The organism is Methylobacterium sp. P5_C11 (assembly GCF_054049775.1).
The window spans coordinates 1-55,819 of the sequence record NZ_JBFULS010000033.1; the positions used below are offsets into that span (position 1 = coordinate 1).

The following is a 55,819-nucleotide window of genomic DNA, read 5'->3' on the forward strand; positions in this document are numbered from 1 at the left end:
CGATCGGCCCGAGCGATCGGCCCGAGCCTCGGCCGGAGCGGCCTGCGCCACCCCCCGCCGCACGGGAGCGGGCCGAGCCGCCGGCCCAGCGCCAACCTCAGGCCGAGCCGCCCGCGCGGGAGCGTGCACCCGACCGCCGGCCGGAACCGCCGGCTCCGCGGGCGCCCGCACCGGAGCGACAGGAGCGTCAGCAGGAGCGGCAGCAAGAACGTCAGCAGGAACGCCAACAGGATCGGCAGCCGGATCGTCCGGGCCGGGCGACCCAGGAGCGGAGTCCGGACGAGCGCGCGGCCCCCGCCCGGCCCGGCGTCGAGCGTCCGCAGCGTCAGGACCGGGAGGGCGGTCCTGCTAGCCGCCCCGACACCGAGCGGCCCTCGGCGCCCCCACAGCAGCGGCAGGCGCCGGACAGGGACCGCCCGTCCCCAAATGCAGTTCCGAACCGTGCGGGCCCGCGGGATGCAGCGCCGGACCGCGGACCGCCCGGGCAGCGGCCCGGAGGTCCCGCAACACCCGCCCCCGAGACACGATCGCCGCCTCCGAACGCCGCCCCCGGCGCGGGTCCGAATGTGGCGCCCGGCGCGCCGGGCCGGCCGGATCGGCGGCCGGATGCGCAGCCCGAAGGCCGTACGCAGCCGAATGCCGGCCCCGGCGCGGAGCCGGGTCGGCCCGTGCCGCCCAACATGGCTCCGGGCATGCCCGGCCGGCCGGTGCAGCGCCAGGACGTCCAGCCCGATGGTCGTCTCCAGACCAATGGCGCTCCCGGCGCGGAGCCCGGACGTCCCGTCCCGCCGAACATGGCGCCGGGCGTACCAGGCCGGCCGTTCCAGCCGTCGGGACAATCACCGGCTCCGGGTCAGGCTCCGGCGCCAGGCGGGGTGCCGCCGGGCGCGGTGCTGCCGGGCCAGCCGGCTCAACCGAGCCCGGGTCGCCCGGCTGATCGCGGCAGTTTCAACGCGCCCGGTCAACCGGGCTACATCCCGGGCGGCTTCCGCCAGGACGACGACGTCCGCAATTACGAGCAGGTCCGGCGCGACCGGCGCGAGTACAGCGAGGGGGGCTACACCTATTATCGGGAGCCGGGCCGGATCATCGTCCGCGATCGCGACACCTACCTGATCCGCCACGACGAGAACGAGCGCTTCCGGGATCTCGACCCGCGCGGCTACCGCTACGAACGGCGCGGAGCCGATTTCTACAGCTTCATCGACCGGCCGGGCGGCGAGCAGATCGTCACCGTCACGGATGATGGAGGCAGGCTGCTGCGCCGCTACCGCCGCTTCCGCGACGGCCGCGAGGTGCTGATCATCGACAACAGCTATGCCGGACCGCCGCGGCCGATCTACGAGGACGTCGTCGTGCTGCCGCCGCCGGACATCCGGATTCCGCGCGATCGCTACATCGTCGAGTACGATCAGGCGGACGAGGGGACGGTGTACGAGGCGCTCACGGCGCCGCCGGTGGTCGCGGTCGACCGCCGCTACACGCTCGATCAGATCCGTTACAGCCCGGATCTGCGCGCGCGGATGCGGTCGGTCGACATCGACACGATCACCTTCGACACCGGCTCGTTCACCGTGACGCCGGATCAGGCGGCGCGGCTGTCGGTCATCGCCGCGGCGATCAACAAGGCGATCCGGGCGAACCCGCAGGAGGTCTTCCTGATCGAGGGCTACACCGACGCGGTGGGGTCCGACATCGACAACCTGTCCCTGTCGGACCGGCGGGCGCAGTCGGTGGCGACCGTGCTGACCCAGCAGTTCCAGGTGCCCCCGGAGAACCTGACCACGCAGGGATACGGCGAACAGTACCTGAAGGTGAACACGCAGAGCCCGTCGCGGGAGAACCGCCGCGTCACGGTCCGACGGATCACGCCGCTGCTCCAGCAAGGTCAGGGACAGGCCCCGCCGCCGCGCTGAGGACGCGGCCCGGCACCGACGGTTGACGGCGCCGGGCTTCAGCCTCACCACCGGGCGAGTATGCGCAGCACGGGACGGCGATGGCGAGCGAGGCGGACGGCGGGCTGATCCGGTCGGGCACACCGGTCTTCCGCCTCACGGCGCTGGCGCTCGCCGCCGCCGGGTTCTCGACTTTCGCGGTGCTCTATGCGGTGCAACCGCTGCTGCCGATCTTCGCGGATGAATTCGGCGTCTCGCCGGCCGAGAGCAGCCTCGCCCTGTCGCTGCCCTGCGGCCTGCTGGCGGTGGCGCTGCTGGCGGTCAGCCCGCTCTCGGAATTCTGGGGGCGCAAGCCGGTGATGCTGGCCTCGCTGGTCGCATCGGCGCTCCTCACCATCGTGGCGGCCCTCGTGCCGGGCTGGTACGGCTTTCTGACCCTGCGCGCCCTTGCCGGACTGACCGCCAGCGGCTTGCCGGCCGTGGCCATGGCCTACCTCGCCGAGGAGATGGACGCACAGGCGATCGGCCTGTCGATGGGACTGCTCGTCGGCGGCAATGCCCTCGGCGGCATGTCGGGCCGCCTGATCAGCGGAGTCATGGCGGACCATCTGGGCTGGCGCGCCGGGCTCGCCCTGATCGGCGGCCTCGCGCTCGCCGCCGCCGTGGCGTTCTGGCGCGGGCTTCCGCCCTCGCGCCGCTTCGTCCCCCGCCGCCTGGCGTGGCGGGAGGTGCCGGGCAGCTTCACCCATCATTTCCGCGATGCCGGCCTGCCGTGGCTGTTCGCCGAGGCCTTCCTGCTGATGGGCGGCTTCGTCTGCATCTACAACTACATCGGCTTCCGCCTGCTCGATCCGCCGTTCTCGCTGAGCCAGACGGTGATCGGCCTGATCTTCTCGGTCTACGTCGCCGGGATGGTGAGCAGCCCTGTCACCGGTGAGCTGGCGAGCCGCTTCGGGCGGCGGCGGGTCCTGTGGCTCGCCACGGGCGTCGGCCTCGCCGGCATCCTGATGACCCTCGCCGACAGCATCCTGCTGATCGTGAGCGGCATCGTGGTCACGACGATCGGCTTCTTCGGAGCCCATTCGGTCGCGAGCAGCTGGGTCGGGCGGCGCGCCCTGCGGGACCGCGCGCAGGCCTCCTCGATCTACCTGTGCCTCTACTATCTGGGCTCGTCGGTCCTCGGCACCGCGGGCGGCTGGTTCTTCGCCCACTCTGGCTGGAACGGCGTGGTGCTGTTCGTGGGCGGACTGTACGGTCTGGCACTGATCATCGCCCTTCGGCTGTCCCGCCTCGCGCCGCTGGCGACCTGAACCGGAGATCCGCCCATGAGCGAGCGCAGCCACGTGCGACACGTCGTCGACCAGTTCGGAGCGCAGGCCGCCGCCTACGTCACGAGCGCCGTGCACGCCGCCGGTGCCGACCTCGACCGGATCGGCGAACGGGTCCGCGCCCGGCCGGGGGCGCGGGTTCTCGACCTCGGCTGCGGCGGCGGCCACGTCTCCTTCGCGGCCGCCGCCGCCGGCGCCGTGGTCACGGCCTACGACCTGTCGGCCGAGATGCTGGCGGCGGTCGCCGCCGAGGCGTCAAGGCGCGGCCTTGACCGGGTCGAGACCCGTCAGGGCGGCGCCGAGGTCCTGTCCTTCCCGGACGCCGCGTTCGATGCGGTCCTGACCCGCTACAGCGCCCATCACTGGCGCGATGTGGCGGCCGCGCTGTCGGAGGCGCGGCGGGTGCTGCGCCCGGACGGGTTCCTCGTCGTCAGCGACATCGTCGCCCCAGAGGATCCGCTGCTCGACACGCACCTGCAGGCGCTGGAACTGCTTCGCGACTCGTCGCATGTGCGCGATTACCGGGTGTCGGAATGGCGCGCCTTGCTGGAGGTCGCGGGCTTCGATGTCGACAACACGACCCCCAGCCGGCCGCGCATGGAGTTCGCGAGCTGGATCGCCCGGATGCGGACGCCCGCAGCCCATGTCGCGGCGATCCGGTCCCTTCAGGCGGTGGCGCCCGCGGAGGTCACCGCCCATTTCCGCATCGAGTCCGACGGCAGCTTCCTGCTCGATGCCGCACTGATCGAGGCGCGCCCGAGGCTTGGCCGTTGACCGGCCGCAGACGCGCTCCCATGTTGCAGCCTCGCGCCACCAGAGGGAGCCGCCCCCGCCCGGCAGGGTCGCGGCTCAATGATCCGGCCTGATCGAACTCGTCGTCGTCATCCTGCTGATCGCGCTCAACGGCGTCTTCTCGCTGTCGGAGCTGGCCGTGGTGTCGGCGCGCAAGAGCCGGCTTCGGGCTCTCGCCGAGGATCGCCGGCCCGGTGCGCAGGCCGCCCTGGCGCTGGCCGAGGAGCCGGGACGCTTCCTGTCGACCGTGCAGATCGGGATCACCCTGATCGGCATCCTGTCCGGTGTGGTCTCGGGGGCGGCCTTAGGCGACCGCCTCGCCCTGGTGCTGATCGACCTCGGCCTGAGCAAGGGCTTGGCGGACACGCTGGGCTACACCCTGGTGATCGCGGTGATCACTTACCTGTCGGTAATCATCGGCGAGCTGGTGCCGAAGCATCTCGCCCTGCGCGACCCTGAACGGATCGCCTGCGCGGTGGCGCCCGGCATGCGCGTGGTCTCCCGGGCCGCCCTGCCGGCCGTGTGGCTCCTCGACGCCTCGACCAGGGCGGTGTTCCGGCTGATCGGCCAGGAGACCGAGAGCGCCAGCGCGGTGACCGAGGAGGAACTCCGCAGCCTCGTTGCCGAGGCGGAGACCGCCGGTGTCATCGAGGGCGACGAGCGGGCGATGATCTCCGGTGTCCTGCGGCTCGGCGATCGGCTGGTCCGCGGCGTCATGACCCCGCGCACCGACGTGGTCTGGATCGATCTCACCGACGATCCGGAGGTCGTCCGGGCACGGGTGCTCAGCAGCGCCTATGCGCGCCTGCCCGTGGCCGATGGCGGTCCCGACGCGATGATCGGCGTGCTGCAGCTGCGCGACCTGATCGGCCCTCTTGCCCGGGGCGAAGCGCTCGACCTGCGCGCGCATGTCCGCCGCGCCCCGGTCCTGCCCGACACCCTCGACGCCCTCGATGCCCTGGAGGCCCTGCGCAAGGCGCCGGTGCCCATGGCGCTGGTGCACGACGAGTACGGGCACTTCGACGGCCTCGTGACGCCCGCCGACATCCTCGACGCCATCGCGGGGGCGTTCCCGGCCGAGGATACGGAGCCGGACGCGGTCCGCCGCGCGGACGGATCCTGGCTGATCGCCGGCTCGATGCCCGCCGACGAACTGGCCGATCGGCTGAGCCTGCGGCTCCCGCCCTCGCGCGACTACGCCACCGCGGCCGGCCTCGTCATCGCGATGCTTCAGCGTCTCCCGGAGACCGGCGAGACCTGCGACATCGCCGGCTGGCGCTTCGAGGTGGTGGATCTCGACGGACGGCGCGTCGACAAGTTGCTGGCGACCAAGCTGGCGGACGCCGAGGCCGGGTAGCTCAGGCGGTCTCGCCGGCCAGCCGCCGCGCCGTGCGGTCCGGCCCGATCAGCGGCAGCAGGCCCGCGAGGTCCGGGCCGTGCTCCAGACCGGTCAGGGCGAGTCGGAGCGGCATGAACAGGCCCCGTCCCTTCGCGCCGGTCCGGCTGCGGATCTCAGCCGTCCAGGTCTTCCAGGTGTCGGGGCCGAAGGGCGCGGGCGGCAAGGTCTCGCACGCGGCCGCGATCACCGTGGGCTCCGACAGCACCGGCGTGACCGGGCCGGCAACCACCTGCCACCATGCGGCAGCATCCGGCACCCGTATGAGATTGGCCCGCACCGCAAGCCAGAAGGCCTCCGCGGAGTCCTGCGGGATGCCGAGAGCCGTGAGGCGCTCGGCCACCGCGGCGTAGGGCAGGGCGTGGACGAGGCGGGCGTTGAGGCCGTCGAGTTCGGTCGGGTCGAAGCGGGCCGGCGCCCGCGAGATTTCGCCGAGATCGACGAGGCTCGCGAGGGTGTCGAGGTCGGGCACGGCCCGCACCGATTCGGCCGAGCCGGTGAGCACCGCCAGCGAGCGCACCGCCGCGGGCTCGTAGCCCGCCTCGCGCAGGCCGCGCAGCGACAGATGTCCGAGTCGCTTCGACAGACCTTCCCCGTCGGCCGTGGTCAGCAGATTATGGTGCCCGAAGATTGGAACGGCCGCGCCCAGCGCCTCGAAGATTTGCACCTGCACGCCGGTGTTGGTGACGTGGTCCTCGCCGCGGATGACGTGGGTCACGCCGAGATCGGCGTCATCCACCACGGAGGGCAGCGTGTAGAGGTAGCTGCCGTCAGCTCGGATCAGCACCGGATCCGACAGGGACGCGCAATCGACATGGGCCGGACCACGGACGAGATCGTCCCACGTCACGGTCCGCGCCTCCAGCAGGAAGCGCCAGTGCGGCCGGCGGCCCTCGGCCTCCAGCGCCGTGCGCTCCTCGGCGGTGAGGCGCAGGGCCGCCCGGTCGTAGATCGGCGGCTGGCCCCGCCCGAGCTGGCGCCGGCGGCGGCGCTCCAGCTCCTCCAGGGTTTCGTAGCAGGGATAGAGCCGGCCCGCCGCGCGCAGGCGCTCGGCCGCGGCGTCGTGCTGGGCCTTGCGGGCGCTCTGCCGGGCGAACAGGTCGGGCTCGATGCCGAGCCAGGCCAGATCCTCCCGGATCGCGGCGGCGAAGGTCTCCGTGGAGCGCTCCGCGTCGGTGTCGTCGAGACGCAGCAGGAAGCGGCCCCCGGTCCGGCGGGCGAACAGGGCGTTGAGCAGGGCCGGCCGGGCGTTGCCGATGTGGAGATAGCCGGTCGGCGAGGGGGCGAAGCGGACGAGGGTCATGCCCGCTCTCTAGCCGATCTCCACGGGAATGTGCGCGGGACTTCGCGCCGGTAAAGGCCTCCGTCCGCGCTCCGCTACCCAGGACCGCGAAAACCCGTCAGAAGGTCGCCCCTGGTGCAGGGCGGACTGAAGCGGCATGGCGACGGGTGAGACAGCCGACATCGTGGTGGTCGGCGGCGGGATGGTCGGCCTCGCAAGCGCCATCGCGTTGCGGGACCGCGGTTTCGACGTCGTCCTGTGCGATCCCGGCGAGGCGCGGGCGCGGACCTCCTACGGGAATGCCGGCGTTGTCAGCCGCGGGTCGATCCTGCCGATGTCGAGCCCGGCGCTGTGGGGCAAGCTCGCGGCCTACCTGTGCAATGCCGATCGGGGCCTGCGCCTGAACCACGCGCATCTCCCGCGCATCATCCCCTACACGGCGCATTTCCTCGCGGCCGCGCGGGCCTCCCGATGGCGCCGCGCCGCCGCGGCGCTGCTGCCCCTGACGAGTGCCGCCTATCCGGCCCACGAGCGCCTCGCGGCCCGGGCGGGAACCGGTGATCGGTTGCAGCGGACCGGCTGGCTCAAGGTCTACCGCACGGAGGCCGCCTTCGCCGCCGCGGCCCTGGAGCGCGAGATCCTGGCGGGGCACGGGGTCGCGTTCGAGATCCTCGACCCGGCCGCCCTGCATGCCCTGGAGCCCGCGTTGGTGCGTCCCTACGCGCGGGCGATGCTGCTCACCGAGACGGGCTCGGTGCGTGAGCCGGGCCGGCTGATCGAGGCCTGCGAGGACCTGTTCGCGGGGCTCGGCGGGCGCCGCCTGCGGGGCAGCGTCGCGCGCCTCGAGCCCGGGTCGAACGGATGGCGCGTGGCTCACGAGGGCGGCGTGGTCCAAACCCGGCAGGTCGTCCTGGCCGCCGGCGCGGCCTCCGGCGCGATCGCCAGAACCCTGGGCTACCGCTTCGCCGTGGCGGAGGAGCGCGGCTACCATCGCCACTATGCCCTGCATCCGGATAGCCCGCCGCTGACGCGGCCGGTTCTCGATACCGGTGCCGGCTCGATCCTGTCGCCGATGGGCGACCGGCGGGTGCGGGTCCTGTCGGGCGTGGAACTCAACGCCCGTCAGGCCGCCCCGGACCACACCCAGATCGAGGCGGCCTCCCGCGAGGCCGCCGGAACCCTCCGGCTGGGCGGCCCCCTCGACAACGAGCCCTGGCTCGGGTCCCGTCCGTCGACGCCCGACGGGATGCCGGTGATCGGCCGGGCGCCCCGGCACGAGGGTCTGCTCTTCGCCTTCGGCCACGGCCATATCGGCCTCTCGACCGGACCGATCACCGGAGAGATCATCGCCGACCTCGCCGCCGGGCGGGATCCGGCGGTGCCGGTGGCGGCCTTCGCGCCCGAGCGGCTCCTGCGGTGGCCGCGGCTGATCTGATCGTCAGCGCCAGTCGTAGGGGTTGTACGGCTCCAGCGCCGCCTGGATCTTCCGCAGTGCGTCCGGCTGCCGCTGGAGATCGGCCTCGCGGGCGAGCGCCCGCAGGAACGCCTGCGGGCCGTGCTCGAGATCGCGCGACAGGCCGTTGAAGCGGTCGGCCGGCTCGACATGGGCGGGATTGACGGCGACGCGGTAGTCGAGCCCGCAGGTCGGCGGGTCGATCCCCAGGCGGTAGCAGATCCGCACCCGCGCGAAGGGCGCGCCCGGGCGATAATCGACCTGGTACCCGCCGAAACGGAAGGCGCCTCCGGTCGCACGCTGCGCATAGGCCAGCGTCCGCGCCACGGTGGTGAAGCCGGCGGTGCGCCGGTCCTTCACGAGGTCGATCGCCGCGCGTTCCGACGGAACGAACGGCTGCGCGCAGGCGGCGCCGGACACCGATGCCGCTAGGACGGTCGGAAGGAGGAATCTCATGGCGTCTTCATGCAGACCGCGACGGGCTCGGCATCCTTGGCGGCTTTGGCGGTCATGTCCAGGCAGCTGACCGTGGAGACGCCGTCCGTGACGGTTACGGACGGCAAGACGGCCATGCCCCGGCAATAGGCGCCGATCAATTCCTCGTCGCGGCGGCAGGCGACGTCGAGGCGCACTTGGCTGTTCATGGCCGGGCCGGACGGTCCCGGCGGTCCGACCGGTCCGGTCTCGCCCGTCGGACCCCGGGCGCCCGTGGCGCCGTTGAGTCCCGCGGGTCCCTGCGGCCCCGGCGGACCTTGATCCCCCTTCGCGCCCGGAGGCCCGGCCGGCCCGGGTTTCGGGGCCTCGCAGCCGGTGAGCGCGAGCGTCGCCGCCGCTCCGGCGACGATCGCGATCAAAGAGGCTCTCTTGCGGTTCTCCGGCCACGCCTGCGGAGACCGAACTGGTGCGGGGCCACGATGCGTCAACGGATCCGGCCGATCGCGACACTGTGTACACAACCCATAGTGAAAACACCGTAGCGCGCCGGGTCTGCGCGATCAGATTAAGGCTTTCGCAAAGACTTGTGGCCACATCAGTCGTGATGTTTGGATTGAATCGCTCTGTTTGCTCATGAACGGCCGAGGACCAATACGCCTAGCGAATAGAGTGACGTCAGGTTGTCTTCTCAAGGCGCTCGGGCGTGATGCCGGCGGCGCCGCCGCCGTGGAGTTCGCCCTCGTGGCGCTGCCGTTCCTGGCGCTGTGCGGCGCGATCATCCAGATCGCCTTCCAGATCTGGGCCACGCAGAACTTCGATCGCGCTCTGCAGAATGCCGTCCGAACGATCTTCACCGGTCAGTTCCAGCTCGATACGGCGGGTCAGACCGATCCCGCGACGTTGCTCGCTGCGCTGAAGACGCGGATGTGCGGGCCGGCCAACGCGCCCATCGCCAACGTCTTCAATTGCCAGAACGCCAAGATCGACGTCGCGACGGCGAGCACCTTCTCGGGCGCCAGCGCGAGCAAGTCGATCGACACCGCGACGGGCACCTGGAGCACCAGTTTCGGAACCAACTACCGGTGTGCGCAGCCGGGGACGATCGTGATCGTCACGGCGGCGGTGCCGTTCCCGACCTTCTTCAACCTGATGGGTCTGAACACGCGGCAATTCACCAGCGGGTCCAGCACGGGATCGAGCCTTCTGACCTCCACCGCGGTGTTCCGGACCGAGCCTTACCAGATCGTCGGAGCGAGCCCATGCCCGTCCTGACCCGCCGGGCCGCACGGCTGCGGCGCGACAGGCGTGGCAGTGCGATGGTGGAATTCGCCGTCATCCTGCCGCTTCTGCTCGCGATCTGGGCGGGCATGACCGAGGTTGCGCACGCCATCGACGAGTGGCGCAAGCTCACGCAGCTGGCCCGTACCGTCGCGGACCTGACCGCGCAGGGCGACACGCAGAACCCGATCAGCCCAACCCTGATGAACGACATCATCGCCTCCGCCACGGCGGTGATGCGCCCGTTCGATACGTCGAAGGTCAGGATCGTGGTCAGCGCTATGGGCGTCGACCTGAAGAATCCGAGCCCGGTGCCGCTGGTCTGCTCCAGCGTCGCCAATGCCAACGCCACCGCGCGCAGACCCGGGACCGCGACCGGCCTCACCGTCCCGGACGGCTACCAGACGGCAGGGATGCGCTACGTCCTGGCGGAGGTCAGCATCACCTACGCACCGATGATCGGAAGCGCCCTGGTCAAGCTCGCCAGGGGCGTTGGCGACACGATCACGTTCACGAGCAGCGCGCCGTGGCCGACCCGTGGCGGAAAAACCTACGGCACCAACACCTACACCGAAGTCGTCCTTCCGGACGCCAATCACGCGAATTGCGATGGCACGACGATCAATCGCGCGTCCTGACGGCGCGGCCAAGCGGTGGCGACACCGCCTCGTCCAGGATCGCGGCGGCAATGTCGCCATGCTGTTCGCGTTCCTCAGCGTGCCGATGCTGATGCTCGGCGGCGCTGCGATCGATTACGGTTTCGCCACGCGGCTGGAGACGAAGCTGCAGGCCGCGACCGACGCCACGGCGCTGCTCCTCTGCCAGACGCCGCTCGCGACCCCGCAGGCCGACCTCAACACCCTCGCCGTGACGACCATGGCGGGCGCCATGGGGACGGCGAACCTGGTGGTCGATCCCCTGGCCATCACCAGCAACCCCCGCAAGATCACCCTCACCACGCACAAGCTGTCGACGACCTTCTTCGGCGCGCTTACCGGCACCAAGCGGATCAACCCGGGGGCCGTCGCGCAATGCGCCACCCCGCTGCCGAAGACCTTCGAAATCGCGCTGGTGCTCGACAATACCGGTTCGATGGCGGAATCCAGCGGCGGCCAGTCGAAGCTGAAGGCCGTTCAGGTCGCGGCGGCGAACTTCGTGGACTACGTCTACACCAGCGCGGCCTTCTCCAGCGCGACCAAGATCGCGATCGTGCCCTTCGCGGGTGCCGTGGCGGTGGATCCCACCGCCTATCGCTACGCCTCCTGGATCGATCTGAACGGCGTATCGAGCTACCACTGGACGAATATCATCCAGTCGCCTCCGACGCCGTTCAAGAGCCGATTCGACGTCTTCGCGAAGCTGCAGGCCGTCAATCGCGCCTGGGGCTGGGCCGGCTGCCTCGAGTCGCTTGCGTACCCGCTCAACGTGCAGGACGGCGCCCCCTCCGCCTCGAACAAGGATTCCTACTACGTGCCGCTCCTGGCACCGGACGAGCCAGGGGATGGCACCTCGCAGGTCGCTCCCTTCCCGGTCGGCAGCCAAAATCCGACGGCCTACAGCTACAACAGCTACATCGATGACCGCACCGGCGGCAGCTGCCAGAACAGCAACTCGTACACCACGGCCCTCGGGCAGGCGTGCAAATACGTCAACCCGACGGACGCCGTGTCCGCATCCCCCCTCGGCATCCCGAACGGCCCGAATTTCGGCTGCACGACCCAGCCGCTTCAACGGCTGACCAACAGCACGTCGACCCTGAAGACCCTCATCAACAACATGGCGCCCATGGGGTCGACCAACATCCATGAAGGCTTCATGTGGGGCTGGCGCACGCTCTCGCCCAACAGCGTCTTCGCCGACGGACAGCCCTATGCGCCGAGTTCGAGCAGCTCGTCCGCGACGACGATCAACAAGGTCATCATCCTGATGACCGACGGCACCAACAGCTGGAGCGCCAACCCGTACGCGCCGACCGGGTCGCTCTATTTCGCGGCCGGCTACTTCAAGAACGCCAACGGCTCGACCGCCAATCCGCGCATGCCGCCGAAATATCAGAACATCGCGGACGCGAACACGGCCCGCTCCGCCCTCGACGCCCTGACCGCGGAGGCCTGCAGCAACGCCAGGGCGGTGAACGTCTCGATCTACACGATCGGGTTCAGCATTCCGTCCGACCCCATCGACGCGGCCGGTCAGACCCTGCTGAAGAACTGCGCCTCGACGCCCGACCAATACTTTCTCGCCAACACGTCGGACGACCTGATCAAGGCCTTCCAGACGATCCAGGCGAGCATCGGCGCTTTGCGGCTGACGCAGTAGAGCCTGCGGTCGAAGAGAGCGGCATCCCGGCCCGCAGCCGGGGCCGGATCAGTCGTCCCGATAGACGCGTTCGCGCCGCTCGTGACGCTCCTGGGCCTCCAGGGAGAGGGTGGCGATCGGCCGCGCGTCCAGCCGGCGCAGGGAGATCGGCTCGCCGGTCTCCTCGCAGAAGCCGTAAGAGCCGTCCTCGATGCGGGCCAGCGCCGCATCGATCTTGCCGGTGAGCTTGCGCTGGCGGTCCCGCGCCCGCAGCTCGATCGCCCGGTCCGTCTCGGACGAGGCGCGATCGGCGAGATCGGGATGGTTCTCGTTCTCGCTCTGGAGCGCCACCAGCGTATCCTGCGCTTCGCGCAGGATGTCGTTCTTCCAGCTCAGCAGCTTGCGCCGAAAATATTCGCGCTGCCGGTCATTCATGAAGGGCTCGTCGTCGGACGGGACGTAGCCGTCCTCCAGCTGCACCTTCGCCATGCGTCACCCTCGACTGGCTGGTAAACCGCCCACCAGGGGATGGCCGGTGTGCGGCGATAACGTGAGGTGCCGTATAGTCGAGGTGCCTCAGCGCTACAACGCACACGGATGCAGCGGTTGTAACTGGCTGTCACTGCCTCGGTGCGTGCGGCAAACAGGCCACGGTACAGAAGTTTTGCTCTGTCATCTGGCCCGCAACCGGATGATCGCGGCCGCGATCTCGCTCGTCAGCGTCCGGGCGAGCGGCAGCCTGTAATGGGTCTGGTCGAAGAACTCGTCCGGATCCGCCGCCTCGGGACGGCCGTCGCGCCAATCCACCACGGTGCTCAACGGGTGCGTCGCGAGGACCGACCGGACTTCGGTCCGGCAGGCTGCCTCGACCTTCGCACGGGGGCTGCCGGCCGATGGCTCGGCGCGGGCGTAGACGGGTGGAAAGACCACGACCACCGGTGTCGTCGCGGGGATCCGCGCCAGCTCGGCGCGCAGGCGCGTCGCGATCGGGAAGGGGCCGCCGTGGTGCGGCTCGGGCTCGGGACCGACGGGCTTCTCGAGCGCCGCCTTCTTGGCCGGGTCGATGCCGAAGCCCTGGCTCAGGTAATTGCGCTCGTAGTCCCACCACCCGTCGGCTGCGGCGATCTTGCGGTGCCGGTTCAGCAGCCAGCCCAGACGGTTGATGGTCTCCTGCGCGGCCGAAAAGCGGATCAGCCCCCTCAGATAGGCGGGCCAGTCGCCCACGAGCCAGTAGGGAAATCCGTGCTCGCTCGGAAACGTCGGGTCGTCCGCGCACCAGAACGAGTCGGCCGAGAGCACGATCACTTCCGGTCGGGGATGGTGCAGCAGGTACCAGCCGAGCAGCGCGAACTGCTCGGCCGGGCCGGTGGCCGGCACCGACAGCTGGAGGAACGGCACACCGGTGAGCCGGGTCAGGGCCGCGGGCTCGATGAGCTGGATATGCGAGTTGCCGATCACGACGCCCCTGTAGGCCGGATCGCGCCCGCGTACGGCCGAGGCGGTGCGGGGTCCCTGCGGCCGCACGGCGCCACGGGACAGCAGCGTCGACCGGCCGGTATCGTAGGGGTCGACCAGAACCGCGAGGGCAAGGTAGCCCGCAAACAGGCCGGCCATCGTCAGGAACAGGGTGCGGGCGAAGCGGCGCCAGTCCCGGTCGGTCGTGGGGGGAGCGGACGCCATCCTCAGAACTGGAAGTAGATGAACTCGTAGTTCGCATCGTCGCCGATCTTCAGCAGGACGAGCACGAACACCAGGGCGAATCCGGCGGCGAGGAGGCGCCGCGGCGGCAGGCGGTGCACCGCGTTCCAGGCGGTGGGTCCGACCGTGGCGACCAGGGCGGCGATCGCGATGGTGCGCCACTTGAAGCCCGCGCCCCTGGGCGCCAGCCCGAACAGGCCCTTGAAGATCACCAGTGCCGCCTCGAAGCTCGTCGCCCGGAACAGCACCCAGGTCAGCACCACGAACAGGCTGGTGAGCAGCCATCCGACCGGCGCCGGGATCGCGATCCGGGTCCGGCGGACCAGCAGGCCGGCCCCGAGGCCGATCCCGTGGAGCGCACCCCACGCGAGGAAGGTCAGGCCCGCCCCGTGCCACAGGCCGCCGAGGGTCATGGTGGCGGCGAGCGCCCCGACCTGCCGCGGCAGACCGCGGCGGTTTCCGCCCATCGGGATGTAGAGGTAGTCGCGCAGGAAGCGCGACAGGGTCATGTGCCAGCGCCGCCAGAAATCCTGCAGGGACGTGGCGCGGTAGGGGGCGTCGAAATTCTGCGGCAGGACGAGGCCGAACAGCAGGGCGATCCCCAGCGCCATATCGGTGTAGCCGGAGAAGTCGAAATAGATCTGGAAGGTGAAGCCCAGCGTCGCCTGCCACGCCTCCACCACCGTGACGGCCTTGCCGGCGGCGGCGGCCTGGAAGACCGGGTTCACGTATTCCGCCAGCGGATCGCCGAGGAACACCTTCTTGGCGAGCCCGACCGTGAGCAGCATGAGCCCGCGGGCGAAGCGCTCGGCGGCGTCGGGCCGGGCATACGGCGCCTCGTCGAACTGGTGCATGATCTCGCTCCAGCGCACGAGCGGGCCGGCGAGAACCTGCGGGAAGAAGGCGATGTAGAGGGCGTATTTCACGAGCCCGAAGCTCGGCGCCCGGCCGGCCCGCAGGTCGGCGAGATACATGATGTGGTGGAAGGTGAAGAACGAGATGCCGAGGGGCAGGGCGAGGCCGAGCCGCGGCGTCTCCAAGCCCGGGATCAGGTTGGCGAGGTCGGCGGCAAAATCGAGGTACTTGAAGACCCCGAGCAGGGCGAGGTTGGCGGCGATGGCGGCCGGGATCAGCCAGGGGCCGGGCCAGCGGCGGTAGAGGCGGGCGACGCACCAGTTCGCCAGGATCGAGCCGGCGAGAAGAGGCACGAATCGCACGTCCCACCAGCCGTAGAATACGAAGGACAGGCCGACGAGGAGCGGCAGCCGCCATGCGGGGGCGGCGCGCGCCACCAGCCCATGGAGGATGAGCGCGGCCGGCAGGAAGGCGAGGAGGAAGACGAAGGAGTTGAACAGCATCGGGCGAGGCGGCGCGGAGGAGCCCGGATGGGCCGCCGTTGTCTCCGAGCGAGAGGGACCGCCTTGTCGAGGATCGGCGCCGGCCCGTCAATCGCCGCCCGAAAGCCGTCATGGATCGCCGACCGCCGACGGGTCGCGGGCGATGACGGTTCGAGGATCTGAAGCGCGGTGGCCGGGACGCTCAGGTCGGAGCCGGGACCGGAGTCGCCAGAGGCTTTCCCTTCTGAACGGTGAATGTGACGAACAGCTTGGCCGCGTCCGCTCCGTTCTTCAGCGTATGCGGTGTCTCCGGTGCCGTCACCCAGGCGGTGCCGGGCTTGATCGTCCGCGCCGCCTCGCCCTTGATCTGCAATTCGCCGACGCCTTCCAGGGCATAGCCCGCCTCAATGCCGGGGTGCGTGTGCCAGTCGATGACGAAATTCGGCTCGATATCGACGATGACCTGGAGCGTCTCGTAGCCCGGGGTCGGACCATCGATGCGCGAAGTAATCGTTCGCTTCAATCCGGCCGGTGCCTGTGCCGACGCGTCATCCGCGACGAATCCGACCGCCGCGCAGATCGCGCAGCCCGTGAACATCCGTCTGGTCAACATGCGTTTCCTTCCCGCCTGCGTACCGCAGATCTTCGAAACAGGTTGTTCGGACCGAGGAATGACCTCGGGACGCCAATTTTGTATAAAAACCAGATTTTACCTGATCGTCACACCAAATTGATCGCGATTGACAGAGTTTAAAAATGTAAGCGCAATTTTTCAGTATGACAACGCAATTGATCGCAGGCGAAGACGGCCGGCACTTTGCTCTTGATGGACAGTTGGGGGTCGGCCTGGCGGCCGTGACTTGGCGGGCGACGTCCGTCGGGAGACGGGCGCGGGTGGCTGCGGCGACCCGGCAGGGTCTGCCGAACAGCGGCGTTCTCCGGATCCGTCCTGCCGGCCAGAGGGCGGTGGTTCCCGGGACGACACGGGCAACGCCCTGCGGCGGCGATGACGAGCGGAGTGCGGTGACGACCGGCGACCCGCGCAAGGCTGTCGGCCCGGTGCCGACCGGCGAGAGCAACTACGCTGCGCGCCGGGCCGCCTCGATCGTCAGGCCGAGGCCCACCGAGCCGAACGTGTCGCCCTCTACGACGCGCGCCGCCGGCAAGGCGGCCGTCAGCGCGGTGCGCAGATGCGGCAGCCCGGTGGAGCCGCCCGTCAGGAACAGGGCGTCGATCCGCTCGGGCGCCAGTTCCGCCTGCGCGAGGCAGCGCCCGATCCGGGCTGCCACCGCCCGGGCGAGGTCATCCGTCTGCGCGGCGAGCGTGCCGCGGTCGACCGGCACCGCGAGCCCGCGCTCCACGAGGCTGAGATCGAGCAAGGTCGCGGCGTGCTCCGAGGCGGCGATCTTGGCGACTTCCACGGCGCCAGCCAGCGCGTGCCCACGCTCGCCCTCGACCGCTTCACGCAGCCGCGCGACCAGATCGGGCCGGGCGCAGTCGCGGATCACCTCGTCGATCTCGCGCAGCGTCTTCGAATTGTAGAGCCGGTTGATCGCCGACCACGTGGCCAGGTCGTGAAAGTAGGCGTTCGGCACGGCGAGGTCGCCCCGGCGCATCGGGCTGCCGAGGCCGAGGAGCGGCATGACCGTGCCGAGGCTGAGCTGCCGGTCGAAATCGGTGCCGCCGATGCGCACGCCGTCGTTGGCCAGGATGTCGCCGGCACGGTCCGCCTGGCCCCGGCGCTCGGGCGACAGGCGCACGATGGAGAAGTCCGACGTGCCGCCGCCGATATCGGCCACGAGGGCGATCTCCTCCGACCGCACCTGCCGCTCGTAATCGAGGGCGGCGGCGATCGGCTCGTACTGGAACGACACACTCCGGAACCCGACGTCGCGCGCGATGGCCCTCAGGGTGTCCTCGGCACGGCGGTCCGCCTCCTGATCGCCGTCGACGAAGTGGACCGGGCGGCCGTGGACCACGCTGTCGAGGCTCTGCCCGCAGGCGGCCTCGGCCCGCTCCTTCACGGCCGTCAGGTAGCGGGCGATGATGTCGCGCAGGCGCATGCGCTGCCGGCCGACCGGGGTCGCTTCGTCCATCAACGGCGTGCCGAGCACGGATTTCAGGCCGCGCATCAGCCGGCCGGACCGGCCCTCGACATAGGCCTCTGTGGCGGCCCGCCCGATGACCGGCTCTTCGCCGAGTTCGAAGAAGATCGCGCTCGGGATCGTCCGGTGCGCGCCCTCCAGGGGCAGCAGGGTCGGCCCCTCCGGGCCGGCGGCCCCGAGGGTGGTGTTCGACGTGCCGAAATCGAGGCCGCAGGCCGCCATCGTGGGGTGGATCCGGGACAAGCTGGGAGGGGCGTGGCCCTACAGGGTGGCGGCGCCGGGGTCCAGGGCGGATGGCGCACGGGTGACATCGCGGGAAGCGTGGACAGCGCCGCGGCGGGCCGCCCGGAGCCGCCGCATCGTGCTATGAGGCGCCATGCGTTCCGACATCGATCTCGGCCTGACCGGCGAGCGCCCCGCGCTCCTCGACCTCACCGAACTGCTCGCCACGCGGCTCCTGGTGCAGGGCAATTCCGGCTCCGGCAAGTCGCACTTGCTGCGGCGGCTCCTGGAGCAGAGCGCCGGCCTCGTGCAGCAGGCGATCATCGACCCCGAGGGCGATTTTGCCAGCCTCGCCGACCGCTACGGCCACGTGGTGGTGGAGGCGGACGGCGACGACGTCGCCCTGCAGCGGATCGCCGCCCGCGTGCGGACCCACCGGGTCTCGGTGGTGCTGTCGCTGGAGAACCTCGACGCCGACGGGCAGATGCGGGCGGCCGCCGCCTTCCTGGGCGGATTGTTCGATGCTGACCGCGACCATTGGTACCCGATGCTGGTGGCGGTGGACGAGGCGCAGCTCTTCGCGCCCGCCGCAGCCGGCGAGGTCTCGGACGAGGCGCGCCGCCTCTCCCTCGGGGCGATGACCAACCTGATGTGCCGGGGGCGCAAGCGCGGGCTCGCCGGCGTCATCGCTACGCAGCGGCTGGCCAAGCTCGCCAAGAACGTGGCGGCCGAGGCCTCCAATTTCCTGATGGGCCGGACCTTCCTCGACATCGACATGGCCCGCGCCGCCGACCTCCTCGGCCTGGAGCGCCGGCAGGCCGAGACGTTCCGCGATCTGCCGCGCGGACATTTCGTGGCCCTAGGGCCGGCCCTGTCGCGGCGCCCGCTCACCATCGCGGTCGGGCCGACCGCGACGGTGAGCCGGAGTTCCTCGCCGGTGCTCGTCCCCCTGCCCGAAGCCACGGAGGATGCGCGCGCGCTGATCCTGACGGCGAGTCCCGAGGAGGTCGCGACGCCGCTGATGCCCCGTCCGAGGCCGCGGCCGACCCCGGCCCCCGACGTCCTCGTCCAGCTCGCCAACTATCGGCCGCCGGCACCCGCGGAGGACCCGGAGGAGGAGCCGATGGATCCGGAGGCCCGCGAGACGGCGCTCGCCGAGGTGCTGGCCTCGGTGCTGGCGGATGCCGACGCGGCGGCCTGTACCCCGGCGACGCTCTATCAGGACTTCACCGTCCGCTGCCGGATCCGACGCCTGCGCGGCGACACGATGGGTTTGCCGGAGTTCAAGCGGCGGCTGGCGGTGGCGCGGGCCGAAGCGGGAGGAGAGGTGGCCGACAATTCCGGCTGGGAGCGGGCGCAAAGCATCGCGGCCGGCCTGCCGGATGACCTCGCCGGACTGTTCCTGGTGGTGGCCCGCGCGGCGATCGAGGGTGCGGCCTGCCCCACCGACGCGATGCTGGCCGAGGCGTACGGCACGAGTTCGGGCGGCCGGGCACGGCGGATGCTGGCCTATCTCGAGGAGCGCGGCGCGATCATCTCCCGCAAGGACCTGCGCGGGGCGCCGATCATCGCGGTGCCGGATCTCGGCGTCGAGACCGGGCCGGGCGAGCCGCAGATCCTGCCGACGGGGCCGAAGCGGCGGGCGGTTTAGGGGCCGGCGTCCTCCAATCGGTGACGTCGTCCACCGCAGGGTGGGAGGGCCGGACAGGCTTCGCTTGGACGGCGCCGGACATGACAGAGCGTAAACCGACGGTTAAGAGGCCCCTTCTAGCCTTACGTAACGGGTGCCAGCCGATCCTCGGACATGAGGGCTCAAGGCCATGGGGCCTTGTGAAAACGCGTAGCTCGGAGATCGCGTGGCTTGGGGGCCTGACCGCTGGCGCTTCTATCGGCTCGTCGCGCGCGAGGCCGCGCGCGCGGTCCGCGCCGTCGGTGCCAGCCTCACCGCCTCGCCCGACATCCTCGCCCGGATGCGGGTGACCGGACTGGTGATCGCCCCCCAGGACCTGCGTACCTCCGACGCCACCTTCGCGGACGATATCTATGCCGGCCTGTTCGTCTTCGCCGGCCGGTCGCTGGCGGCGAGCGGCGGGTCGCCCTTCGACTACGCGGCGCCCTCACCGGAATGGGCCGACGAGCTTTACGGCTTCGGCTGGCTGCGCCATCTGCGCGCCGCCGACACGGCCCTGGCCCGGGCCAATGCCCGTGCCTTCGTGGCCGACTTCATCGCCGGTCGGGGCGACGCCGCGCTCTCCCGCCAGACGCCGGTGGCAGCCCGCCGGCTGATCTCGTTCCTGTGCCAGTCGCCCCTCGTACTGGAGGGCGCCGACCATGGCTTCTATCAGAACTTCCTCAAGGCCATCGGCCGCAACGCGCAGCAGCTCGAGCGCGACCTTCGGCGCGGGGTGCCGCCGCAGTGGCGCCTGAACGCCGCGGTGGCGCTCTGCTACGCCGGCCTCTGCTGCGACGGCATCCAGCCGATCCTGCGCCGGGCGACCCGGGTGCTGACACGGGAACTCGACCGCCAGATCCTGACCGATGGCGGCCACCGCTCCCGCGACCCGCGCTTCGCCATGGAGCTGCTGCTCGACCTCTTGCCGTTGCGCCAGAGCTACCTCAGCCGCAGCGTCGAACCGCCGATGGCCCTGCTGCGCGCCGTCGACCGGATGCTGCCGCTGTTGCGGCTGCTGCGCCATCCCGATGCCTCGCTGAGCCACTTCAACGGCATGGGGGCCACGGACGCGGACCATCTCGCGACGCTCCTGGTCTATGACGGTGCGCTCGCCCGGCCGCTGATGCACGCGCCGAATTCGGGCTACGAGCGCCTGGAGGGTGGCCGGGTCGTGATCGTCGCCGATGTCGGTGCGAGTCCGCCGCTGCCCTACTCGGTGAACGCCGCTGCCGGCTGTCTGGCCTTCGAGATGTCGAGCGGTCCGCAGCGCATCGTGGTCAATTGTGGCCTGCCGGCCAGCGGTGCGGATCTGCGCCTCCTCGCCCGCTCGACGGCCGCCCACTCCACGGCCGTGGTCGCCCACACCTCGTCGTGCCGGTTCCTCACCCGCACCGGATGGTGGGGCGAGCGGCAGCTGGCCGACTGGCTGATCCGGCGGCGCGGACCCGTGGTGCTCAGCGGCCCGTCGGCGGTGGCGTCCGAGCGGGCCGAGGAGGCGGACAGCATCGTCCTCGCCGCCCGGCATGACGGCTACGGGCCGGACTTCGGCATCGTCCACGAGCGCCGGTGGCAGCTGTTCCACGCCACGGCACGCCTGGAAGGTCGCGACGCCTTCCTGCGCCAGGGCAAGGGGCTGAGCCGCGGGCGGCGTCTGCGTCCGCAGGACGTCGCGATCCGTTTCCACCTGCATCCCGGCATCGCCGTGCGCAGCATCCCGGAGGGGCTCGAACTCGCCTCGGCCCTCGGCGAGGTCTGGGTCTTCCGTTCCGAGAACGCGGAGACTGCCCTGGAGGAGAGCGTCTACTTCTCGGGCCTGACCGGGCCGCGCCGCACCGATCAGATCGTGTTGCACCTGCGCGTGTCCGAGGATGTCGAGGTTCGCTGGAGCTTCGAGCGCCTGGCCTCTGCACCCCTGCGCGGGGTGGCGCCCTGACGGAGTCGGCTGGCCGGGCTCACCCGTTCCATGCTACCGCGCCGGAAAATCTCGAACGTTCGGCTCGAAGCTATGGCGCACGATCAGGTGCGGGTCTCCCGCGCGCTCCTCTCGGTCTCCGACAAGACCGGTCTCGTCGACTTCGCCCGGGCGCTCCACGCCCGCGGCATCGCGCTGGTCTCCACCGGGGGCACCCATCGCACCCTGCGGGAGGCCGGGCTTCCGGTGACGGAGGTCGCTGACCTCACGGGCTTCCCCGAGATGATGGACGGCCGCGTGAAGACCCTGCATCCGGCGGTGCATGGGGGCCTCCTCGCCATCCGCGACAACCCCGAGCATCAGGCTGCGCTCGCCGCCCACGGAATCGGCGCGATCGACCTTCTCGTGGTGAACCTGTATCCGTTCGAGGCGACCATCGCGGCCGACAAACCGGACGAAGACTGCATCGAGAACATCGATGTCGGCGGCCCGGCGATGATCCGCGCGGCGGCCAAGAATCACGCGGATGTCGCCGTCGTCACCGACGTGTCGGACTACGCCGGCGTGCTCGCCGCCCTGGAGGCGGATGACGGCGCCCTCGGGGCGCAGCTGCGCCGCCGCCTGGCGCAGAAGGCCTTCGCTCGCACGGCCGCCTACGACGCCGCGATCGCGAACTGGATGGCCGGCCGGTTCGGAGCCGACGAGCCGGCGCCGTTCCGCGCCTTCGGGGGCACCCTGGGGCAGGCGCTGCGCTATGGCGAGAACCCGCATCAGTCGGCCGCCTTCTACCGGTCGCCGGGCAAGGCCCGCCCGGGCATGGCGACGGTCCGACAGCTCCAGGGCAAGGAGCTGTCCTACAACAACTTCAACGACACGGATGCGGCCTTCGAATGCGTCGCCGAGTTCGACCCGGCGCGGACCGCCGCGGTCGCAATCATCAAGCACGCCAATCCCTGCGGCGTCGCCGAGGGCGCGAGCCTGCTCGAAGCCTACGAGCGTGCGCTGAGCTGCGACCCGACCTCGGCCTTCGGCGGGATCGTGGCGCTGAACCGGACGCTGGACGCCGAGGCGGCGCACCGGATCGTCGAGATCTTCACCGAGGTGATCATCGCCCCGGATGCCACGCCCGAGGCCGCGGCCATCGTGGCCGGCAAGAAGAACCTGCGTCTGCTTCTGGCCGGCGGCCTGCCCGACCCGCGGGCGCCGGGCGAGACCGTGCGGACGCTCGCCGGCGGCCTGCTCGTCCAGGGCCGGGACGCGGCGGTCGTCGACGACATGCCACTCCGGGTCGTCACCAAGCGCGCGCCGAGCGAGGCGGAACTGGCCGATCTCCGGTTCGCCTACCGGGTCGCCAAGCACGTGAAGTCGAACGCCATCGTGTATGCTAAGGCCGGCGCCACGGTCGGCATCGGGGCGGGACAGATGTCTCGGGTCGATTCCTCGCGCATCGCCGCCTGGAAGGCCGCCGAGGGTGCGAGGCGCCTGGGCCTCTCGGAGAGCCTCGCGGTCGGCTCGGTCGTGGCCTCGGATGCCTTCTTCCCGTTCGCCGACGGGCTGATGGCCGCCGCCGAGGCGGGCGCCACGGCGGTAATCCAGCCAGGGGGCTCGATGCGCGATGCGGACGTCATCGCCGCGGCCGACGAGGCCGGCCTCGCCATGGTCCTGACGGGCCATCGTCATTTCCGGCACTGACGCCCCCGCGCCGCAACCCCGGCGCGACGGTCTTCCCCCAACCTCCGCTGGGAGAGGGGCTCGGGGCGCATCACCGCCGCGTCGATCGACCCGTTAACGATCCGGGACGATCCGGCTTGTCGCCCTGATTTTTCCAGGTGAACGGCGGTCCGGTCCAGCATCGCTGCGAACAATCGCCGTTCAAGTCGAGTCGCGGCAATAGATCCGCGGTATCATTCAATGCTGTCATTCGAGCATTGTTGCCGGAAAAATATCCCCGTCTTTGCGAATATATGCGGCACAAGCGGCGCGGGTTGATATTTTCTCGGCCGGGCGCCATCATCACCGCAATGTGCGCCGGAAGCTCGTGTGAAGAACTTCCTGGATTGGCTCCGGGTTGGGTGACGAGATGTTGGTCGCTGCGCTGTTGTTCCTCGTCGGCTGGCTGATCGGCCGGTCCTACTCGGCGATCGTGATCGCTATGACGTCCTCCGTCGTCATGTTTACTGCGATGACGATGTTCATGTCCGTCTACGGACTCGATCTGCTGCATGTGCTGATCATGCTGGGATATCTGACCGCGCATCAGGCCGGGTATCTGTTAGGTGCCTACCTCACTGGGTATCCGGAAAACAATTGACCAGGTCACTCAATCCTACCAAAGCCAGACCAGTCGACCGGCAACACTGTTGATCGCGATCCACAACGCGAAGGCAAGCAACGACCAGATAACAACAATTCGAATCGGCGGTCGTCTTCCTGTCTGACGGCCCAGGCGTATCAAGACGTCGCTCACGTTCACGTTCCGAGTGCCTCAGAGTGGAGAAAACTTGATACGGCTTCGTACCGCTTCAGGTTCCTCCGGTTCATTTGTAGGACGGATGAAGTTTCTTCAGGGTCGAATAATTCATGCGACCCTCATGCGGTCTTCGATAGAATCGATCTTTACTGTAAGTTGCAATAACCGGCTCTCTTTAGGGCGCTGCATCCGGATCCGAACAATCGATATGGCGCCGTCTGAGGAGACTTCGGCCCTCGCCGAGGTCGATCTTGTCTATGTCTGTAGGCGATCCGCAGAAATGCAATCCGTGACGAACCGCACCCGGCGCTATTCAGCGGTGGCGTTGCGGGCGCGTCACAAGCGGTCCTGCCGCCGTATCGGCCGCCTTCCGCGGGCGCGGCCCGATGATGGGAGACCTCGAACGGAAACGCCCGGGCAGCGTGCGCTGCCCGGGCGTCGATGAGATGCGTTCGTTTGGGTCGGCCTGCGCCGCTCAGGTGTCCGCGAAGATATCGCGATCCTTGGTCTCCGGCACGAACAGCACGCCGATGATCACCGTCGCAACGGCGATGACGATCGGGTACCAAAGGCCGAAATAGATGTCGCCGGTCTGCGCCACCATGGCGAAGGCAGTGGCAGGCAGCAGACCGCCGAACCAGCCATTGCCAATATGGTAGGGCAGCGACATCGACGTGTAGCGGATCCGGGTCGGGAACAGCTCCACCAGCATGGCGGCGATCGGGCCGTAGACCATCGTGACGAACAGCACGAGGATGAACAGCAGGCCGATCACCTGGGCGACCTGCGGCCGGAAGATGTCGAATGGGTTCGACATCTTCACGATCTCAGGGTCGCCCGCCTTCGGGTAGCCGGCGGCCTGGAGCGCGGCGAGCGTGGCCTTGTTGGCCTCGGCGTTGCCGCCCTGGGGGTACGGGACCTCGGTGTCGTTGATCCGGATCGTCGTGGGTTGACCGGCCGCGCCGGGGGCGGTCGCGTAGCGCACGGACGACTTCGACAGGAAGTCGCGGGCCAGATCGCAGGGGGCCGAGAAGACCCGCGTGCCGACGGGGTTGAATAGGGTCCCGCAGCTTGCCGGGTCCGCCGTGACGGTGACCTTCACGTTCTCGATCGCCGCCTCCAGCCTCGGGTTCGCCGTGGATGTGATGCCCTTGAAAATCGGGAAGAAGGTCGCGGCCGCGATCGCGCAGCCCGCCAGGATGATAACCTTGCGGCCGATCTTGTCCGACAGCCAGCCGAACACGACGAAGAAGCCGGTCCCGAGGAGCAGCGACCACGCGATGAGCAGGTTGGCCGTGTAACCATCGACCTTGAGGATCGATTGCAGGAAGAACAGCGCGTAGAACTGACCGGTGTACCAGACCACGCCCTGGCCCGCGACGAGGCCGAACAGGGCGATGAGCGCGAACTTGGCGTTCCGCCACTGGCCGAAGGCCTCGGTGAGGGGCGCCTTGGAGGTCTTGCCCTCGTCCTTCATCTTCTTGAAGGCCGGCGATTCCGAGAGCTGGAGACGGATCCAGACCGAGATGCCGAGCAGTAGTACAGAGACCAGGAACGGGATGCGCCAGCCCCATTCGGCGAAGGCCGCCTCGCCGGTGAAGCTGCGCGTCGCCAGGATGACGAGGAGCGACAGGAACAGGCCCAGCGTCGCGGTGGTCTGGATCCAGCTCGTATAGAAACCGCGGCGTCCGTTGGGTGCGTGCTCCGCCACGTAGGTCGCGGCACCGCCGTACTCGCCGCCGAGGGCCAACCCTTGTGCGAGGCGCAGGACGATCAGGATGATCGGGGCAGCGATCCCGATGGTGGCGGCGTTGGGCAGAACGCCGACAATGAACGTCGACAGGCCCATGATCAGGATGGTGATCAGGAAGGTGTACTTACGCCCGACCAGGTCGCCGATGCGGCCGAAGACCAGGGCGCCGAACGGGCGGACGATGAATCCGGCCGCGAAGGCTAGAAGAGCGAAGATGTCGCGCGTGGCCGGCGGGTATGCCGAGAAGAACTGCGCGCCGATGATCGCGGCCAGGGATCCGTACAGGTAGAAATCGTACCACTCGAACACGGTGCCGAGCGAGGACGCGAAGATCACCCGCTTCTCGGCCGAAGTCATCGGCCTCGCGGCGTCCCCCGTCCGCGGGATTGCGGTTGCCACAGCCATAAAACTGGTCCTCCCAGACGCATTTCAGGCGACCCGAGACGCGGATCGTCCCCACGGCCCGTTTTTCGGGCGGCCCTGCGTGAAGCGCGGGTCACATATGCGTTATCGCAAGGGGGCGGCTGGTCAACCGGTAAAGCGATCGTGAACGGCGCGATCAACATGGGTGCGTGCGGAGTGGCCCCAAAAACGACGAAGGGCGCGGCCAGCGCCGCGCCCTTCGCCCGTCAGGCCGGTGCGAGGTCGGTCAGTGCGCGTGCGCGCCCGAGGCACCGATTCCGGTCTCGGACCTCACGAACTGGGCCTCGAAGGCCGCGCGCTCGCGCTGGGCGCGCCGCGACCTGTCCATCAGGGACACGATCCAGATCGTCGCGAAGGCCAGCGGCATCGAGAACAGCGCCGGGTTGTCGTAGGGGAAGAGCGGGACGGGATTGCCCAGCGTCGTCACCCAGACGGCCTTCGACAGAACCACCATGATGACCGCTGCGAGCAGGCCGACGAGGCCGCCGGCCAGCGCGCCCCAGGTCGTGGTGCCCCGCCACAGGATCGACATGGCCAGAACCGGGAAGTTGCAGCTTGCCGCCACCGCGAAGGCGAGGCCGACCATGAAGGCCACGTTCTGGTTCTCGAACACGTAGCCGAGAACGATCGCCACGATTCCGATCACCACGGCCGAGATCTTCGACAGGTTGACCTCGTGCTTCTCGGTGGTCCGCCCGCGGGCGATCACCTGGGCGTAGAGGTCGTGGCTGATCGCCGAGGCGCCCGCGAGCGTCAGGCCGGCCACCACCGCCAGGATGGTGGCGAAGGCCACGGCGGAGATGAACCCGAGGAAGTACGGGCCGCCCACCGCGTTGGCGAGGTTGACCGCCACCATGTTGGTGCCGCCGATCATGTCCTTCAGCTTGTCGAAGGTGCCGGCAGCGCCGAGCTTGAAGTAGCTCGGATCCGACATCAGCAGCGCGATACCGCCGAAGCCGATGATGAAGGTCAGGATGTAGAAGTAGCCGATCAGGCCGGTGGCGTAGAACACCGACTTGCGCGCGGCCTGGGCGTCCGAGACCGTGAAGAACCGCATCAGGATGTGCGGCAGGCCGGCGGTTCCGAACATCAGGCCGACGCCGAGGGAAATCGCCTCGACCGGGTTCGACACGAGGCCGCCCGGCGCCATGATGGCGTCGCCCTTCGGATGGACCTGCACGGCGTTCGCGAACAGCACCTCGGGGTTGAAGCCGTACTTGTAGAGGACCGCGCCGGCCATGAAGGTGGCGCCGCCGAGCAGAAGGCAGGCCTTGATCACCTGCACCCACGTGGTCGCCTTCATGCCGCCGAAGGCGACGTAGACGATCATCAGGACGCCGACGATGATCACCGCGTAGAGATAGGGCAGGCCGAACAGGAGCTGGATCAGCTTTCCGGCCCCGACCATCTGGGCGATCAGGTAGAAGGCCACCACCACCAGGGTGCCCACCGCCGAGATGATGCGGATCGCGGTCTGGTCGAGGCGGAAGCTCGCCACGTCGGCGAAGGTGAACTTGCCGAGGTTGCGCAGGCGCTCCGCGATCAGGAACAGCACGATCGGCCAGCCGACGAGGAAGCCCGTGGAGTAGATCAGCCCGTCGAAGCCCGAGGTGTAGACGAGGCCCGAGATGCCGAGGAACGAGGCCGCCGACATGTAGTCGCCGGCGATCGCCAGGGAGTTCGTGCCCGCCGAGATGCCGCCGCCGGCGGCATAGAAGTCGGCGGCCGACTTCGTGCCCATGGCCGCCTTGTAGGTGATGCCAAGCGTCATCAGCACGAAGAACAGGAACATGAGGATCGCCGGCCAGTTCGTGGCCGATTGCTGCACGGCGCCCAGATCCGGGCCGGCGGCGTAGGCCGCGCTGGCGGCCAAAGTGGCGAGCGTCAAGCCGAGGAGGAGGCGGTTCATCGGGCCACGCTCCGCTTGAGGGCGTCGCTCAGGGCGTCGAAGCGCGTGTTGGCGCGGGCCACGTAGATCCCCGTGAGCGCGAAGGCGAAGAGGATCACGAACACGCCCATGAACAGGCCCAGGGATGCGGTGCCGCCGACCTTCACGGCGAGCAGCGACTTGTCGAAGGCGATCAGGCCGATGAAGCCGAAATAGACGACCAGCATCAGGATCGTCAGGATCCAGCCGAAGCGGGTGCGCTCGGCTACGAGCTGCTGAAATTCCGGGGTCCGGACGATCCGCTCGATCTGCGGATCCACCTCCGTGCCGCGTGTACCTGTGCCCGGGGGCGCGGTGCGCCCTCGGAGGTCGAGTGTCCTGCCGCTCATGGCTGTTCCTCCCGCGAGGGCTCCGGCGCCCTCCGGTTCTTCCCGGTGATGGTTCGTGGTTCTTGTTGGAGGCGGACGCCGGACCGGCATCCACCCCAGCGGATTCAGATCCGGCGATCCGGGCCGATCAGGCCCGGTTCTGCCGGTTCTCGATCAGGTCGTCGACGACGGCCGGCTCGGCCAGGGTCGAGGTGTCGCCCAGGGAGCCGAAATCGTCCTCGGCGATCTTGCGCAGGATGCGGCGCATGATCTTGCCGGACCGGGTCTTGGGCAGGCCCGGCGCGAACTGGATCAGGTCGGGCGAGGCGATCGGCCCGATATCCTTGCGGACCCAGGTCACCAGTTCCTTGCGGAGGGCGTCGTCGCCCTCCTCGCCGTCATTCAGGGTGACGTAGGCGTAGATGCCCTGACCCTTCACGTTGTGGGGGTAGCCCACCACCGCGGCCTCGGCGACCTTGGGATGCGCCACCAGCGAGGATTCGACCTCGGCGGTGCCCATGCGGTGACCCGAGACGTTGATGACGTCATCGACCCGGCCGGTGATCCAGTAATAGCCGTCCGCATCCCGCCGGGCGCCGTCGCCGGTGAAGTATTTGCCCGGATAGGTCGAGAAGTAGGTCTGCTCGAAGCGCTCGTGATCGCCATAGACCGTGCGCATCTGGCCCGGCCAGGAATCGGCGATGCACAGGTTGCCTTCGCAGGGACCCTGCAGGACCTTGCCTTCGGCGTCTACCATCTCGGGCCTCACGCCGAAGAACGGACGAGTGGCCGAGCCCGGCTTGAGGGCGGTGGCGCCCGGCAGCGGGGTGATCAGGATGCCGCCGGTCTCGGTCTGCCACCACGTGTCGACGATCGAGCAGCGCTGATCGCCGACGACGTTGTAGTACCATTCCCAGGCTTCCGGATTGATCGGCTCGCCGACCGAGCCGAGCACACGCAGGGATTGCCGCGACGTCTTCTTCACCGGCCCCTCGCCGCCGCCCATCAGGGAGCGGATCGCGGTCGGCGCGGTGTAGAAGATGTTGACCTTGTGCTTGTCGATCACTTCCCAGAAGCGGGACGTCGACGGATAGGTCGGGATGCCCTCGAACATCAGCGTGGTCGCGCCGTTCGCGAGCGGGCCGTAGACGATGTAGCTGTGGCCCGTGACCCAGCCGACATCGGCCGTGCACCAGTACACATCGCCGGGGCGGTAATCGAAGACGTATTCGTGCGTCATCGAGGCGTAGACGAGATAACCGGCCGTGGTGTGGACCACGCCCTTCGGTTGTCCGGTCGAACCCGATGTGTAGAGGATGAACAGCGGGTGCTCGGCCTCCACGGCCTCGGCGGGGCATTCGTCGGTCACCTGCTCGGCGGCCTCGTCGTAGTAGACGTCGCGTCCCGCCTCCATGGCGACGCTGCCCCCGGTGCGGCGCACGACGATGACGTGGTCGACGAGGTCCGAATCGAGGCGCTTGATCGCCTCGTCGACATTGGCCTTCAGCGGAACCTTGCGACCGCCGCGCAGGCCCTCGTCGGCGGTGATCACCATCCTCGAGCCGCAGCCCTGGATCCGCGAGGCCAGCGAGTCGGGGGAGAAGCCACCGAACACGATGGCGTGGATCGCCCCGAGCCGGGCACAGGCGAGCATCGCGTAGGCCGCTTCCGGGATCATCGGCATGTAGAGCGTAACCCGATCGCCCTTGCCGACGCCGCGATTGCGCAGGACGTTGGCCATCCGGCAGACCTGGGCATGCAGCTCCCGGTAGCTGATGTGCTTGGACTCGTCCGGGTTGTCACCTTCCCAGATGATCGCGGTCTGGTCGCCGCGGGTCTCGAGATGTCGGTCGATGCAATTGTAGGCGACGTTGGTCGTGCCGTCCTCGAACCACTTGATCGAGACCTGCCCGGGTTCGAAACTGGTGTTCTTGACCTTCGTGAACGGTGTCATCCAGTCGATGCGTTTGCCGTGCTCGCCCCAGAACGCATCCGGATCGGCCACCGACGCCGCGTACATCTCTTGGTATGCGGCATCGTCGACGTGAGCACCCTCACGCCACGCGGCCTGCACCTCGATCACCTTGCCTTCCATGGCGTCCATCCCTGTTTTGGTGCCCGATCGTATCGCGGTCTCCGCCGCGCAGCCAGGACTTCCAAAGTAACGTAGCCTACATCCAACGATGACGATATCATCGCGGTTTCGAGCGTGCGCTGCTCAATTCCCGTAAGTAAATTGAGCACAATGTAAGGGCTGATTGGGGCCTCGGTGCTGCGCTGTCAAGCGCGGTCGGCAGGCCCTGCGATCACCCGCCGGCCCGATGTCTCCGGCCGCGGCCGGAATCGCGAATCCGCCGACATTTTCGCCCGTTCCAGGCGGCTTCGGGCGGTCCTGCGACGGGGACCGGAAACCGCCGAGGCGGCCACCGTCAATGCGCGCGCTGCGATCGGGAGCGGCAGCGGTCTTCGATCCGTCGAGGCGGCACCTGCGGCGCCGATCTCGGGCAGAGGGCGGTCCGTCCGCCTGATCGAGACATCCCGTATCGGTGTCGTCGCGTGGGGCGGTTCGGCTCCGTCCCATCGCGAAGGCTATCGGGCGGCGCTTCAGCCGTTCGCAACCCGCCGCGTCGGTATGATGATTTCCACGAGGGTGCCGTCCTCCGGGCGTGCCGAGAGCTGGAGGCGGCCCCCATTAGCCTCCACCAGCGCACGCGGCAGCGCCAGCCCGTCCTCGACATCACCCGTCGGCGCGTCGGTCCGCGGTGCGGCCCCGGCTCCGGTGCCGCGCACCCGCAGGGCGACGGTCGCCCGCTCGGTCGAACCTGTGGACACGATGATCTGGCCGCCGGCGGACGAGCGGCGGATCGCATTCTCGATCACCAGGGAGGCTGCACGGCTCACCGAAAGCTCGTCGGCCTCCAGATCGCCGAGGTCGGTAGAGAAGCTCGTCCGCACCACGATCCGGCCCCGCGCCGCCTCTCCCTGAAGCCGGGCGACACAGCCGGCCACGACGTCGTTGAGATCGATGGCGCGGGGCTCAAGCCGCAACGCGCCCGCCTCGACGGCGGCGAGGTCCAGAAGTTGCCCGACGCGTTCCAGCATCGTCTCGCCCGAGGCCCTGATCTCGGCGAGGCACCGCCTGTAGCGCGCGTCGCCGAGGGGACCGAACGGCTCCTTCAGCATCGCGTCGACGAGGTGGACCATGCCGGTCACGGGTTCCCGGACGGCGCTGCCCAACCGTGCGAGGGCTCCGCTGCGGACCGTTGCGGATCCCGGGCCGGCATCTCCGCCAAGGTCGCCGAACCTGCGACCGCCGCTTTCCAGAAGCGCCACGCGTCGCCCGTCCGACCGTGCTGCCGTGACGGCGAGCGAGACGGGCGCACCGGTGAGAAGCACGGCCTGCTGCCCCGGAACCGCGCCGCGCAGGGCGTCGGCGACCGCCGGCACGCTTTCCCGGTCGAACAGGGCGACGAAGCTGTTGCCGACGACCTCGCGCGCTTCGCAGGCGAACAGGTCGGCGGCTGCGCGGTTGATCGCGACGATGCGCCCGACACCATCGATCGTGACAACACCAGTTTCCAGCGCATCCAGCGCTGCCTCGGCGCCGGCCGTTCGCTCGATCTGCGCCGCGCGGGCAAGTCGCTCGGCCGTGAGCGCGTCCGCGACATCGGCCTCCTCGACGGGACGCACGATCAGGCACGCAGCGGCTTCGCCCGCCCAGGTGACGGTGCCCGCCTGCAGTTCCACCGGGCGTACACCCCCCTCGACCGTTGCGATCGTCGTCCGGCGCGAGGACGTATCGAGCTCCAGCGCCGGCGAAAGGCCCGGGAGCAGCCCGGAGAGCCCCGTGCGGGCGAGGCTCCGCAGATCGGGATGACCGGCGAGGTCCAGCAATCGGCGATTGGCCGCGACAATCGTACCGGCGCGAGTGACGAGCATGGGCAGCGGTAGCCCGGCGAGGAATTCCGCTTCCGGAGCCGGTTCCGCGTCGGTGCTTGGCTCGACGTCCGCGACGATCGGCGGTGCGCCCACCGCGTCGGCGGCCGCACGTGTTTCCGCGGCTTGCACCTGTGGAGCGGGGAACGGCATCACAGCACCGCCCTCGGTCTTCGCCGCCTGTGCCCCAGCATCAGCCTCGTCGCCGGCATAGCGCGCGCCCAGCGCCCGGGCGATTTCCCGGAAGGCGGCATGCTCGTCGTTCGACAGCGGCACCGCGACCGATTCGGCATCGCCGGCGACCGACTCGCGAACCTCCGTCGGTCGGAGCGCGGCCACCACCGCCGGGACGATCTCCACCGATGATTTCCGGGGTTCCGCTGGCACCTGGATCGGCGTACCGGGCTGTGCCGGCGCGGCGCTCATGGCCGGGGCGCTTCGAATCAGCCCGAATCCGCCGAATCCGGAGAAGGCGGCGTCGCCCCGGCCGAGGGGGGCGCCGGACAGATCGACCCGGAACGGCCCGGCGCCGACATCGATCACCGCCGGCTCGCCGCGGAAGGTGCGCCGATCGCGCAGGGCCGCCAGAACGGCGTCGGCGCCGGTGATGCGTCCGCCCTCGGCCAGATCCTGCCAGCGCTGCCCGACCAACCCTGCAAGCCACTCAGGTCCGCTGAGCGTGGTGACGACGCCGGCGGCATCGATCCGCCACAGGAAGCGGTCGCCGCGCTGGACGGGCGACTCCTGTGAGGCGGGTGCATGCACCGGTGGCGTGAGTGTCTCGGAACCGGATTCGCCCGAGCGGTCGGAGCGGGAGGTGCGCAAGGACGTCACCGGCGCGGTCGGCACGAGGAGGATCGCGGGCCGGCCATCGGCCTGCTCGCCGCGAGCCAGCCAGCAGAGCACCGGCGGGGAGATCCGCCGGGGATCCAGGCGGAGACGGGCGAGGCGCGGCGCGGCGTCGGCCGCGACGGCGGTCGCCACCTGCCGGATCAAGCCGGCGAGGGTTGAGCCGGTCATCGCCGCGGCCAGAGGCGTCGCCGCCTCGGACGCGTGGAGGATCGACCCGGCCGTGGGATCGATCACGAGATGGATGGACCCACGCAGCGACAGGCCGCCGGCGAGGGCCGGCAGCCGCTCCCAGGCCGCGTAGGCGGTTGCCAGCCCGGGCTGGGCTGCACCGGCCGTCCGTGTCACTGTCGTCTCCAAAGCCCGCGACCTCGAACCCGTACGCTATCCTGACCCGTCGTAAGCCCGCTCTGCCCGAGAAAGGCCCACGACCGAAGCCCTATTGTAAACTCCCGGGCGCCGCGACGCTGGACTCTGGGAGCAACCGTCACACGTTTACGGTATGTCAACCTTAACGCCATGAGCGCGGGTGGCATATGGTGGCGAATCAGTTATTGTGCGCCGCACAACGCGCCATCCACAGGCCAAGCAAGAGAGGAGACGACGCATGAGCAATCCCCCGAATTATGAGGTCCCGGCCGAAATGCGCGATTTCGCCGAGAAGAGTGTCGAGCAGGCCCGTAAGGCGTTCGACAGCTTCATCGGCGCGGCCCGCCGCACCGCCGACACCGTCCAGGGCTCGGCCGAAGTGGCCCGCTCCAATGCCCTCGACGCATCCTCGCGCGGTTTCGAGTATGCCGAGCAGAACGTGAACGCTGCGTTCGACCTCGCGCAGAAGATGGTGCGCGCCAAGGACATGCAGGAGGCCATGCAGCACCAGGCCGAGTTCGTCCGCAGCCAGTTCGCCGCCATCCAGGCGCAGGCCAAGGAGTTCAGCGGCCTCGCGCAGAGCGCCATGCAGCAGGGTGCGGAGCGCGCCAAGTCGGCCATGCAGCAGGGTGCCGACGAGGCCCGCAAGGCGATGGAGCAGGGCCAGGACGCCGCCAAGCAGACCGCTCAGAACGCCCAGGACGCTGCCGAGCGCGCCACGCACTGAAGCGCATCGGACGACGTCGCTGCGGCGGCCCGCTCCCGGACTCCGGGGCGGGCCGTCTCGTTTTCGCCGGTATTGCCGTCGAGAGCCGCGGCGCGGACAGGTTGGAGCCGCGCCGAGCGAAGGATTCAGGAATGCGCCTCACTGTTTCCGGCCGATCCGGCCTGCGTGGAACGCTCCGCTGGACGGTCGCCGCGCTGGCCCTCGCGACTTTGCTGCCGACCTGCGCGGCGCAGGCGCAGTATTACGACGATCCCGGCTATGACGGTGGATACCGTCCGGCCCCGCGGCGTGCGCAGCGCGCGCCCGTCGGCTTCAACTGCGACGCCGTCCAACAGGGAATCACCGGGCCGAAGCCGTTCTCCTGTCCGCTGCCAGGACCGCGACCCCTCGGGGCGCGCTGCTTCTGCGATATGCCGATCGCGTCGTTCAGCCCGCCTCAGACAGCCGTCGGGCGCGTCGTCCCGTAACGCGACAGAACGCGCACCCGGTTTGGGTGACGCGGCCCGCGCGGCAGTTCACGTCCCGGCCCGCGGTGCCCGCGGGCCGGAGGTGGGCGCTCAGTTCAGAACGACGACCTTGGCGCCGACCTTCACGCGCTCGTAAAGATCGGTGACGTCGTCGTTGGTCATCCGGATGCAGCCCGAGGACACCGCCTGACCGATCGTGTCCGGCTCGTTGGAGCCGTGGATGCGGTACTCGGTGTGGCCGATGTACATGGCGCGCGCACCGAGGGGGTTCTCGATCCCGCCGGCCATGTAACGCGGCAGGTCGGGGCGGCGGGCGATCATGGCCTTCGGCGGGGTCCACGACGGCCATTCGCGCTTGGCCGTGATCGTGTTGCTGCCGCTCCAGCTGAAGCCCGGACGGCCGACGCCGACGCCGTAGCGCAGGGCCTGGCCGTTGCCGAGGACGTAGTACAGGCGCCGCTCGGCCGTGGAGACCACGATGGTGCCCGGCGTGTAGGGCGCGTTGAACGCCACGACCTCACGGGGGATCGGCTGCACCTGAGCCTGCGGCGCGGCCTGCACGCCCTGGCCGTAGCCCGGGGCATAAGTACCCTGGTAACCGTACTGTCCCTGATCGGAGTAGTACTCGTCGGCATTGTCGGTCCCGAAGGGATCGTACGACGAAGCCGCGAGCGCAGGCGTCGCGGCAAGAACAGACACGCCGAGGAGTGCGGCGAGTGCGGTGACCGTGGTCTTCATGGGTGGCCTGCCTGTGCAATAACCTTTGCCATTACAAGCGTGAGCATAGGCAGGCAGTTCCATTCGGCCGCCGAGAATTTGCGTCCCGGCGGAATACGCAGGATGGCTCGGCCGTATGGGCCGGCGCTCAGGTCACCTCGTCGGTGTGGACGTCGAACCGGGCGAGGTGCGCGTAGCCGAAATTCGTCGAAATCGCGCAGTCGGTGGCGTCGCGGCCGCGTGCCATGACGATGCGGCCGATGCGGGGGCGGTTGTGCCGCGCGTCGAACGTGTACCAGCGCGGGCCGTCCGGCCCTTCGAGGAAGACCTCGAACCAGGCGGAGAAGTCCATCGGCGCCGGGTCCTTCGGCACGCCGATGTCGCCGAGATAGCCGGTGGCGTAGCGGGCCGGGATGTTCATGCACCGGCACAGGGCGATCGCCAGATGGGCGAAATCCCGGCACACGCCCTCGCGCTGCATGAAGGCGTCGTGCGCACTTCGGGTCGCGTCGGCGCGCTGGTAGTCGAAGCGGATCCGCTCGTGGGTGTAGTCTACGATCGCCTGGACCCGCGCCCAGCCCTCCTGTGTGTTCCCGAACAGCGACCAGGCCGTCTGCGACAGCCGGTCGGTGTCGCAGTAGCGCGAGCCGAGCAGGAACAGCAGCGCCGCGTCCGGCAGATCCTGCACGGGGATCTGGCGCGCCTCCGGCACGACCGGATCGGGCAGGCCGGAATCCTGGACCGTGAAATCGGCCGAAATCGTCAGCAGCCCCGGCGGCGCGACGATTCGGTGGCAGATGTTGTCGAAATCGTCCCGGTACTCGTGCGCCGTCAATGGCGGATCGAACACGAGATGATGCGGCGTCAGAACATCGGGCATCCGCGAATGGTGGACGCTGAGCATCAGGACCATCGGTGTCGGCTGCGACAACGTGAAGGCGATATCGAAACCGGTCCTGATCTTCATCGCGGCCACCTTGCTCTTTCGCCTTCCGCGCAGGCTCGCCGCGCGTGTTCCTGATCCCCGGGTCTCAACGCGCCAGAAGCGGCGGCGACCCCCATGCGGTCTGAGCAGCGGCCCCGTCCTGTTCGATCACGTCGACCTCGACGCGCATGCCCAGATCGTCGCTGGCGAGACCGAAGAAGGACCCGTGCAGCGGTACGGCCTGCGCGGGGTCGCGGGTCACCGCGACGCGGATGAGATCGCGGTTGCCGACGATGCCGTTGGTGGGGTCGAACTCCACCCAGCCGGCGCCCGGGAGATAGACTTGCAGCCACGCGTGGGTGGAACCGCCGCCCACGTGCCGGGCACGGTCGTTCCGCGGGTTGTAGAGGTAGCCGGAGACGAACCGAGCCGCCATGCCGAGCGCCCGCACGCCCTCCATCATCAGCACCGCGAAGTCCCGACAGGAGCCACGCTTGCTGCGCAGGGTGGTCAGGGGATCCTGCACGCCCTTCTCGGAGCGGGCCAGATAGGTGAAGTTCGCCCGCACGCTGCGGGTCATGGCGGCCAGCAACTCCAGCGTGGGGATGCGGCCCTGCTCCGGCAGAAAGCTCCGCGCCCAGGCATCGACTTCGTGGCGCGAATCGCGCCACTGCCGCTCGATCGATCGGGCTAGGTCCGGCATGTCCTCGGCGCCGTATCCGAACGGATAGTGGGTCGCGTGGGGTGCGAGCGGGAAGTCGGGGGCGTGTTCCGGGGTATGTTCGAGGGTGATGCTGCAATCGAAGGTCAGCGTCTCGGCGCGCGTCTCGAAGGTCGTCACCGCCACGCAGTTCCCGAACACGTCGAACAGCCAGCGCAGGGTCGCGGGCGCGGGGGTGACGTCGAGGGTCGCCTCGATCAGCCGCTGATCGTAACTGTCGCGCGGCCGGAACATGATCCGGTGCTCGCCGAAGGCGACCGGACGCCGGTACCGGTAGACCGTTCGGTGGCGGACGGAAAGGATCGGCAACTCTGCAGGCTCCGGGCTCGCGCCGACGCGGTCATCGGCAATGCAAGGGCTAGGCCCAATTGCGCGGACGAGACGCGCGGATGCTGCAGGACCGACCGTCCGCGGTGCTCTTCGCAGAGCCTGGCGCGCCGGGCCGTGCGCGACGGTCGGCCCGGATCGAAAGAGACGTCACGCACAGTCGGGGACTTCTTGAGTGCGCCTTCAGAGCACCGGCGGAGCCGGCTCGGCGGCGGCGCGCTCGGCCTCGACCAGCACGTCGAAGGCGCGCCAGGGCTTGGCGATGAAGACGGCCTCGGCCGGCAGTTCCGGGCGCGACAAACCATGGCCGGAGGTCACCACCAGCCGCGCCCGGGGCCACAGCGTCGACACCGCACGGGCCAGCTGGAGGCCGTCCATTCGGCCGGCCAGCCGGACATCGGCGAAGACCAGCGCCACGTCGCCGCCGCGCGCCTGCAGGACCAAGAGGGCAGCCTCGGCGCTGTCGCAGCCGACGACGTCCAGCTCCGTCTCCTCCAGAAGGGTTTCGGCCAGGGCGCGGATCTCGGGATCATCCTCGACAACGAGGGCGAGGCGCGGCGGGACGGCCTCGGCCGCCGTTTCGCGCGAAATCTGCTGCACGGAATCCCCGCCGTCGGTCTGGCGGACCCGACGGACCAGGGAGGCGAGATGCTCGGGCACGCCCTCGGAGACGAGATTATCGTAGAATGACGCGAGTGTCCGGCCGATTTCATCGAGCGGAATACCAAGCGAAAGCGTATCAGTGAGCGGCAGGGGCGCGCTCGTCTCGTGCTTCTTCAAGGACTCCCCCCGAAGTCGAGTGTCACGCCGGCCGAGGACGCGGCGCTTGAGGAGGAAAGTCGGCAATCCGCCGCTGGTTGCGCGAGGCGTCCGGAATCCCACCGGCCCTCACTGAGCCGTTACTGCGTGGCGAGGCCGGAATCGGCATCCGCGTAGGCCATGATCCCGGAGACCGCGCGGACGTTCTGGTAGCGTGTCCCGCGCGTGCTCATCATTGCCTCGAACTTCTCGTGGACCTGGGCGACGGACAGGCTCAGCGGCTTGCGGTGGCGGCCGCGGCCGACGAAGCGCCCGGCGGCGAAGAAGATCGAGCGGTTGGCCCGGGCGGGACCCGGGAGGAGGGCGGCTGCGGCGGCGGCCGGCTTGTTGACGACGTTGGCGAGAAACTCCCCGGCATCATCAGGTCCGAGGAAGTGCGCCAGATAGACCTCGCCGAGGGTCAGCTCGCGGCCGATCCGCAGGGCGATGCGCGCGGCGTCGCGCTTCAGCATCTCGCCGGCCATCAAAGCCGACAGGTAGGGGTCGCGGCGCAGCTCCAGCACCCGGATGCGCTCGGCCGGATCGGCGATGATCGGCCGGTCGTTGCCATCGGCCGTGATCAGCGCGGCCTCCTTCTCCAGCCCGTACTTGGATCCGAAATCGCGGATCACGCCGAGCCATGTCCGCTCGATGAACTGGTAGAGGCCGGTGGCCGAAGAGGTCTTGGCCTGGACCGCGGTGACGAAGCTCGATTCCTTGTCGGCCACGGCCATCAGCAGCACCGGATCGGTCTGGACAGTCTGGGCGGCCCGCACGATCGTCTGCACGAGGTGGCGCCGGATCTTCATCGGGCCGAATTCCAGGATGTCGTTCGGGTCGCCGGCGGCGCTCTCCGAGAGCAGGAAGTCGTACGACACGCGGTCGACCGTGTTGGAGCCGATGTCGGTGTCGAGATCGTGCACGGCGGCGAAGCTGGCGGAGGCGCGCAGCGGCGTCTGCGCGAGATCCGTTGTGAGGGCGACGGTGTGGATGCGCGGCCGGGGCATCGCCGGTTCGGTGGCCGCTTCCGCGGTGGACACGGCCGGCGACAGGCCCACCTTGCCGAGGTCCACGCCCGATCCGATCAGGGCCGCGCTGAGACCGCCTGCGATGAGCGACATGGTGAGCAGCGAGCGGAACAGCGCAGGGCGACTGCCGTGGGCACGGCCCAGCATGGGCTGTGCGGCGATCACGTCGGCACGGCCGGAGCCGAACTGGCCCTGCTTGCCGGTGATGGTCCTCTGCGATCCGACCGTACGGCCTTGCATCGTTATCCCGACTCTCCACACGCCCTGATGGCGCCACGGATCGATCATCGCTTGACAGATGTGGCGACAACACGGCCGCGCTCGTGGCCGAGCTGCGGCGTCCCGGGGAGATTTCGGGGCAGGGCGCCCGTGACTCGCGCGGCATCCCTCCTTAAGAGGGCGCCATGCGGGTGCCACGCAGACGACGCGCGGCCGCCCAGTCCCCGTGTGTCCTGCCAGAGTCAGCCCCGATGAGCGGCGTCAACGAGATCCGGTCGACCTTCCTCGACTACTTCGCCAAGGCGGGGCACGAGGTCGTGCCCTCCTCGAGCCTCGTGCCGAAGAACGACCCGACGCTGATGTTCACGAACGCCGGCATGGTGCAGTTCAAGAACGTCTTCACCGGCGTCGAGAAGCGCGCCTACGACCGGGCGACGACCGCGCAGAAATGCGTGCGGGCCGGCGGCAAGCACAACGACCTTGACAATGTCGGGTACACGGCGCGCCACCACACGTTCTTCGAGATGCTCGGCAACTTCTCGTTCGGCGACTACTTCAAGGATCGCGCCATCGAGCTGGCTTGGACGCTGATCACCAAGGAATTCGGCCTGAAGGCCGACAAGCTCCTTGTCACCGTCTACGCCGACGACGACGAGGCCGCGGCCCTGTGGAAGAAGATCGCCGGGCTTCCCGAAGAGAAGATCATCCGGATCGGGAACTCCGACAATTTCTGGCAGATGGGCGATACCGGCCCCTGCGGCCCCTGCTCGGAGATCTTCATCGACCAGGGACCGGCGCTCCAGGGCGGCCCGCCGGGCTCTCCCGACGAGGACGGCGACCGGTTCCTGGAATTCTGGAACCTCGTGTTCATGCAGTACGAGCAGCTGGAGCCGGGTGCCCGCAACCCGCTGCCGCGGCCGTCGATCGACACCGGCATGGGCCTGGAGCGCATGGCGGCGATCCTCCAGGGTGTCCATTCGAACTATGACACCGATCTGTTCCGCGCCCTGATCGATGCGGTGGCGCACGCCGTCTCGCGGGCGCCGGAGCCCGCCACCATGGCCTCCTACCGGGTGATCGCCGATCACCTGCGCGCCGCGTCGTTCCTGGTGGCGGACGGCGTGCTGCCGGGCAACGAGGGTCGCGGCTACGTGCTGCGCCGGATCATGCGCCGCGCCATGCGTCATGCCGAGATCCTGGGCGCGCGGGAGCCCACGATGTACCGCCTCGTGCCGACGCTCGTGCGCGAGATGGGGCAGGCCTATCCGGAACTGATGCGGGCCGAGAGCCTGATCGGCGAGACCCTGAAGCTGGAGGAGACCCGGTTCCGGCGAACCCTCGAGCGCGGCCTGTCGATCCTCGACTCCGAGAGCCGCGACCTTCAGGCGGGCGACAAGCTCTCCGGCGAGACCGCGTTCACGCTCTACGACACCTACGGCTTCCCCCTCGACCTGACCCAGGACGCCCTCAAGGCCCGGGGAATCGGCGTCGATACGGACGCTTTCGCGGCGGCGATGCAGCGCCAGAAGCAGGCCGCCCGCGAGGCCTGGAAGGGCTCCGGCGACGCGGCCACCGAGACGGTGTGGTTCGGTTTGCGCGAGCGCGTCGGCGCCACCGAGTTCCTGGGCTACGAGACCGAGACCGCCGAGGGGATCGTCACGGCGCTCCTGCATGACGGCGCCGAGGTCAACGGCCTGGACGCTGGCCAGACCGGACTGATCCTGGTCAACCAGACGCCGTTCTACGCCGAGTCGGGCGGACAGGTCGGCGATGCCGGACTCATCCTCGCGCCGGGCGTTCGGGCGCGGGTGACCGACACCCAGAAGAAGCTCGGCGACCTGTTCGTCCACCACGTCACCGTGGAAGAGGGGCGCTTGAGTCTCGAACAGCCCGTGGAGCTGAGGGTCGACCACGCCCGTCGCCGGGCGATCCGGGCGAACCACTCCGCAACCCACCTCCTGCACGAGGCCCTGCGGCAGGTTCTGGGCGACCACGTCGCCCAGAAGGGTTCGCTGGTGAGCCCGGACCGCCTGCGCTTCGACATCAGCCATCCGAAGCCGATCGAGGCCGACGAACTCGCCCGGGTCGAGGATATCGCCAACGCGGTGCTGCTGCAGAACGCACCCGTGGTGACCAAGCTGATGGCGGTTGACGATGCCATCGCGTCCGGCGCCCGGGCGCTCTTCGGCGAGAAGTACGGCGACGAGGTCCGGGTGGTCTCGATGGGCCTGCCGGTCGGGTCCAACACCGGACAGGGGCGGCCAAAGAACTTCTCGGTGGAACTCTGCGGCGGCACTCACGCCGCGCGGACCGGCGATATCGGCGCGATCACCGTCGTGGGAGAGAGCGCCGTCGGCGCGGGTGTCCGCCGGATCGAGGCGCTGACGGCCGACGCGGCCCGCCGCCACCGCGCCGAGGAGGCCCGCACCCTGGCGGCGCTGGCCGGCATCCTCAAGGCGCCTGTCTCGGAGGCGCCCGACAGGCTCACGGCGCTGATGGAGGATCGGCGGCGCCTGGAGCGCGAGCTGGCTGAGACGCGCCGCAAGCTCGCCATGGGCGGTGAGGGCGGCCCGGGTTCCGGGGCTCAGCAGATCGAGGTCGGGGGAGTGGCGTTCCGACGCTCGGTGATCGAGGGGCTCGACATGCGCGACCTCAAGCCGATCGTCGACGAGGAGAAGAAGCGCCTGGGTTCCGGTATCGTGGCGGTGGTCGGCGTGGCGCCGGACGGCAAGGCGGGCCTCGTCGTGGGCGTGACCGACGACCTGACCGGTCGCTACGACGCCGTCGGGCTGGTCCGGGCCGGTGCCGGCGCGCTCGGGGGCAAGGGCGGCGGCGGCCGCCGCGACATGGCCCAGGCCGGTGGCCCGAACGGCGCCGGAGCCGAGGCTGCCCTCGATGCCATCGCCCAGGCTCTGACCGACGCCGCCTAAGTCACCCCGCGAAGCGGACGGCCGCATCCTCTCCGGTGCGGCCCGATGGTGACCGACGGGACCGGTGAGGTCCCGTCGCGCCCGGCTTCACGTTTTGCCGCCGCCCCCGCCGCCCTGTGGGGCCACCCGTGACGGCTGGTTGGCGTTGCCGGCGGCGGCCGAATTGTCGGAGGTCGTATCGGCCGCCCGGCCGGTCGGCGCGTCGGTGACCGCGGCATCGTTGCCGGTGGTGTCGCCCCGCTGGCTCATCACACCCGCCGCGGCCGGCGCCGGAGCGACCGGCCTCTTGACGCCCTGCGCAGCGGCCGGCGCGATGGTGGCAAGAGCGAGGCGGCGTTCGACCCGTCAGTGCACGCGCGTCCAGGTCTGCCGCTTGCAGAAGACGCTCATCACGCACCCTGAGACCTCGAGCGCGTTGGGACCCGTGAGCTTCAGGGACCCGGAATAGGTCTTGCCGTCATTCGGGTTGTAGAGGGAGCCCGAGAAGCCGCCGCCGTCGGGCTGGCGTGCGTCGAGGATCTGCACGCCCACGACGCTGCGGCTGCGCAGCGCCGGATCCGGATTCTTGGCGTCGAGCCCCTTTCCGGGCGCACTCACGATCGTACCGCAGAAGCCGCCCCCGCAGGGGATGACGCGGACGCGGGAGCTTCCGGTCTCCGTCAGCCAGAGCCCGGCCGGATCGGCCCCCAGAGCCGGGCCGCAGGCCGTGCCCGTCGCGAGCAGTGCCAACATCGTGCGACGCAGCCTCGAACCCATCCCTGTTCCTCCTCACTCAGCATCCGAACGTGGTCTTACCGCGAGGCCCGGGGCAGCGCGCCGCCCAGGTATGTCTCGATCACCTCGCAGAAGGGTTGGCCGGCGCCTGTCGAGAGCACCGCATCGACCTCGAAGAGCGGGTCGTTGGGACCCGGATCCGCCTGCTGGACCGGCGCGCGCACGTCGATGGTGCTGCGCACCGGGGCCAGCGGGCGCACGACCCGGCCGAACGGGGTGCGGGTGCCGTCCAGGGTCGCGTTCATCTCCGGCGTGAGGCGGGCCGGCACATACCAGTTGTCGGCCTCCGACAGGACCCGGTCCCCGCAGGCGAGGCGGACCCGGCGATAGCGCACCGGTTCGTCCGGTCCGATCGCCAGGCGCGCGCGCTGCGCCGGGGTCAGAGGCTTGTCGACGATGGGTATGCGCTCCGCGACGAGACGGGGCTCCCCGGCCAACTTGTAGTCGGCGCACCAACCTTCGAGCGCGAGCGTCGCGCTGTGCGCGGCCAGTATGCGGCTCCGCAGCGCCGCGATCATCGCCTGCGGATTGTCCTGGAGGACGCGCAGATCGGCCGGCTCCGCCGGCGCCGATGAATCGAGCGCCCAGCTCGGAGGCGCGATCACCGGCACCAGTCCCAGTCCAAGCACGGCCAGGCAGCGCGGCCATCGCCCGTCGGCCGATCCGGCGGGGTGAGACACGTCGCACGACGGCGTCGCCCATCTCCAAACCAGCAATAGCGAAGTGAAAATGCCATCGCAGCAAGACTTTCCGGTGCGCCAGAGCATCTCGGGGGTCGTTCTCCCAGATGAAACACCAGATTGTCGCCGCATGCCGAAGCGTCGAGGCCCGGCAGAACRCCATGACCAGGGCGAATCCTGCCGACCCGGTCGCGTCAGGCAGGATCTATATAAGAATCGTCGCTCCGTCGAGCCGCGCCGTTCGCGGGAGCCTTCGACGGAAGCCCGTCAGCGCCGCGCCACCGGGGGCAGATCGGTGCAGAGGCCGAGGCCGGCCTCGGCGGCCAGCCCGATGGTCTCGCCCAAGGTCGGGTGGGGATGGATCGTGCGGCCGATATCGGTGGCATCGGCCCCCATCTCGATCGCGAGCGCGACCTCTCCGATCATGTCGCCCGCGCTCGGCCCGACGATGGCGCCGCCGACGATGCGCTTCGTCCTAGCGTCAAACAGCAGCTTGGTCAGGCCGTAATCGGCGCCGTTGGCGATGGCCCGGCCCGATGCCGCCCAGGGAAATCGCGCCACCTCGACGGCCTGGCCCGCCGCCTTGGCGGCCGTCTCGGTGATGCCGACCCAGGCGATCTCCGGATCGGTATAGGCGACCGACGGGATCACCGCGGCGTCGAAGCCGGCCTTGTGGCCGGCGGCCACCTCGGCGGCGACATGACCCTGGTGCACCGCCTTGTGGGCCAGCATCGGTTGTCCGACGATGTCGCCGATGGCGAAGATGTGCGGAACGTTCGTGCGCATCTGCCCATCCACCGGCACGAAGCCCCGCTCCACCGAGACGCCGGCGGCATCGAGGCCGAGGACGTTACCGTTCGGGCGTCGACCCGCCGCCTGGAGCACGAGGTCGTAGATCTGCGGCTCCGCCTCGGCCGCCACGGTGACGGCGATGCCGTCCGGGGTGGCTCGGGCGGCCACGACCTCGGTGCCGGTCAGGACGCGGTCGAAGCGGTGCCCGTTACGCTTCGTCCAGACCGCCACAAGATCCCGGTCGACGCCCTCCAGCAGGTTCGGCAGCCGTTCGATCACGTCGACCCGGGCGCCCAGCGCGCTGTAGACCGTCGCCATCTCCAGGCCGATGATGCCGCCGCCGATCACCAGCATCCGGCGCGGGACGAATGGCAGTTCCAGCGCCCCCGTCGAGTTCACGATGCGCGGGTGCTCCGGCAGCATCGGCAGCGCCACCGGCGACGATCCCGCGGCCACGATGGCGCTCGCGAAGGCGATGGTGCGCGTGCCGCCATCGTGGAGCGCCACCGAGGCCGTTTCGGGTCCGTCAAAGCGCGCGGTGCCGCGCAGAACCTCGACCTTGCGCTGGCGCGCCATCTGGGCGAGCCCGTCGGTCAGGCGGCGGATGGTTCCGGCCTTGAACGACCGCAGCCGCTCCAGATCGACGGTCGGAGGGCCGAAGGTGATCCCGTGCGCGGCGAGCCGTACAGCCTCCTCGGTTACGGCCGCTACGTGGAGCAGCGCCTTCGACGGGATGCAGCCGACGTTGAGGCAGACCCCGCCCAGAGTCGCGTCGCGCTCCACCAGCGTGACCCGTTGCCCGAGATCGGCCGCCCGAAAGGCCGCAGAATAGCCGCCGGGACCGCCGCCTATCACGAGCACGTCGCAGGCCGCGTCGGCGTCGGTGCTCCGTGGCGTCGGTGTCGGCGCCGGTGCGGCTTCCGCCCGCGCACCCGGCGACTCGACGGCCAGCCGCGCGACGAGGGTGCCGGCCGAGACGGTGTCGCCGAGGCCGACCAGCATCTCGACGAGGCGCCCGGCCGCCGGGGACGGGATATCCAGGGTCGCCTTGTCGGATTCGACCACCAGCAGGGTCTGGTCCTTGGCGACCGGCTGGCCGGGGGCGACCGGGATCTCGATGACGGGGACGTCGGCGTAATCCCCGAGGTCCGGGACGCGGATGTCGAGGGTGTCTGTCATGGCGCGGACCGTTAAAGGAGGGCGCGGCGCAGGTCCGAGAGGACCGACGCCACGTGACCGAGGAAGCGGGCGGCGGCGACACCGTCCACCACGCGGTGGTCCCACGACAGACTCAGGGGCAGGATGAGACGCRGCTGGAATGCCGTGCCGTCCCAGACCGGCTCCATGCGCGAGCGCGTCGCGCCGAGGATGGCGACCTCCGGCGCGTTGATGATCGGCGTGAAACCGTCGCCGCCGATGCCGCCCAGTGACGACACCGAGAAGCAGCCGCCCTGCATGTCGGAGCCCGGGAGGGTCCCGGCCCGCGCCTTCTCGGCCAGGGCGGCCATTTCGGTGGCGATCTCGATGAGGCCCTTGCGGTCGCAATCGCGCACCACCGGGACCATCAGGCCCTTCGGCGTGTCCACGGCGAAGCCGACATGGACATAGTCCTTGAGGACGAGATCGCCCCCCGCGAGGGAGGCGTTGAACCGCGGATAGGCGCGCAGCGCCGAGGCCGCGGCCTTGATCAGGAACGCCACCATCGTGACCCTCGCGGGCGGTGTGCGCGTCTCCTTGTTGAGCCCGACGCGAAACGATTCGATCTCGGTGACGTCGGCCCGGTCGAAGTTGGTGACGTGGGGGATCGTCAGCCAGTTGCGACTGAGGTTGGCCCCCGACAGGCTCTGGATGCGCGAGAGCGGCTCGCGCCGGACCGGGCCGTATTTCGCGAAATCCACCTCCGGCCAGGGCGGCAGGCCAGCGCCGATCCCGGAGGCGGCGACGGGCGCCGGGGCCGGCGCGCCCAGGGCCGCCTTGACGAAGGCGTGCACGTCCTCGCGCAGGATCCGCCCCTTCGGTCCGGTGGCGGCGATACGCTCCAGCCCAACGCCGAGTTCGCGGGCGAGCTGGCGGACAGACGGGCTGGCATGCACCTCGCCCCGTGCTGCCTGGATCGGATCGGAGTTTGTCGAGTTCGGCAGGGTGGGGCGAACTCCCTCTACCGTGCGGGAGAGGGTTGGGGTGAGGGATGTGCCCTCTCCGGAAGACCCTGATCCCTCACCCTGTCCCTCTCCCGCACGGGAGAGGGGAACCGCGCTCCGCTCGGAGGTCGACGAGGCCGCGGCTGCGGGTGCTGCGTCCGGCGTCGGTGCAGTTCCGCCGCCCTCCGCCGGCTCTACCGTGAGGATCGGCGTCCCTTCGGACACCTTCGTGCCGACCGAGACCAGCAGCTCGCGCACGATCCCCGCGACCGGGGAGGGGACCTCCATGGTGGCCTTGTCGGATTCGATGCTGAGGATCAGGTCGTCCACCGCGAGGCGGTCGCCCGGCTTCACCAGAAGCTCGATGACCGGCACGTCCCGGTAGTCGCCGATATCCGGCAGGGCGATCTGCAGCGCGGCGCTCATGCGGGCGGATTTCCGTAGGTCGGGCGTTCGGAGGGTGGGATGGAAAAGCGCCGATCGGCACGCGCCGAGCCTCAGACGGTCCAGGGCGCCGGCGCGTCCGCCGCGATGCCGTATCGGCGGATCGCCTCGGCCACGGTGGCGCGCGGCACCGATCCGGTCTCGGCCAGGGCGTGCAGGGCGGCGATGACCACGTGCTGCCGGTCGACCTCGAAGAATCGGCGGAGCGCGTTGCGGGTGTCGCTGCGCCCGAACCCGTCGGTGCCGAGGGCGACGAAGCGGGCGCCGACATAGGAGGCGATCAGTTGCGGATAGGCCCTGACGTAGTCGCTCGCCGCCACGATCGGGGCCGCGCCCGGCAGCAGCGCCGCCACGTGGCTCACCGGCGCCTCGGCCTCCGGGTTGAGCATCGCCTGCCGCTCGGCCTCGCGGGCGTCGCGGGCCAGCTCGCTGAAGCTCGTCACGCTGAACACCTCGGCCGCGACGCCCCAGTCCTGCCTCAGCAACTTCGCCGCCGCGATCACCTCCGGCAGGATCGCGCCGGACCCGAGGAGCCGCACGGCTCCCGCTCCGCCCTCCGGCCCGGACAGGCGATACATGCCCTTCAGGATGCCGGCTTCCGCCCCCTGCGGCATGGAAGGCTGCGCGTAGTTCTCGTTCATCGCGGTGAGGTAGTAGAAGGCGTCCTGGTCCTCCTCCATCATCGCCCGGGCGCCCCGGTCGACGATCACCGCCATCTCGTACGCGAAGGCCGGATCGTAGGCCCGGCAGTTCGGGATCGCGGCCGCCTGCATGTGGCTCGACCCGTCCTGGTGCTGCAGGCCCTCGCCCCCGAGGGTCGTGCGACCCGCAGTGGCGCCGATCAGGAAGCCTCGGGCGCGCTGGTCCGCCGCCGCCCAGATCAGGTCGCCGACCCGCTGGAAGCCGAACATCGAGTAGTAGATGTAGAACGGCAGCATCGACAGGCCGTGGACGCTGTAGGACGTGGCCGCCGCCGTCCAGGACGAGATCGCCCCGGCCTCGGTGATGCCCTCTTCCAAGAGCTGCCCGTCCCGCGCCTCGCGGTAGTAGAGCATCGAACCGGCATCCTCCGGCTCGTAGAGCTGCCCCTGCGGCGCATAGATCCCAACCTGCCGGAACAGGTTGGCCATGCCGAAGGTCCGGGCCTCGTCAGCGACGATCGGGACGATGCGCGGTCCCAGATCCTTGTGCTTCAGGAGATTGCCGAACAGGCGCACCACCGCGGTGGTGGTCGACATCTCCTTGCCGCCCGCCTCCAAAGCGAACCCAGCATAGGTCGAGAGCGCCGGCACCGTGACGGTCGGCGCGGTGCGGCGGCGGGCCGGAAGCACGCCGCCGAGCATCTCGCGGCGTTCGCGCAGGTAGCGCATCTCGGCCCCGTCCTCGGCCGGCTTGTAGAAGGCCAAGCCCTCGACCTGGGCATCCGACAGCGGCAGGGCGAACCGGTCGCGGAAGGCGCGGAGCGCGTCCACGTCGAGCTTCTTGGCCTGGTGGGCGGTCATGCGCGACTCGCCCGCGCCGCCCATGCCGTAGCCCTTTTTGGTCTTGGCCAGGATCACGGTCGGGCGGCCCTTGGTGGCCTTGGCGGCCGCGAAGGCGGCGTAGAGCTTGCGGAAATCGTGGCCGCCGCGCTTGAGGCGATCCACGTCGGCGTCCGACATGTGGGCGACGAGCTCGCGCACCTCCGGATCCTCGCCGAAGAAGTGCGCAAGGTTGTAGGCACCGTCCTTGGCGCCCAGCGTCTGGTACTTGCCGTCGACGGTGTCGGCGAAGCGGCGCAGCAGGGCATGGTTGGTGTCGCGGGCGAAGATCCCGTCCCACTCCGAGCCCCACAGCACCTTGATGACGTTCCAGCCCGCGCCCCGGAACAGGCTCTCCAGCTCCTGGATGATCTGGCCGTTGCCGCGCACCGGCCCGTCCAGCCGCTGCAGGTTGCAGTTGATGACGAAGGTGAGGTTATCGAGGGTCTCGCGGGCCGCGAGGGCGAGGCCGCCGATCGATTCCGGCTCGTCCATCTCGCCGTCGCCGAACACGCCCCAGACGTGCCGGCCGCCGGTGTCGGCGAGGCCGCGATCGGCGAGGTAGCGCATGAAGCGCGCCTGATAGACCGCGTGGATCGGACCGATGCCCATGGATCCGGTCGGGACCTGCCAGAAATCCGGCATCAGCCAGGGGTGCGGATAGGAGCAGAGGCCGTCGCCGGCGATCTCCTGGCGATAGTGTTTCAGCTGCTCCTCGGAGAGGCGCCCTTCCAGGAAGGCCCGGGCATAGACGCCGGGCGCCGAGTGCGGCTGGAAATAGACGAGGTCGCCGTCCGCGCCGCCCTTGAAGAAATGGTTGAACCCGACCTCGAACAGTTCCGCCGCCGAGGCGTAGCTCGCCACGTGGCCGCCGAGTTCGCCGTAGGCCATGTTGGCGCGCACCACCATGGCCAGCGCGTTCCAGCGCATGATCGAGGTCAGGCGTTCCTCGATGTCGAGATCGCCCGGGTAGCGCGGCTGCTTCTCCAGCGCGATCGTGTTCCGATAGGGCGAGTAGGGCAGGGCCTCGTCGAGGATGCCGATCTCCTTCGAGCGGCGCTCAAGACGGTCGAGGATGAAGCGCGCCCGGGCAGCGCCCTCGGTGCGGAACAGGGATTCCAGCGCCGCGAGCCAGTCCTGGGTTTCCGCCGGATCATGGTCGACCTCAGCGGACCGCGCGATGGTGGCTTTCGGCGGTATGGCATTCATCGGCGCGGCCTCCCTGTTTGATCCGGATGATACGGCTATCAGAGCGGCGGGACATGCCGGACATTTGCTCTGTGACGCGATTTGTCGGATTGATCATCCGCATAATGGGTTGTAGGAGGCAAATCATGCCGCTCGACGCCCTCCGAGGCCTCTCCTGATGCCGCGATCGGCGCCGGACGCGGCCAGCGCAGACCCGGAGGTCGGCCAATGCCCGTGCGCCAAACCCAGCTCGATGCCGCTAGCCTGCGCATCCTCGAATGCCTGCAACAGGACAGCGAGATCAGCATCGCGGAGCTCGCGGAGCGGGTGGGTCTGTCCACCTCACCGTGCTGGCGTCGCGTCAACGACCTGAAGGAGGCCGGCATCATCCGGGGCTGCGTCGCGGTGGTCGATCCCCTCAGCGTGGGGCTCGCAGTGAACGTGTTCGTCCACGTTTCGCTGGAGAAGCAGACACAGGTCGCGCTTCGCGCTTTCGACGAGGCCGTGCGCAGCCGCCCGGAGGTGATGGAGTGCTATCTGATGAGCGGCGAGGCCGACTACATGCTGCGCGTCGTGGTGGAAGATCTCGGCCAGTACCAGAAGCTCGTCCTCGACCACCTCACGCGCATCCCCGGGGTGGCCAACATCCGCTCAAGCTTCGCGCTGGGGCAGGTGAAGTACACGACCGCGCTACCCCTCGCGCACCTCAGTCGCTAAGGGATCCACGCGCTTACCGGATTCGGTTCGCATGGATCGGGCAAGTTTGAGGGTTCGCGTCTTCGAACTCAAGCGCGGAAGGCCTGCATAGCCGCATCGCGCCGAGATAAAAATGGTGGAGCCTAACGGGATCGAACCGATGACCTCTTCCATGCCATGGAAGCGCTCTCCCAGCTGAGCTAAGGCCCCACTATGTCCACCGCGGTTTGGGTCCCGCGGGGGTCTCGCCGGTCCGACTTGCGTCCGGCGAGGCCGGTTCTATAGGCGGCTCGCGCCGCGGACTCAACCCCTTTTTTTCGCGATGTTCGGGGTTTCGTCGGGGGAGGCGGCCGGAGCCGCCTCAACTCTCTTCGTCGTTCTCGATGTCGCCGTCGATCAGGTCCGAGACATCGTCGTCGCCGGCATCTTCCTCCTCGAGGAAGGTATCGTCCTCGGTGGAATCTCCGTCCTCGACCGACTCGTCCTCGGGCGTCGGGTCCGCCTCGTCCTCAGYGGCTTCCACCTCGTCGAGGGAGACCATCTCCGGACCCTTCTCGTCCGTCTCGTCCTCGTCATCGGTGTTCACCGGCGCCCGCGACAGCGCCGGTGGCGCTGCGCGACTGGAGGTGGCCACCGCCTGATAGACCGCCCCGCATTTCGGGCAGACGGCGGGGTCGCGGGCAAGGTCGTAGAACTTCGCGCCGCAGCTCATGCACTGGCGCTTCAAGCCAAGTTCCGGTCGGGCCACGGGCGGACACCTCGTCGTCAGTACTGTCTCGGGGGAGCGGCCCCGTTAGTCGGGGTGGCCGCCCCTGTCAATCGAGCCGGTGCGAGGCGCTGCGCGGCGGTGTGGTCCGCGGGCGTCCGTGAGATCGAACGGATGACGCCGATCGGTGCCCGTGTTAACCGCGCGGCGATTTCACCGTCCGATTGCAACGCCGCGGCATAGCCGCCCGGCGCGCCGGATCCAGGCCAACCCGCAAGAGCCCGAACGGACGCCCCGTGTCGCACGATTCGAGTCCCGAGCCCCTCACCGCCGTGCCCGGCACGTCCCTGCGGGGGCGCCTGCGCCCGCCGGGCGACAAGTCGATCTCGCACCGGGCGATGATCCTCGGCCTCCTCAGCCAGGGGGAAACCCGGGTCGAGGGCCTACTCGAGGGCGACGACGTCCTGCGCACCGCCGCCGCCGCGAAGGCGCTCGGTGCCGGGGTCGAGCGCCTCGGCGCCGGGCGCTGGCGGGTCCAAGGCGTCGGCATCGGTGGTCTCAGCGACCCGGCCGCGGTTTTGGATTTCGGCAATGCCGGCACCGGCTCCCGTCTGATGATGGGGGTGGTCGGCGGCCAGCCGGTGACCGCGACCTTCGACGGCGACGCCTCCCTGCGCTCGCGGCCGATGCGCCGCATCCTAGACCCGCTCACCCGAATGGGCACGCAGGTCCTCGCTGAGGCACCGGGTGGACGGGTTCCCCTGACCCTGCGGGGCCTCAAGGAGGCGATCCCGATCACCTACGAAACGCCGGCGGCCTCGGCGCAGATCAAGTCCGCGGTGCTGCTTGCCGGTCTCAACGCCCCCGGCACCACCACGGTGATCGAGACGGCGGCGACCCGCGACCACACCGAGCGAATGTTGCGCCTGTTCGGCGCCGCGGTCAGCGTCGAGCCGCATGGACCCGGCGGGCACGGCCGCAGGATCGCGCTCACCGGCCAGCCGACGCTGCGCGGCACCGACGTAGTGGTTCCGGCCGATCCGTCCTCGGCGGCCTTCCCGCTGGTGGCCGCGCTGATCGTCCCCGGCTCCGACGTGGTGATCGAAGGCGTCATGATGAACCCGCTGCGCACCGGGCTGATCACGACGCTGCTGGAAATGGGCGCGCAGATCGAGCGCTTGGCCGAACGGGAGGAGGGCGGCGAGACCGTCGCGGACCTGCGTGTCCGCGCGAGCCGCCTCACGGGCGTCGACGTCCCGGCCGAGCGGGCGCCGTCGATGATCGACGAGTATCCCGTCCTGGCGGTGGCGGCGAGCTTCGCGGAGGGCCGGACCCGGATGAACGGTCTGCACGAACTGCGGGTCAAGGAATCGGACCGCCTCGCGGCCGTGGCGTCGGGGCTCGCCGCCAACGGTGTCCGCCACACGGTCGAGGGCGACGACTTGGTCGTCGAGGGTGATGGCACAGCGGCGCCGGGGGGTGGGACTGTCGCGACCCATCTCGATCACCGCATCGCCATGGCGTTCCTGGTGATGGGGCTCGCCACCCGGAACCCGGTCACGGTGGATGACGGTGCGATGATCGCCACGAGCTTCCCGAGTTTCCTTCCGACCATGCAGGCCCTCGGCGGCCGGATCGGGGCGTGATCCGCATGCCGCTCCTCATCGCGATCGACGGCCCGGCCGCATCCGGCAAGGGCACGCTGGCCAAGCGGTTGGCCGAACATTACGGCCTGCCCCATCTGGACACCGGCCTGCTCTACCGGGCCGTCGCCCTGACCCTGATCGATGCGGGGGTGTCGCTGGAGGATTGCGCGGCTGCGGCGCGGGCCGCCCAGGCCCTCGACGCCGGCAGGCTCGACGATCCACGCCTGCGCGAGCGGGCGATGGGCGAGGCGGCCTCGCGCGTCTCGGCGGTCCCGGACGTCCGCGCCGGCCTGCTCGCATGGCAGCGCCGGTTCGCCGCCGATCCGCAGGGTGCCGTCCTCGACGGGCGCGACATCGGCACCGTGGTCTGTCCCGATGCCCCGGTGAAGCTGTTCATCACCGCGTCCTCGGAGGAGCGCGCCCGTCGCCGGCACCGGGAGCTGGCCGGCCGCGGCGAGGCGGCGACCTTCGCGGCGATCCTGGCCGACATCGAGGCCCGCGATGCCCGGGACGCCTCCCGGAGTGCCGCTCCCCTGCGCATGGCCGACGATGCGGTCCGGCTCGACACGACGGAACTCGACGCCGATGCCGCCTTCAACGAGGCCCGCGGCATCGTGGAGCGGAGCCGTGGCGACACCGCCTGAGGGTTGTCCCCGCCGTCATGTTGACCCCCCGAGCCCGCTCACCTATTGCGGACCCGCCGTCTCGGACGCGCCGCAGCGAGCGGCCCGGGACGCGAGCGCGTAGCTCAGCTGGTAGAGCAACGGACTTTTAATCTGTAGGTCCTGGGTTCGAGTCCCAGCGCGCTCACCAATTTACCAGCAAAATCAGGACTTTAGAGCGTATAACAAATCCGGTTTTGCCCCGCGGGAAGCCCGGGTTGCGCCGGAGCGGCACGCTCACGGTTCGGAGCTTGTTGTCGCCTCCACTCGCACAGCCCATTGAAGCCCGCGCGGTTGAGAGCGTCGCCAATCGGGGCGAGCGAGATCGCATCTAAGCGCGCAGGCTAGCCGACGCTCAACTGGTCGGTAGGCATGCGTTCGGCCGCTGTGGGATGTTCTCCGCAGCGCATTGTGAGGCCGACCGAATCGAAAATCCGTCGCAGGCCTGAGCACGCATGTCTGCCGTGCCGATGCAGCCGTGGCCGTTTTCGCAAGCCGCGATTAAGCCGTCCGGCCCGACCAGCGGCGCGATACGTGCGCCGGACTTGGGCCATCAGGATCCCCATGAGAAAGTTGCTCGCGTTCGCCGTGGCCATAGTCGTGTGTGCGGGATCCACACTTGCTCTGGCCGAGCAGCCGGCGCGTGATTGTAGCCAAGACCCCGAGACGACAGGCGCGTTATCCGGCGACCCCCGCAGCCTGTATTTGCCCGGCCAGCGACCCGGGAAGGCCGACCCAGACCCGCCCGAGGCGAGCTGGCAAGACGAAGCCCGGGAGAATTCCGAGCAGCGCCGGCGCTATCTGCTCGAATGCGGGGTGGACTGACGCTGCAGAAGGGCTGCCTCGGCCTCACGGCAGGTCGCTTTAGCGCCAGCCTGGGACAGTTCCGGCCCGACGTGGGTGACGGTCGCCTAACCGGCCCCAGGCACCATGGTTATGGGCCACGTTGCGTATCGGCCCACCGCTGGTGAGATCGGACGCTCCCCCGCCCCGTGAACGGATCGGGGCGTGGCCGAGCGGCCGGTGCTCGGCAAGGGGGCGCCTATGACGGATGAGCCAGACCGGAACGGCCAGACACTATCGGATGAGGAACTCGACCGATTGGCGCGTGAGCTGTTTGCCGAGGTGCGGGGTGAGTTCACGGAAGCCAAAGTGGACCGAGCCCTCAAGACCGCCGGTGAGGTCGCGGGGGAGGTGATCCCTGGTGTGCCCGATTGGCTGCTGGACGTTAGCGACGCCGACGCGGGGGACAGCAGCGCTGATTGACAGCCCTGCATCCCCGTCTTGTTCGAGAAGGGTCCCGGGCGCTGGGCGGATATGCACGTCAGGACCGCAACTGGACGGGACTATCGGGCATTAGGGGAGCATAGCCATTCGGCACTCTCAAGGTTTCCCATGCTGCTGATCTCGTCACTCGTGGCGGGCACGTTCGTGCTCGCCACATCGTTCTCACTCATCGCCGTCCTCACGGATTAGGCCGTGGCGAGGGGTCGGTTCACGAGCCGATCCCTCGCGCCGTCAGCAGGGTATGAAGGGCGTCGGCAAGCCCTTCGAGCGCGAACGGCTTGCGCAGGAATCGCGCTCCCATGGGCATCTGCTGCTCGCCCGGCCACTCCACTCCCGACACGATCAGGATAGCGAGTTCGGGCCAGCGCGCCGCGACGGCTTTGGCCAGCGTGAAGCCACTCAGGGGCTCGCCAGCGAGATCCACGTCCGCAACCATGGCCACAAGCTCGGAACGGGACGCCAGATGGGCCTGAGCGGTCTCGACGGTCAGAGCCTCGACGACCTCGTACCCCGCATCCCTCAACGCCGCAGCCGCTTCCATCAGCTGCACGGGATCGTCCTCGACAATCAGCACGGCACGCCGCGGCGCGAAGGCGTCAGCCATTGAGCCACTCCACGAGAACGATGCCCTACAACGCCGCTCGGATTGATACCGTCTCAACCAGAAGCGTGACCGGGCGACATCCATTTGGAGTGAGTGGTGCGCAAGATGCGGACTTCCGCAACGGGGTCCGGACCGGAGCCTAACTCCTAAACCCGGACCTCTTCCGCTTGCAGTCCGCCTGCTCGCAGGTGGTCTGGGATGTCGGAGTGATCGTAGTAGCCGGCTTCGTGCGCCATGGCGTCCAGGGCGGCAATCGGGTCGGCGGCCGAACCTGTCCAGAGGATTGCGCCTGTTGCACCCTGGCGGACCTGAAATACCTTCATCGAACCCTCCCATGCCTGGCAGTGCATCAAGCATAGCGCTGCCCTTGGCGTTCCGGCGCTACCTCAATCGGTGAACATGCCGCATGGCCGGGTCGGCTGCCTCTTCAAGAGGGCGCAAGCGCACGCTAGGTGTTCAGTCCCGAGGTGAGATGGGTTGGGTCGTATCTGAACCGGCCTGGGTCGTCTGCCCAGGCTCGGCAGGTCGCTTCGTATGGCGTGAGGCCGCGTAGGGTCTTGAGCCGCCGGGCGAAGTTGTAGGCATCCAGGAAAGCGGCGAGGTGTTCCCGCAGTTGGTCGTGGCTGTCGTAGTGGTAGCGCTTGACGGTCGCGTCCTTGAG

At 69.5% G+C, this 55,819-nt stretch carries 47 protein-coding genes, 2 tRNA genes and 1 pseudogene; 21 read left to right on the forward strand and 29 right to left on the reverse strand.

Annotated features, from left to right (window positions below; genetic code table 11):
• Positions 1–2: 2 nt before the first annotated feature.
• The 4 genes from ACXJKQ_RS17305 to ACXJKQ_RS17320 all read left to right on the forward strand — a co-directional run bounded on the left by ACXJKQ_RS17305 (position 3) and on the right by ACXJKQ_RS17320 (position 5,372).
• Positions 3–1,916, forward strand: coding sequence for an OmpA family protein (locus ACXJKQ_RS17305; protein ID WP_457106969.1), 1,914 nt, complete (start codon positions 3–5; stop codon positions 1,914–1,916).
• An 80-nt stretch (positions 1,917–1,996) separates the two neighbouring features.
• Entirely contained in the window at positions 1,997–3,205 is a 1,209-nt protein-coding gene (locus ACXJKQ_RS17310; RefSeq protein ID WP_457106970.1) for an MFS transporter, read from the forward strand.
• 15 nt (positions 3,206–3,220) lie between these two features.
• Positions 3,221–3,997, forward strand: coding sequence for a class I SAM-dependent methyltransferase (locus tag ACXJKQ_RS17315; protein ID WP_457106971.1), 777 nt, complete (start codon positions 3,221–3,223; stop codon positions 3,995–3,997).
• Positions 3,998–4,085: 88 nt separating this feature from the next.
• The gene (locus ACXJKQ_RS17320) at positions 4,086–5,372 is read left to right on the forward strand and encodes a hemolysin family protein (RefSeq protein WP_457107014.1); all 1,287 of its coding nucleotides are present in this window, start codon (positions 4,086–4,088) and stop codon (positions 5,370–5,372) included.
• A 1-nt stretch (position 5,373) separates the two neighbouring features.
• On the opposite strand, the gene gltX is transcribed toward ACXJKQ_RS17320, so the two are convergent.
• Positions 5,374–6,714: a glutamate--tRNA ligase gene (gltX, locus tag ACXJKQ_RS17325; protein ID WP_457106972.1), complete on the reverse strand. Its 1,341-nt coding sequence runs from the start codon at positions 6,712–6,714 to the stop codon at positions 5,374–5,376.
• Positions 6,715–6,850: 136 nt separating this feature from the next.
• Between gltX and ACXJKQ_RS17330 the strand changes: the two genes are divergently transcribed.
• Positions 6,851–8,128, forward strand: a complete 1,278-nt coding sequence (locus ACXJKQ_RS17330; protein ID WP_457106973.1) for an NAD(P)/FAD-dependent oxidoreductase — start codon at positions 6,851–6,853, stop codon at positions 8,126–8,128.
• A gap of 3 nt (positions 8,129–8,131) precedes the next feature.
• Here the strand turns inward: ACXJKQ_RS17330 and ACXJKQ_RS17335 are convergent, their stop codons facing one another.
• The gene (locus ACXJKQ_RS17335) at positions 8,132–8,602 is read right to left on the reverse strand and encodes a hypothetical protein (RefSeq protein WP_457106974.1); all 471 of its coding nucleotides are present in this window, start codon (positions 8,600–8,602) and stop codon (positions 8,132–8,134) included.
• Positions 8,599–9,000 (reverse strand): hypothetical protein, encoded by a 402-nt coding sequence (locus ACXJKQ_RS17340; RefSeq protein WP_457106975.1) that lies wholly within the window; start codon positions 8,998–9,000, stop codon positions 8,599–8,601. The genes ACXJKQ_RS17335 and ACXJKQ_RS17340 overlap by 4 nt, the downstream gene beginning before the upstream one ends.
• A 250-nt stretch (positions 9,001–9,250) precedes the next feature.
• On the opposite strand from ACXJKQ_RS17340, the gene ACXJKQ_RS17345 reads away from it, so the two are divergent.
• The 3 genes from ACXJKQ_RS17345 to ACXJKQ_RS17355 are packed head-to-tail and all read left to right on the forward strand — an operon-like array spanning position 9,251 to position 12,178.
• Entirely contained in the window at positions 9,251–9,853 is a 603-nt protein-coding gene (locus ACXJKQ_RS17345) for a TadE/TadG family type IV pilus assembly protein (RefSeq protein WP_457106976.1), read from the forward strand.
• Positions 9,841–10,497 (forward strand): TadE/TadG family type IV pilus assembly protein, encoded by a 657-nt coding sequence (locus ACXJKQ_RS17350; protein ID WP_457106977.1) that lies wholly within the window; start codon positions 9,841–9,843, stop codon positions 10,495–10,497. The genes ACXJKQ_RS17345 and ACXJKQ_RS17350 overlap by 13 nt, the downstream gene beginning before the upstream one ends.
• Positions 10,469–12,178 (forward strand): pilus assembly protein TadG-related protein, encoded by a 1,710-nt coding sequence (locus tag ACXJKQ_RS17355; protein WP_457106978.1) that lies wholly within the window; start codon positions 10,469–10,471, stop codon positions 12,176–12,178. The genes ACXJKQ_RS17350 and ACXJKQ_RS17355 overlap by 29 nt, the downstream gene beginning before the upstream one ends.
• A 48-nt stretch (positions 12,179–12,226) precedes the next feature.
• Here ACXJKQ_RS17355 and dksA read toward each other — a convergent pair whose 3' ends face one another.
• From dksA to ACXJKQ_RS17380, 5 genes are all read right to left on the reverse strand, one after another.
• A complete protein-coding gene (dksA, locus tag ACXJKQ_RS17360; RefSeq protein WP_012322444.1) occupies positions 12,227–12,646 on the reverse strand; it encodes an RNA polymerase-binding protein DksA in 420 nt (139 codons plus the stop codon).
• Between the two features lie 183 nt (positions 12,647–12,829).
• Positions 12,830–13,837: a hypothetical protein gene (locus tag ACXJKQ_RS17365; RefSeq protein ID WP_457106979.1), complete on the reverse strand. Its 1,008-nt coding sequence runs from the start codon at positions 13,835–13,837 to the stop codon at positions 12,830–12,832.
• Between the two features lie 2 nt (positions 13,838–13,839).
• Complete coding sequence (locus ACXJKQ_RS17370) at positions 13,840–15,213, reverse strand: MBOAT family O-acyltransferase (RefSeq protein ID WP_457106980.1); 1,374 nt, start codon at positions 15,211–15,213, stop codon at positions 13,840–13,842.
• Positions 15,214–15,394: 181 nt separating this feature from the next.
• Positions 15,395–15,805 carry a cupin domain-containing protein gene (locus tag ACXJKQ_RS17375; protein WP_457106981.1) on the reverse strand — a complete coding sequence of 137 codons (411 nt, stop codon included), beginning with the start codon at positions 15,803–15,805 and terminating at the stop codon, positions 15,395–15,397.
• A 466-nt stretch (positions 15,806–16,271) separates the two neighbouring features.
• Positions 16,272–17,519 (reverse strand): Hsp70 family protein, encoded by a 1,248-nt coding sequence (locus ACXJKQ_RS17380; protein ID WP_457106982.1) that lies wholly within the window; start codon positions 17,517–17,519, stop codon positions 16,272–16,274.
• 154 nt (positions 17,520–17,673) lie between these two features.
• Between ACXJKQ_RS17380 and ACXJKQ_RS17385 the strand changes: the two genes are divergently transcribed.
• From ACXJKQ_RS17385 to ACXJKQ_RS17400, 4 genes are all read left to right on the forward strand, one after another.
• A complete protein-coding gene (locus ACXJKQ_RS17385) occupies positions 17,674–19,170 on the forward strand; it encodes a helicase HerA domain-containing protein (protein ID WP_457106983.1) in 1,497 nt (498 codons plus the stop codon).
• Between the two features lie 205 nt (positions 19,171–19,375).
• Positions 19,376–21,124: a heparinase II/III family protein gene (locus ACXJKQ_RS17390; protein ID WP_457106984.1), complete on the forward strand. Its 1,749-nt coding sequence runs from the start codon at positions 19,376–19,378 to the stop codon at positions 21,122–21,124.
• A gap of 72 nt (positions 21,125–21,196) precedes the next feature.
• Positions 21,197–22,795: a bifunctional phosphoribosylaminoimidazolecarboxamide formyltransferase/IMP cyclohydrolase gene (gene purH / locus ACXJKQ_RS17395; RefSeq protein WP_457106985.1), complete on the forward strand. Its 1,599-nt coding sequence runs from the start codon at positions 21,197–21,199 to the stop codon at positions 22,793–22,795.
• A gap of 376 nt (positions 22,796–23,171) precedes the next feature.
• Complete coding sequence (locus ACXJKQ_RS17400) at positions 23,172–23,414, forward strand: hypothetical protein (RefSeq protein ID WP_457106986.1); 243 nt, start codon at positions 23,172–23,174, stop codon at positions 23,412–23,414.
• A gap of 634 nt (positions 23,415–24,048) precedes the next feature.
• On the opposite strand, the gene ACXJKQ_RS17405 is transcribed toward ACXJKQ_RS17400, so the two are convergent.
• The 5 genes from ACXJKQ_RS17405 to ACXJKQ_RS17425 form a co-directional block, all read right to left on the reverse strand.
• A complete protein-coding gene (locus ACXJKQ_RS17405) occupies positions 24,049–25,683 on the reverse strand; it encodes an MFS transporter (RefSeq protein WP_457106987.1) in 1,635 nt (544 codons plus the stop codon).
• 292 nt (positions 25,684–25,975) lie between these two features.
• Positions 25,976–27,658 carry a cation acetate symporter gene (locus ACXJKQ_RS17410; protein WP_457106988.1) on the reverse strand — a complete coding sequence of 561 codons (1,683 nt, stop codon included), beginning with the start codon at positions 27,656–27,658 and terminating at the stop codon, positions 25,976–25,978.
• Complete coding sequence (locus tag ACXJKQ_RS17415; RefSeq protein ID WP_457106989.1) at positions 27,655–28,026, reverse strand: DUF485 domain-containing protein; 372 nt, start codon at positions 28,024–28,026, stop codon at positions 27,655–27,657. The genes ACXJKQ_RS17410 and ACXJKQ_RS17415 overlap by 4 nt, the downstream gene beginning before the upstream one ends.
• A 127-nt stretch (positions 28,027–28,153) precedes the next feature.
• Positions 28,154–30,100: an acetate--CoA ligase gene (acs, locus tag ACXJKQ_RS17420; protein WP_457106990.1), complete on the reverse strand. Its 1,947-nt coding sequence runs from the start codon at positions 30,098–30,100 to the stop codon at positions 28,154–28,156.
• Between the two features lie 509 nt (positions 30,101–30,609).
• A complete protein-coding gene (locus ACXJKQ_RS17425; RefSeq protein WP_457106991.1) occupies positions 30,610–33,138 on the reverse strand; it encodes a PAS domain-containing protein in 2,529 nt (842 codons plus the stop codon).
• 259 nt (positions 33,139–33,397) lie between these two features.
• On the opposite strand from ACXJKQ_RS17425, the gene ACXJKQ_RS17430 reads away from it, so the two are divergent.
• Complete coding sequence (locus ACXJKQ_RS17430; protein WP_457106992.1) at positions 33,398–33,886, forward strand: phasin; 489 nt, start codon at positions 33,398–33,400, stop codon at positions 33,884–33,886.
• Positions 33,887–34,017: 131 nt separating this feature from the next.
• The gene (locus tag ACXJKQ_RS17435; protein ID WP_457106993.1) at positions 34,018–34,353 is read left to right on the forward strand and encodes a hypothetical protein; all 336 of its coding nucleotides are present in this window, start codon (positions 34,018–34,020) and stop codon (positions 34,351–34,353) included.
• 90 nt (positions 34,354–34,443) lie between these two features.
• Here the strand turns inward: ACXJKQ_RS17435 and ACXJKQ_RS17440 are convergent, their stop codons facing one another.
• The 5 genes from ACXJKQ_RS17440 to ACXJKQ_RS17460 all read right to left on the reverse strand — a co-directional run bounded on the left by ACXJKQ_RS17440 (position 34,444) and on the right by ACXJKQ_RS17460 (position 39,109).
• Positions 34,444–35,091: a L,D-transpeptidase gene (locus tag ACXJKQ_RS17440; RefSeq protein WP_457106994.1), complete on the reverse strand. Its 648-nt coding sequence runs from the start codon at positions 35,089–35,091 to the stop codon at positions 34,444–34,446.
• 127 nt (positions 35,092–35,218) lie between these two features.
• On the reverse strand, positions 35,219–36,037 hold the full coding sequence (locus ACXJKQ_RS17445) for a transglutaminase-like domain-containing protein (protein ID WP_457106995.1): 819 nt from the start codon (positions 36,035–36,037) through the stop codon (positions 35,219–35,221).
• A gap of 64 nt (positions 36,038–36,101) precedes the next feature.
• Entirely contained in the window at positions 36,102–37,025 is a 924-nt protein-coding gene (locus ACXJKQ_RS17450; protein ID WP_457106996.1) for a transglutaminase family protein, read from the reverse strand.
• Between the two features lie 201 nt (positions 37,026–37,226).
• On the reverse strand, positions 37,227–37,823 hold the full coding sequence (locus ACXJKQ_RS17455) for a response regulator (RefSeq protein ID WP_457106997.1): 597 nt from the start codon (positions 37,821–37,823) through the stop codon (positions 37,227–37,229).
• 119 nt (positions 37,824–37,942) lie between these two features.
• Positions 37,943–39,109: a transglycosylase SLT domain-containing protein gene (locus ACXJKQ_RS17460; RefSeq protein ID WP_457106998.1), complete on the reverse strand. Its 1,167-nt coding sequence runs from the start codon at positions 39,107–39,109 to the stop codon at positions 37,943–37,945.
• 230 nt (positions 39,110–39,339) lie between these two features.
• On the opposite strand from ACXJKQ_RS17460, the gene alaS reads away from it, so the two are divergent.
• The gene (gene alaS / locus ACXJKQ_RS17465; RefSeq protein WP_457106999.1) at positions 39,340–42,018 is read left to right on the forward strand and encodes an alanine--tRNA ligase; all 2,679 of its coding nucleotides are present in this window, start codon (positions 39,340–39,342) and stop codon (positions 42,016–42,018) included.
• Between the two features lie 87 nt (positions 42,019–42,105).
• Here alaS and ACXJKQ_RS17470 read toward each other — a convergent pair whose 3' ends face one another.
• The 6 genes from ACXJKQ_RS17470 to mdeB form a co-directional block, all read right to left on the reverse strand.
• Entirely contained in the window at positions 42,106–42,267 is a 162-nt protein-coding gene (locus ACXJKQ_RS17470; protein WP_457107000.1) for a hypothetical protein, read from the reverse strand.
• A gap of 96 nt (positions 42,268–42,363) precedes the next feature.
• Entirely contained in the window at positions 42,364–42,774 is a 411-nt protein-coding gene (locus ACXJKQ_RS17475; protein ID WP_457107001.1) for a DUF2147 domain-containing protein, read from the reverse strand.
• Between the two features lie 35 nt (positions 42,775–42,809).
• Positions 42,810–43,559: a hypothetical protein gene (locus ACXJKQ_RS17480; protein ID WP_457107002.1), complete on the reverse strand. Its 750-nt coding sequence runs from the start codon at positions 43,557–43,559 to the stop codon at positions 42,810–42,812.
• Positions 43,560–43,739: 180 nt separating this feature from the next.
• Positions 43,740–45,443, reverse strand: coding sequence for a dihydrolipoyl dehydrogenase (gene lpdA / locus ACXJKQ_RS17485; protein WP_457107003.1), 1,704 nt, complete (start codon positions 45,441–45,443; stop codon positions 43,740–43,742).
• A gap of 11 nt (positions 45,444–45,454) precedes the next feature.
• A complete protein-coding gene (locus ACXJKQ_RS17490; RefSeq protein ID WP_457107004.1) occupies positions 45,455–46,831 on the reverse strand; it encodes a 2-oxo acid dehydrogenase subunit E2 in 1,377 nt (458 codons plus the stop codon).
• Between the two features lie 71 nt (positions 46,832–46,902).
• Positions 46,903–49,578, reverse strand: a complete 2,676-nt coding sequence (gene mdeB / locus ACXJKQ_RS17495; RefSeq protein ID WP_457107005.1) for an alpha-ketoglutarate dehydrogenase — start codon at positions 49,576–49,578, stop codon at positions 46,903–46,905.
• A 207-nt stretch (positions 49,579–49,785) separates the two neighbouring features.
• Here mdeB and ACXJKQ_RS17500 point away from each other — a divergent pair, with 207 nt between their 5' ends.
• Positions 49,786–50,274: an Lrp/AsnC family transcriptional regulator gene (locus tag ACXJKQ_RS17500; protein WP_457107006.1), complete on the forward strand. Its 489-nt coding sequence runs from the start codon at positions 49,786–49,788 to the stop codon at positions 50,272–50,274.
• Positions 50,275–50,387: 113 nt separating this feature from the next.
• On the opposite strand, the gene ACXJKQ_RS17505 is transcribed toward ACXJKQ_RS17500, so the two are convergent.
• Both ACXJKQ_RS17505 and ACXJKQ_RS17510 read right to left on the reverse strand, forming a co-directional pair.
• Positions 50,388–50,463 (reverse strand) — tRNA-Ala (locus tag ACXJKQ_RS17505).
• 151 nt (positions 50,464–50,614) lie between these two features.
• Complete coding sequence (locus ACXJKQ_RS17510) at positions 50,615–51,001, reverse strand: TIGR02300 family protein (protein ID WP_457107007.1); 387 nt, start codon at positions 50,999–51,001, stop codon at positions 50,615–50,617.
• A 254-nt stretch (positions 51,002–51,255) separates the two neighbouring features.
• On the opposite strand from ACXJKQ_RS17510, the gene aroA reads away from it, so the two are divergent.
• The 5 genes from aroA (at position 51,256) to ACXJKQ_RS17535 (ending at position 54,533) form a co-directional block, all read left to right on the forward strand.
• A complete protein-coding gene (aroA, locus tag ACXJKQ_RS17515) occupies positions 51,256–52,605 on the forward strand; it encodes a 3-phosphoshikimate 1-carboxyvinyltransferase (RefSeq protein WP_457107008.1) in 1,350 nt (449 codons plus the stop codon).
• Between the two features lie 5 nt (positions 52,606–52,610).
• A complete protein-coding gene (gene cmk / locus ACXJKQ_RS17520) occupies positions 52,611–53,249 on the forward strand; it encodes a (d)CMP kinase (protein ID WP_457107009.1) in 639 nt (212 codons plus the stop codon).
• 93 nt (positions 53,250–53,342) lie between these two features.
• Positions 53,343–53,418 (forward strand) — tRNA-Lys (locus ACXJKQ_RS17525).
• Positions 53,419–53,831: 413 nt separating this feature from the next.
• Complete coding sequence (locus ACXJKQ_RS17530; RefSeq protein WP_457107010.1) at positions 53,832–54,092, forward strand: hypothetical protein; 261 nt, start codon at positions 53,832–53,834, stop codon at positions 54,090–54,092.
• A gap of 183 nt (positions 54,093–54,275) precedes the next feature.
• Positions 54,276–54,533 carry a hypothetical protein gene (locus tag ACXJKQ_RS17535; protein WP_457107011.1) on the forward strand — a complete coding sequence of 86 codons (258 nt, stop codon included), beginning with the start codon at positions 54,276–54,278 and terminating at the stop codon, positions 54,531–54,533.
• Between the two features lie 229 nt (positions 54,534–54,762).
• On the opposite strand, the gene ACXJKQ_RS17540 is transcribed toward ACXJKQ_RS17535, so the two are convergent.
• The 3 genes and pseudogenes from ACXJKQ_RS17540 to ACXJKQ_RS17550 all read right to left on the reverse strand — a co-directional run.
• Positions 54,763–55,158: a response regulator gene (locus ACXJKQ_RS17540; RefSeq protein ID WP_457107012.1), complete on the reverse strand. Its 396-nt coding sequence runs from the start codon at positions 55,156–55,158 to the stop codon at positions 54,763–54,765.
• 146 nt (positions 55,159–55,304) lie between these two features.
• Positions 55,305–55,481, reverse strand: a complete 177-nt coding sequence (locus tag ACXJKQ_RS17545) for a hypothetical protein (RefSeq protein ID WP_457107013.1) — start codon at positions 55,479–55,481, stop codon at positions 55,305–55,307.
• A 125-nt stretch (positions 55,482–55,606) separates the two neighbouring features.
• A pseudogene (locus ACXJKQ_RS17550) lies at positions 55,607–55,819 on the reverse strand (IS481 family transposase); the annotation flags it as partial.

Coding starts and splice junctions, on each gene's coding strand:
- ACXJKQ_RS17310 (WP_457106970.1), top strand. CDS start 1,997: ATGGCGAGCGAGGCGGACGGCGGGCTGATCCGGTCGGGCACACCGGTC.
- ACXJKQ_RS17315 (WP_457106971.1), top strand. CDS start 3,221: ATGAGCGAGCGCAGCCACGTGCGACACGTCGTCGACCAGTTCGGAGCG.
- gltX (WP_457106972.1), bottom strand. CDS start 6,714: ATGACCCTCGTCCGCTTCGCCCCCTCGCCGACCGGCTATCTCCACATC.
- ACXJKQ_RS17330 (WP_457106973.1), top strand. CDS start 6,851: ATGGCGACGGGTGAGACAGCCGACATCGTGGTGGTCGGCGGCGGGATG.
- ACXJKQ_RS17335 (WP_457106974.1), bottom strand. CDS start 8,602: ATGAGATTCCTCCTTCCGACCGTCCTAGCGGCATCGGTGTCCGGCGCC.
- ACXJKQ_RS17350 (WP_457106977.1), top strand. CDS start 9,841: ATGCCCGTCCTGACCCGCCGGGCCGCACGGCTGCGGCGCGACAGGCGT.
- ACXJKQ_RS17355 (WP_457106978.1), top strand. CDS start 10,469: ATGGCACGACGATCAATCGCGCGTCCTGACGGCGCGGCCAAGCGGTGG.
- dksA (WP_012322444.1), bottom strand. CDS start 12,646: ATGGCGAAGGTGCAGCTGGAGGACGGCTACGTCCCGTCCGACGACGAG.
- ACXJKQ_RS17365 (WP_457106979.1), bottom strand. CDS start 13,837: ATGGCGTCCGCTCCCCCCACGACCGACCGGGACTGGCGCCGCTTCGCC.
- ACXJKQ_RS17370 (WP_457106980.1), bottom strand. CDS start 15,213: ATGCTGTTCAACTCCTTCGTCTTCCTCCTCGCCTTCCTGCCGGCCGCG.
- ACXJKQ_RS17375 (WP_457106981.1), bottom strand. CDS start 15,805: ATGTTGACCAGACGGATGTTCACGGGCTGCGCGATCTGCGCGGCGGTC.
- ACXJKQ_RS17380 (WP_457106982.1), bottom strand. CDS start 17,519: ATGGCGGCCTGCGGCCTCGATTTCGGCACGTCGAACACCACCCTCGGG.
- ACXJKQ_RS17385 (WP_457106983.1), top strand. CDS start 17,674: ATGCGTTCCGACATCGATCTCGGCCTGACCGGCGAGCGCCCCGCGCTC.
- purH (WP_457106985.1), top strand. CDS start 21,197: ATGGCGCACGATCAGGTGCGGGTCTCCCGCGCGCTCCTCTCGGTCTCC.
- ACXJKQ_RS17405 (WP_457106987.1), bottom strand. CDS start 25,683: ATGACTTCGGCCGAGAAGCGGGTGATCTTCGCGTCCTCGCTCGGCACC.
- ACXJKQ_RS17410 (WP_457106988.1), bottom strand. CDS start 27,658: ATGAACCGCCTCCTCCTCGGCTTGACGCTCGCCACTTTGGCCGCCAGC.
- ACXJKQ_RS17415 (WP_457106989.1), bottom strand. CDS start 28,026: ATGAGCGGCAGGACACTCGACCTCCGAGGGCGCACCGCGCCCCCGGGC.
- acs (WP_457106990.1), bottom strand. CDS start 30,100: ATGGAAGGCAAGGTGATCGAGGTGCAGGCCGCGTGGCGTGAGGGTGCT.
- ACXJKQ_RS17430 (WP_457106992.1), top strand. CDS start 33,398: ATGAGCAATCCCCCGAATTATGAGGTCCCGGCCGAAATGCGCGATTTC.
- ACXJKQ_RS17435 (WP_457106993.1), top strand. CDS start 34,018: ATGCGCCTCACTGTTTCCGGCCGATCCGGCCTGCGTGGAACGCTCCGC.
- ACXJKQ_RS17440 (WP_457106994.1), bottom strand. CDS start 35,091: ATGAAGACCACGGTCACCGCACTCGCCGCACTCCTCGGCGTGTCTGTT.
- ACXJKQ_RS17445 (WP_457106995.1), bottom strand. CDS start 36,037: ATGAAGATCAGGACCGGTTTCGATATCGCCTTCACGTTGTCGCAGCCG.
- ACXJKQ_RS17460 (WP_457106998.1), bottom strand. CDS start 39,109: ATGCAAGGCCGTACGGTCGGATCGCAGAGGACCATCACCGGCAAGCAG.
- alaS (WP_457106999.1), top strand. CDS start 39,340: ATGAGCGGCGTCAACGAGATCCGGTCGACCTTCCTCGACTACTTCGCC.
- ACXJKQ_RS17470 (WP_457107000.1), bottom strand. CDS start 42,267: ATGAGCCAGCGGGGCGACACCACCGGCAACGATGCCGCGGTCACCGAC.
- ACXJKQ_RS17475 (WP_457107001.1), bottom strand. CDS start 42,774: ATGGGTTCGAGGCTGCGTCGCACGATGTTGGCACTGCTCGCGACGGGC.
- ACXJKQ_RS17480 (WP_457107002.1), bottom strand. CDS start 43,559: ATGCTCTGGCGCACCGGAAAGTCTTGCTGCGATGGCATTTTCACTTCG.
- lpdA (WP_457107003.1), bottom strand. CDS start 45,443: ATGACAGACACCCTCGACATCCGCGTCCCGGACCTCGGGGATTACGCC.
- mdeB (WP_457107005.1), bottom strand. CDS start 49,578: ATGAATGCCATACCGCCGAAAGCCACCATCGCGCGGTCCGCTGAGGTC.
- ACXJKQ_RS17500 (WP_457107006.1), top strand. CDS start 49,786: ATGCCCGTGCGCCAAACCCAGCTCGATGCCGCTAGCCTGCGCATCCTC.
- cmk (WP_457107009.1), top strand. CDS start 52,611: ATGCCGCTCCTCATCGCGATCGACGGCCCGGCCGCATCCGGCAAGGGC.
- ACXJKQ_RS17530 (WP_457107010.1), top strand. CDS start 53,832: ATGAGAAAGTTGCTCGCGTTCGCCGTGGCCATAGTCGTGTGTGCGGGA.
- ACXJKQ_RS17540 (WP_457107012.1), bottom strand. CDS start 55,158: ATGGCTGACGCCTTCGCGCCGCGGCGTGCCGTGCTGATTGTCGAGGAC.
- ACXJKQ_RS17545 (WP_457107013.1), bottom strand. CDS start 55,481: ATGAAGGTATTTCAGGTCCGCCAGGGTGCAACAGGCGCAATCCTCTGG.